General features: G+C 70.5%; 44 protein-coding genes and 4 pseudogenes (1 of these 48 running past the window's edge). 24 read left to right on the top strand and 24 right to left on the bottom strand.

Annotated elements, in window-relative coordinates:
* The 6 genes from ABT369_RS50625 to ABT369_RS50600 all read right to left on the bottom strand — a co-directional run.
* On the bottom strand, nt 1-646 hold the 5' portion of the coding sequence (locus ABT369_RS50625; protein ID WP_350624594.1) for an enoyl-CoA hydratase/isomerase family protein. Its footprint begins 215 nt before the window's first position; only the first 646 of its 861 coding nucleotides appear in the window; its start codon is at nt 644-646; its stop codon lies off the left edge, out of view.
* 41 nt (nt 647-687) lie between these two features.
* A complete protein-coding gene (locus ABT369_RS50620) occupies nt 688-1,926 on the bottom strand; it encodes a CaiB/BaiF CoA transferase family protein (protein WP_350624592.1) in 1,239 nt (412 codons plus the stop codon).
* The gene (locus ABT369_RS50615) at nt 1,923-4,103 is read right to left on the bottom strand and encodes an acetate--CoA ligase family protein (RefSeq protein WP_350624590.1); all 2,181 of its coding nucleotides are present in this window, start codon (nt 4,101-4,103) and stop codon (nt 1,923-1,925) included. The genes ABT369_RS50620 and ABT369_RS50615 overlap by 4 nt, the downstream gene beginning before the upstream one ends.
* A gap of 360 nt (nt 4,104-4,463) precedes the next feature.
* Complete coding sequence (locus ABT369_RS50610; RefSeq protein WP_350624588.1) at nt 4,464-5,186, bottom strand: ABC transporter ATP-binding protein; 723 nt, start codon at nt 5,184-5,186, stop codon at nt 4,464-4,466.
* Entirely contained in the window at nt 5,183-7,087 is a 1,905-nt protein-coding gene (locus ABT369_RS50605) for a branched-chain amino acid ABC transporter ATP-binding protein/permease (RefSeq protein ID WP_350624586.1), read from the bottom strand. The genes ABT369_RS50610 and ABT369_RS50605 overlap by 4 nt, the downstream gene beginning before the upstream one ends.
* Nucleotides 7,084-7,947 (bottom strand): branched-chain amino acid ABC transporter permease, encoded by an 864-nt coding sequence (locus ABT369_RS50600; RefSeq protein ID WP_350624584.1) that lies wholly within the window; start codon nt 7,945-7,947, stop codon nt 7,084-7,086. Before ABT369_RS50600 ends, ABT369_RS50605 begins: the two co-directional genes overlap by 4 nt.
* A gap of 181 nt (nt 7,948-8,128) precedes the next feature.
* On the opposite strand from ABT369_RS50600, the gene ABT369_RS50595 reads away from it, so the two are divergent.
* The 3 genes from ABT369_RS50595 to ABT369_RS50585 are packed head-to-tail and all read left to right on the top strand — an operon-like array spanning nt 8,129 to nt 10,580.
* A complete protein-coding gene (locus tag ABT369_RS50595; protein ID WP_350624582.1) occupies nt 8,129-8,638 on the top strand; it encodes a VOC family protein in 510 nt (169 codons plus the stop codon).
* On the top strand, nt 8,635-9,807 hold the full coding sequence (locus ABT369_RS50590) for a CoA transferase (protein ID WP_350624580.1): 1,173 nt from the start codon (nt 8,635-8,637) through the stop codon (nt 9,805-9,807). Before ABT369_RS50595 ends, ABT369_RS50590 begins: the two co-directional genes overlap by 4 nt.
* Nucleotides 9,804-10,580: a hypothetical protein gene (locus tag ABT369_RS50585; RefSeq protein WP_350624578.1), complete on the top strand. Its 777-nt coding sequence runs from the start codon at nt 9,804-9,806 to the stop codon at nt 10,578-10,580. The genes ABT369_RS50590 and ABT369_RS50585 overlap by 4 nt, the downstream gene beginning before the upstream one ends.
* Here the strand turns inward: ABT369_RS50585 and ABT369_RS50580 are convergent.
* The 8 genes from ABT369_RS50580 to ABT369_RS50545 all read right to left on the bottom strand — a co-directional run bounded on the left by ABT369_RS50580 (nt 10,539) and on the right by ABT369_RS50545 (nt 19,632).
* Nucleotides 10,539-11,927, bottom strand: a complete 1,389-nt coding sequence (locus ABT369_RS50580; RefSeq protein WP_350624656.1) for an MFS transporter — start codon at nt 11,925-11,927, stop codon at nt 10,539-10,541. The genes ABT369_RS50585 and ABT369_RS50580 overlap by 42 nt on opposite strands.
* A 53-nt stretch (nt 11,928-11,980) precedes the next feature.
* Nucleotides 11,981-13,225 carry a cytochrome P450 gene (locus ABT369_RS50575; protein ID WP_350624576.1) on the bottom strand — a complete coding sequence of 415 codons (1,245 nt, stop codon included), beginning with the start codon at nt 13,223-13,225 and terminating at the stop codon, nt 11,981-11,983.
* Nucleotides 13,222-14,079: an SDR family NAD(P)-dependent oxidoreductase gene (locus tag ABT369_RS50570; RefSeq protein ID WP_350624574.1), complete on the bottom strand. Its 858-nt coding sequence runs from the start codon at nt 14,077-14,079 to the stop codon at nt 13,222-13,224. The genes ABT369_RS50575 and ABT369_RS50570 overlap by 4 nt, the downstream gene beginning before the upstream one ends.
* 60 nt (nt 14,080-14,139) lie before the next feature.
* Nucleotides 14,140-15,387 carry a cytochrome P450 gene (locus tag ABT369_RS50565; RefSeq protein ID WP_350624572.1) on the bottom strand — a complete coding sequence of 416 codons (1,248 nt, stop codon included), beginning with the start codon at nt 15,385-15,387 and terminating at the stop codon, nt 14,140-14,142.
* Nucleotides 15,388-15,389: 2 nt separating this feature from the next.
* Nucleotides 15,390-16,376, bottom strand: a complete 987-nt coding sequence (locus ABT369_RS50560) for a zinc-binding dehydrogenase (protein WP_350624570.1) — start codon at nt 16,374-16,376, stop codon at nt 15,390-15,392.
* A 150-nt stretch (nt 16,377-16,526) separates the two neighbouring features.
* Nucleotides 16,527-17,609 (bottom strand): acyl-CoA dehydrogenase family protein, encoded by a 1,083-nt coding sequence (locus tag ABT369_RS50555; protein ID WP_350624568.1) that lies wholly within the window; start codon nt 17,607-17,609, stop codon nt 16,527-16,529.
* Between the two features lie 3 nt (nt 17,610-17,612).
* Complete coding sequence (locus ABT369_RS50550; protein ID WP_350624566.1) at nt 17,613-18,764, bottom strand: acyl-CoA dehydrogenase family protein; 1,152 nt, start codon at nt 18,762-18,764, stop codon at nt 17,613-17,615.
* A gap of 106 nt (nt 18,765-18,870) precedes the next feature.
* Nucleotides 18,871-19,632, bottom strand: coding sequence for an SDR family NAD(P)-dependent oxidoreductase (locus tag ABT369_RS50545; protein ID WP_350624564.1), 762 nt, complete (start codon nt 19,630-19,632; stop codon nt 18,871-18,873).
* 258 nt (nt 19,633-19,890) lie between these two features.
* On the opposite strand from ABT369_RS50545, the gene ABT369_RS50540 reads away from it, so the two are divergent.
* Complete coding sequence (locus ABT369_RS50540) at nt 19,891-20,649, top strand: SDR family oxidoreductase (protein ID WP_350624562.1); 759 nt, start codon at nt 19,891-19,893, stop codon at nt 20,647-20,649.
* Between the two features lie 764 nt (nt 20,650-21,413).
* Here ABT369_RS50540 and ABT369_RS50535 read toward each other — a convergent pair.
* Nucleotides 21,414-21,761 (bottom strand): hypothetical protein, encoded by a 348-nt coding sequence (locus ABT369_RS50535; RefSeq protein WP_350624560.1) that lies wholly within the window; start codon nt 21,759-21,761, stop codon nt 21,414-21,416.
* A 187-nt stretch (nt 21,762-21,948) separates the two neighbouring features.
* On the opposite strand from ABT369_RS50535, the gene ABT369_RS50530 reads away from it, so the two are divergent.
* Both ABT369_RS50530 and ABT369_RS50525 read left to right on the top strand, forming a co-directional pair.
* Complete coding sequence (locus ABT369_RS50530; protein WP_350624558.1) at nt 21,949-25,089, top strand: AfsR/SARP family transcriptional regulator; 3,141 nt, start codon at nt 21,949-21,951, stop codon at nt 25,087-25,089.
* A gap of 279 nt (nt 25,090-25,368) precedes the next feature.
* Nucleotides 25,369-25,506, top strand: a pseudogene (locus ABT369_RS50525) (hypothetical protein); the annotation flags it as partial.
* A gap of 17 nt (nt 25,507-25,523) precedes the next feature.
* Here the strand turns inward: ABT369_RS50525 and ABT369_RS50520 are convergent.
* Entirely contained in the window at nt 25,524-26,453 is a 930-nt protein-coding gene (locus tag ABT369_RS50520) for a quinone oxidoreductase family protein (RefSeq protein ID WP_350624556.1), read from the bottom strand.
* A gap of 85 nt (nt 26,454-26,538) precedes the next feature.
* On the opposite strand from ABT369_RS50520, the gene ABT369_RS50515 reads away from it, so the two are divergent.
* Nucleotides 26,539-26,988, top strand: a complete 450-nt coding sequence (locus tag ABT369_RS50515; RefSeq protein ID WP_350624554.1) for a MarR family winged helix-turn-helix transcriptional regulator — start codon at nt 26,539-26,541, stop codon at nt 26,986-26,988.
* Nucleotides 26,989-27,196: 208 nt separating this feature from the next.
* Here the strand turns inward: ABT369_RS50515 and ABT369_RS50510 are convergent, their stop codons facing one another.
* Nucleotides 27,197-27,454 (bottom strand): hypothetical protein, encoded by a 258-nt coding sequence (locus ABT369_RS50510; protein ID WP_350624552.1) that lies wholly within the window; start codon nt 27,452-27,454, stop codon nt 27,197-27,199.
* 137 nt (nt 27,455-27,591) lie between these two features.
* A complete protein-coding gene (locus ABT369_RS50505) occupies nt 27,592-28,497 on the bottom strand; it encodes a LysR family transcriptional regulator (RefSeq protein ID WP_350624550.1) in 906 nt (301 codons plus the stop codon).
* A 73-nt stretch (nt 28,498-28,570) separates the two neighbouring features.
* Here ABT369_RS50505 and ABT369_RS50500 point away from each other — a divergent pair, with 73 nt between their 5' ends.
* Nucleotides 28,571-29,542 carry a DMT family transporter gene (locus tag ABT369_RS50500; protein ID WP_350624548.1) on the top strand — a complete coding sequence of 324 codons (972 nt, stop codon included), beginning with the start codon at nt 28,571-28,573 and terminating at the stop codon, nt 29,540-29,542.
* 356 nt (nt 29,543-29,898) lie between these two features.
* Nucleotides 29,899-32,730, top strand: coding sequence for a helix-turn-helix transcriptional regulator (locus ABT369_RS50495; protein WP_350624546.1), 2,832 nt, complete (start codon nt 29,899-29,901; stop codon nt 32,728-32,730).
* 98 nt (nt 32,731-32,828) lie between these two features.
* Here ABT369_RS50495 and ABT369_RS50490 read toward each other — a convergent pair whose 3' ends face one another.
* From ABT369_RS50490 to ABT369_RS50480, 3 genes are read right to left on the bottom strand one after another with little or no spacing between them, the layout of a single operon-like run.
* Nucleotides 32,829-33,176, bottom strand: a complete 348-nt coding sequence (locus ABT369_RS50490) for a group I truncated hemoglobin (RefSeq protein ID WP_350624544.1) — start codon at nt 33,174-33,176, stop codon at nt 32,829-32,831.
* Nucleotides 33,177-33,226: 50 nt separating this feature from the next.
* Complete coding sequence (locus tag ABT369_RS50485; RefSeq protein WP_350624542.1) at nt 33,227-37,075, bottom strand: hypothetical protein; 3,849 nt, start codon at nt 37,073-37,075, stop codon at nt 33,227-33,229.
* Nucleotides 37,076-37,079: 4 nt separating this feature from the next.
* Entirely contained in the window at nt 37,080-40,361 is a 3,282-nt protein-coding gene (locus tag ABT369_RS50480; RefSeq protein WP_350624540.1) for a hypothetical protein, read from the bottom strand.
* Nucleotides 40,362-40,588: 227 nt separating this feature from the next.
* Between ABT369_RS50480 and ABT369_RS50475 the strand changes: the two are divergent.
* Both ABT369_RS50475 and ABT369_RS50470 read left to right on the top strand, forming a co-directional pair.
* Nucleotides 40,589-40,702: pseudogene (locus ABT369_RS50475) on the top strand (RNA polymerase subunit sigma-70); the annotation flags it as partial.
* A gap of 206 nt (nt 40,703-40,908) precedes the next feature.
* On the top strand, nt 40,909-41,133 hold the full coding sequence (locus tag ABT369_RS50470) for a hypothetical protein (RefSeq protein ID WP_350624538.1): 225 nt from the start codon (nt 40,909-40,911) through the stop codon (nt 41,131-41,133).
* A gap of 440 nt (nt 41,134-41,573) precedes the next feature.
* Here ABT369_RS50470 and ABT369_RS50465 read toward each other — a convergent pair whose 3' ends face one another.
* Nucleotides 41,574-41,777, bottom strand: a complete 204-nt coding sequence (locus ABT369_RS50465; protein ID WP_350624536.1) for a hypothetical protein — start codon at nt 41,775-41,777, stop codon at nt 41,574-41,576.
* 576 nt (nt 41,778-42,353) lie between these two features.
* Here ABT369_RS50465 and ABT369_RS50460 point away from each other — a divergent pair.
* The 6 genes and pseudogenes from ABT369_RS50460 (at nt 42,354) to ABT369_RS50435 (ending at nt 47,599) form a co-directional block, all read left to right on the top strand.
* The gene (locus tag ABT369_RS50460) at nt 42,354-42,914 is read left to right on the top strand and encodes an NUDIX domain-containing protein (protein WP_350624534.1); all 561 of its coding nucleotides are present in this window, start codon (nt 42,354-42,356) and stop codon (nt 42,912-42,914) included.
* Nucleotides 42,806-43,192: pseudogene (locus tag ABT369_RS50455) on the top strand (class I SAM-dependent methyltransferase); the annotation flags it as partial. The gene ABT369_RS50460 and the pseudogene ABT369_RS50455, both read left to right, overlap by 109 nt.
* Nucleotides 43,193-43,198: 6 nt before the next feature.
* A complete protein-coding gene (locus ABT369_RS50450) occupies nt 43,199-44,236 on the top strand; it encodes a class I SAM-dependent methyltransferase (RefSeq protein ID WP_350624654.1) in 1,038 nt (345 codons plus the stop codon).
* Nucleotides 44,237-44,310: 74 nt separating this feature from the next.
* A complete protein-coding gene (locus ABT369_RS50445; protein WP_350624532.1) occupies nt 44,311-45,402 on the top strand; it encodes a GDP-mannose 4,6-dehydratase in 1,092 nt (363 codons plus the stop codon).
* Entirely contained in the window at nt 45,395-46,150 is a 756-nt protein-coding gene (locus tag ABT369_RS50440) for an aldo/keto reductase (RefSeq protein WP_350624530.1), read from the top strand. The genes ABT369_RS50445 and ABT369_RS50440 overlap by 8 nt, the downstream gene beginning before the upstream one ends.
* Before the next feature lie 189 nt (nt 46,151-46,339).
* Entirely contained in the window at nt 46,340-47,599 is a 1,260-nt protein-coding gene (locus ABT369_RS50435; protein WP_350624652.1) for an ROK family transcriptional regulator, read from the top strand.
* On the opposite strand, the pseudogene ABT369_RS50430 reads toward ABT369_RS50435, so the two are convergent.
* Nucleotides 47,493-47,993 (bottom strand): annotated as a pseudogene (locus ABT369_RS50430) (transposase); the annotation flags it as partial. The gene ABT369_RS50435 and the pseudogene ABT369_RS50430 sit on opposite strands and share 107 nt — an antisense overlap.
* 145 nt (nt 47,994-48,138) lie before the next feature.
* Here ABT369_RS50430 and ABT369_RS50425 point away from each other — a divergent pair.
* From ABT369_RS50425 to ABT369_RS50395, 7 genes are read left to right on the top strand one after another with little or no spacing between them, the layout of a single operon-like run.
* The gene (locus tag ABT369_RS50425; RefSeq protein ID WP_350624528.1) at nt 48,139-48,888 is read left to right on the top strand and encodes a class I SAM-dependent DNA methyltransferase; all 750 of its coding nucleotides are present in this window, start codon (nt 48,139-48,141) and stop codon (nt 48,886-48,888) included.
* Nucleotides 48,885-50,135 carry a PLP-dependent aminotransferase family protein gene (locus ABT369_RS50420; protein ID WP_350624526.1) on the top strand — a complete coding sequence of 417 codons (1,251 nt, stop codon included), beginning with the start codon at nt 48,885-48,887 and terminating at the stop codon, nt 50,133-50,135. The genes ABT369_RS50425 and ABT369_RS50420 overlap by 4 nt, the downstream gene beginning before the upstream one ends.
* Nucleotides 50,126-51,415, top strand: coding sequence for a PLP-dependent aminotransferase family protein (locus tag ABT369_RS50415; protein WP_350624524.1), 1,290 nt, complete (start codon nt 50,126-50,128; stop codon nt 51,413-51,415). Before ABT369_RS50420 ends, ABT369_RS50415 begins: the two co-directional genes overlap by 10 nt.
* Nucleotides 51,412-52,152 carry a hypothetical protein gene (locus tag ABT369_RS50410; protein ID WP_350624522.1) on the top strand — a complete coding sequence of 247 codons (741 nt, stop codon included), beginning with the start codon at nt 51,412-51,414 and terminating at the stop codon, nt 52,150-52,152. The genes ABT369_RS50415 and ABT369_RS50410 overlap by 4 nt, the downstream gene beginning before the upstream one ends.
* A complete protein-coding gene (locus ABT369_RS50405) occupies nt 52,149-53,327 on the top strand; it encodes a glycosyltransferase family 2 protein (protein ID WP_350624520.1) in 1,179 nt (392 codons plus the stop codon). Before ABT369_RS50410 ends, ABT369_RS50405 begins: the two co-directional genes overlap by 4 nt.
* Nucleotides 53,300-54,649 (top strand): GMC oxidoreductase, encoded by a 1,350-nt coding sequence (locus tag ABT369_RS50400; protein ID WP_350624518.1) that lies wholly within the window; start codon nt 53,300-53,302, stop codon nt 54,647-54,649. Before ABT369_RS50405 ends, ABT369_RS50400 begins: the two co-directional genes overlap by 28 nt.
* Before the next feature lie 9 nt (nt 54,650-54,658).
* Nucleotides 54,659-55,495 carry a hypothetical protein gene (locus ABT369_RS50395; protein WP_350624516.1) on the top strand — a complete coding sequence of 279 codons (837 nt, stop codon included), beginning with the start codon at nt 54,659-54,661 and terminating at the stop codon, nt 55,493-55,495.
* A gap of 107 nt (nt 55,496-55,602) precedes the next feature.
* On the opposite strand, the gene ABT369_RS50390 is transcribed toward ABT369_RS50395, so the two are convergent.
* Entirely contained in the window at nt 55,603-57,330 is a 1,728-nt protein-coding gene (locus ABT369_RS50390) for a putative Ig domain-containing protein (RefSeq protein ID WP_350624514.1), read from the bottom strand.
* Nucleotides 57,331-57,671: the final 341 nt, after the last annotated feature.

Below are 57,671 nucleotides of genomic sequence, written 5' to 3'. Positions count from 1 at the left end.
GGTGGCCGGGTGGACGGGCCGCGAGGTCGGCCGCGATCGCATGGGTGGTCTCGGCGAGCCCGGCTGCCGGCGCGACCGTGTCGACAAGACCAAGACGGTGCGCCTCGGTCCCGCTCAACGGCATCGCGGTGAACCCGGTGCGCCGGGCCGCCTTCATGCCCAGGATCCGGTTGATGTGCACGCTGGCGACCGCGCCGGCCGGGCCCAGGAACCGAGCCTCGAGTGCGCCGATCCGCGTGTCCTCGGCGGCCGTCACGACGTCGACCTTGCAGGCAATCATGAAGTAGGCGGCCGCTGCGCAGTAGCCGTGCAGCTGTGCGACAGTAACCTTCGGCGAGCGCGAGATCGCCTGGCTGAATCCGAGCCGGCCCCACGCCATGTCCGCGCCGTACCGGTACCCGACCGTCAGCGTGCGACGCCGCTCGTGCGGTCGTTTCTGGCCCCACTGCTCGTTGATCTCGTTGCCGCTGCAGAACGACTTGCCGTTGCCGCGGATCACGACGACGCGCACCTGCGGGTCACCACCGGCCTGGGCCATCAGGTCGATGATGCGGTCCCGCATCGGGACGCTCATGGCATTGTGCTTCTCGGGGCGGTTGAGTGTCAGGTAAGCGATGCCGGAGGCTGCATCGACTTCGTACAGCACCTGCCCGGCCGCGGCCGCGATGCTCTCTGGAGTTCCGTACCTCACGCCTTGCCCACCTCTTCCGCTACGTGCGCGACCTGGGCCTGCTCGACCACACCCTGGGCCACCAGTCCATCGATTCGATCGGGGGAAATACCGAGGTCCTTGAGCACACCGGTGGTATCGGCGCCGAGCTCCGGGGTCCAGCCGCCGACTCGTGCGGGGGTCCCGCTGAGCAGGAACGGGCTGCCGACCGTGCGGATCGTCCCCCATGTCGCGTCCGGTTGCTCGACGACGAAGCCGTTCGCCAGGACGTCAGGATCGCGGGCGGCCTCGACGAACGTGTTGACCGGGGCTACGGGTACGCCGTTGTCCCGCATCCGTTCGACCCACGTGTCCCGGTCTGCGGTCAGGAAGGTCGCCTCGAGGATGGGCTCGAGGATGTCGCGATGCTGCTCACGGATCCGGCTCTTGGCGAATCGCGGGTCGTCGCGCAGGTCGAGCCGGTCGAGGGCCGTGGTCAGCCCGTTCCACACCTTCTGATCCGTGGCGCCGATGACGACCCAGCGGTCGTCCTTGCAGCGGAAGGCGCCCGAGGTCGACGTCACTCGGCCCTGGGTCCGCTTCACTTCGTCGCCGTGCAGCGCGATGGTGACCTCGGCCGTGTGCATGGCCAGGCAGGATCCGACGAGCGAGCCGTCGACTCGCTGGCCACGTCCGGTCCTCTCCTTGGCGAGCAGGGCGGTCAGGATGCCCATGGCCAGGAAGACCGCGCCGGCCGAGTCGGCCATTCCGCGACTGGCCAGTCGCGGTGCCCCGTCCGGGGTACGCACGAAGTCCGACAGGCCCGAGACGGCCTGGGCGACCATGTCGAACATGGGCTCGTTGCTGCGCGGGCCTAGTGGGCCGTACCCCGACGCGGCGGCATAGATGAGCTGCGGGTTTTCCTCGCGCAGGGTGTCGTAGCCCAGGCCCAGCTTCTCCATCACGCCGAGCCGGAAGTTCTCCACGACGACATCGCACTCCCGGGCGAGGGCTTTCACGATGTCGCGACCCTCCGGGTGCGTGATGTCGACGGCGATCGACTTCTTGCCGCGGTTGAGGCCCGTGAAGAAGCCCGCGTACCCGTCAGGTGCCTGGCGGAGCCGCCGGTCCCACTCACCTCCCGGCCGTTCAACCTTGATGACCTCTGCGCCGAGGTCGGCGAGAATGCGGGTCGCATACGGACCCTGCAGGAAGCGCGTCAGGTCGAGAACCTTGACTCCGTCGAGCGCGCCGGGCCGAACTTCGGGGTCGCTCATGCGTCCTCCCCCACGGTGGTCGTAACGAGCACGTCAAGCGCCTCCACGCGGCTCCCCGTGATGCGCAGCGGGTTGATTTCCAGGGTGTCCAGATCCGGCCCGACGGACAGGGCGGCCCGGCTGATCGCCACGATGGCCCCGCTCAGCGCGTCGAGGTCGGCCGGCTGAGTTCCGCGGGCGCCGCGCAGCAGTTCAGCGCCCTTGAGCTCCTCGAGCATCCGCCGCACCTCGCGGGCGCTGACCGGCAGCACCCGCAGGCTGGTGTCCTTCAGAACCTCCACCCAGATGCCTCCGAGGCCCACGGCCAGCACCGGCCCGAAGGTCGGATCCTGGGTGATCCCGACCAGCAACTCCTGGCCGGGCGCCCGCATCGGCGAGACGAGCACGCCGCGCAGGTCGGCGTCGGGAACGTTGCGCGCCACCGTTGCCATGATCGAGTCGTACGTCGTCGCCGCGGCATCGGCGCCTTCGACGCCCAGGACGACTCCGCCGACGTCGGACTTGTGCGCGATTGCCCGCGAGCAGATCTTCATCGCCACGGCGCCGCCGAGCTTCACCGCCGCGTCGGCGGCCTCGGCCGCGGATCTCACCAGGTAGGCCGGGACGATCGGGACGCCGGTGGCCTCCAGCAGGGCACGTCCCTCGTCCTCGGCCCAGGTCCGGGCCTTCGGGCCGTCGGCGACGGCGGCGGAGGGCAGTTCTTCGGTCGTGCTCACCAGCAGCGAGTTGCGTTGCTCGACCCACCGCACCACATGGCCGAGCGAGGTGACCGCGAGCTCGACGCCGGGCAGCAGGAAGAGGTTGTTCGCGGAGAGCAGTGACTGGGCATACGGCGAGACGTCGAGGCAGGTGTTCGAAGAGAGGAAGACCGGCACCGGTGCCGCGGCCACGATCTCGCCGATGATCTTCATCCGGCTCTCGATGAACGTCGGGTCCTCCGGGCGCTCGTCCGGCAGTGGCGTCATCATCGAGAACATGAAGTCAATGCCGGCGTCGTCGACAGCGATCTCCATCAGGTCGTCCTCAGCTTTGGTCGGACGCGGTCTGGCTCGCGCGTGGCCGAAGCCGGTGGTGTCGAGCGGGTTGAGGATCGAGGCGAACTCGGGCAGGTGCACGGCGAGCTTGGACCGGGTGTCCTCCTGCCAGTCCGGCAGCGCGAGGCTGTTGAGCGAGGCGAGGTCGGCAATGATGTTGCAACCACCGCCAGAGGAGGTCACGACGCCCATGCGGCGACCTTCCGGCAGGCGCGGGCTGTAGCCGAACACCCCGGCGGTTGCGACCAGCTCCTCGACGCTCTCGACGCGGACCATGCCGGCCTGCCGGAGCGCCGCGTCCACGACGGCGTCGTTGGTGGCCATCGCGCCGGTGTGGGCCATGGCCGAGCGCATGCCTTCTTCGCTGCGGCCGGCCTTGTAGACGACGATCGGCTTGCCGGCCCGCAGTGCCTTCGCGCCAAGCTCGAAGAGGCGGTCCGGCTCGCGCACGGTCTCAAGGAACAGCGCGATGGCGCGCGTGTTCTCGTCCCCGATCAGGTAGTCCAGAACGTCGAGACTGGTCAGCACGGCCGAGTTGCCGACTGACGCCCACAGGGTCGACCCCACGCCGTGCGCCTGCGCGAACTGGTACGTCGCCCGCGCCATCGAGCCGCTCTCGAACACGGCGCCGACCGGGCCCGGCACGGGTGCGGACTGCGTGGCAACGGCCCAAGGCGCCACGCCATCCACGGCGTTGATGAACCCGATGGTGTTCGGGCCCATGACGGTCAGGTCGAGCTCGACCGCGCGCTGCGCCAGCCGGCGCTGCCGATCACGTCCGTCGGCTCCGGTCTCCCCGTAGCCGGACGCGAGGACGACGGCGTTCTTGATGCCGGCGGCGGCGGCGTCCTCGATGATCGGATCGACGCGGTTCGGGCCCACCATGATGTAGGCCATGTCGACGGGCTCGTCGAGGTCGCGCAGGGTCGGGACGGTCGGCTGCCCGAAGATCTCCTCGTACTTGGGGTGGACGAAGCGCACGTCCTTCACGCCACCACCCAGCTCGATCGCGTTGAGGAGATTCCGGGCCCAGCTGGAGCTCGGCGATGCACCCACAACCGCGATGCTGCGAGCGCCGAAGAAGCGGCGCAGCCGGCCCGGCTCGACAACCGAGCGTCGTGCTGCGTAGTCAACGGTGAGCATGAGGCGTAACTCCTCGAGCGTCAGGCAAGTTGTTTAGCATCGTGAAGTATTCTATATCTCGTGAGGTCAGGCAAGTACTGGACTCGATTTCGGCCGACGCCCCGTCCGCCGCGTCCTGTCAGAGGACGGCGCGGAACTCGGCCGGGGAACGCATCTTGATCCCGCGGTCGCGGGCAACGAACCTGCCCGCAGGGCGCAGCCAGGGACCTCTCCTGCAGCATCCGCAGCCGGCCATGCCGGTCCCGCGCAGGCGACCAAGTCTTCGCACGCGGGGTTGAACACGTCGGGCAGGAAGCATCGACGCTCGGCCTTGTGGCCGAGGCCATCGCCAAGGGACGAGCCGAGAGGGGGCGTCAGCCGCTATCCGAAGTAGGCGGCATGGAGCTCGGCGCCCTCAAGTGAGGACGGCGTTCCCGTGGCGGCGATCCGGCCGTCGCGAAGGACGATCATCCGCTCGCAGGCGCTGGCCACCCGATCGCTGTTCTGCTCGACAACCAGCATGGAGATGCCCGCAGCCTGGAGCGACCGCAGCGATGAGTAGATCTTCTCGACCACGACGGGTGCGAGACCCAGCGACGGCTCGTCGAGCAGCAGAAGCTTGGGCCGCTGGATGATGGCGCGGGCCAAGGAGAGCATCTGCTGCTCTCCCCCGGACAGCAGACCGGCTAGCTGGGTGCGTCGCTCGGCAAGGATCGGGAAAAGCCCGTACACCAGGTCCTGCACTTCGGCGATCTGGCGTCGCACGGCGCGCCGGCTCAGCCGCATCGCGGAGATCTGCAGGTTCTCCTCGACCGTGAGCGGGCGAAGCACCCGGTGCCCCTCCGGCAGGATCACGATCCCCTTGCGCACGCTGGCGGCGGTCGACGACCCGTTCATCCGGGTGCCGCGGAACGAGACCTCTCCCGACCGCGGCTTGAGCCCGCCGCTGAGGGCCCGCATCAGGGTCGTCTTCCCGGCGCCGTTCATCCCGACCAGGCCGAGCAGCTCGCCCTCGTTGAGCGCGAAGGAAACGTCGTGCAGGACGGGCTGATGGTCGCCGTAGCCGACCGTCAGGTTGCGTACGTCGAGAAGCGGCGCGCTCATCCGGGGACCCCCAGGTAGGCGGAGATGACCTCTTGCTGCCCGAAGACCTCGTTGGGCGGGCCTTCGGCGATGACCTGGCCGTGGTCCAGGACGTAGATGCGATCACAGGCGCCGGTGATGAGCGGCAGGTTGTGGTCGACCAGGACCACGCCGAGATCGCGGGCACCGAGCGCCCGAACGGTCGCGGCGACTTCCTCGCGCTCGAACTCGGTCAGACCGGCACCAGGCTCATCGAGCAGTAGGAATGCGGGGTCGAGCATCAGGTTGCGCGCGATCTCCACCAGACGGAGCACGCCGTACGGCTGGTCTCCGGCAAGGCTGTGGGCGCGGTCGGCGAGGGCGAGGTCGGCGAGCAACGTCATCGCCCGGTCGCGGCCGGCGACCGCCTGCTTTCGAGCGGCCGGACTCAGCAACGACTGCCGGAACCACCCGACCTTGCCGATGCCGTCCCCGGCGAGCATGACGTTCTCCAGCAGTGTCAGCTCGGGGATGATCTTCGGGCTCTGGAACGTCCGGCCGATTCCCGACTGGACGAGCTTCTGCGGAGGCGTACCGAGAATCTCTTCGTCACCGAGACGGATCGAGCCGGTCGCCCGGACGTCCCCGGTGATCGCGTTCAGCAGGGTCGTCTTGCCGGCGCCGTTCGGGCCGATGAGCCCGACGACCTCACCGGTTGCGAAGGAGATCGAGACGTCGTTGACCGCCGTGTTGCCGCCGAAGGCGACCGACATGCCACGCACCTCTACGCGCAAGTCCCGATGTACGGCCTTGACCGACTCGGCGAGGTTGCGTGTCATGGTCTCGGTGAGGACGTCGCCACCTCCACCTGGATCATCCAGCTCGAGCTCACCGGTGGACTCGGACGAGTCCGGTCGCCGTCGCCGGGCAATCCACTTCATGAAGTTGTCCAGCCAGCCGGCGATGCCACCGCGGGTGAGGACGACGAGCACCAGAATGCCCACGCCGTAGACCAGGTCCTGGGCTTGGCTGGTGGCAAGCGAGAGCTCGTCCATCAACAGGATGGCGATGACGCCGAAGACGGGACCGAGGAGATAGCCGGCGCCGCCGAGGATCGCGGCGAGCAACAGCGCGACCAGGCGGGTGAAGCTGAAGGTTTCGAGGTCGATCACCAGCTGGAAGTGGGCGAAGAGGACGCCGGCCAGCCCGGCGAGCGCACCTGAGAGCGCAAACGCAACGAGCCGGGTCGAGTCGGGTGAGACACCCACCGCGGCGAGAACGCGCGGGCCCTCGCGCAGCGCGGTCAGCTTGCGCCGCATCGCTGAGCGGTGGATGCGCAGCACGAGCTCGTACGTCAGCCACGCGAAGAAGGCGGCCAGCCAGTAGTACGACAGATAGCCTCCGGTGAGCTCGTAGCCGAACAACGTCGGCAACGGGATCGCGTAGATGCCGATCGTGCCGCCACTGAACTTCTCCCAGTTCGCCGTGACCTCGGCGAGCGCAAGCGCGAACGCCAGCGTCTGGATGGCGAGGAACAGTTCGTTGAGGCCCCTCGTCGGAACCGCCACCAGGACGGACAGTGCGGTGGTGACCGCGATCGAGATCGCCAGCGCCGGCCAGAAGGGCATCCCGAACTGGACCTCGAGGTAGACGCTGGTGAACGCACCGAGGCCGTAGGTGATGACAATCGAGAGGTTGAAGATGCCCGCGTAGCCATACACGATGTTGAACGCGGCCGTGAGGATGTAGGCGATAACGGCAGCGGTCGCAAGGTGGACGAAGTAGTCGTTGCCACTGGCGATGAGCCCGATGATCACCAGGACCAGCGGCCCGGCGACATGCTTGACCCACGCCGAAGTCAGTGCCTGGCTCAGTCCGCCGGCCTTGTGAGAGGCGCCGCCCGCCTTGCGCCCAGTGGCCTTGTCCAGTCCGATGATGCTCATACGCGCTCTGCCGTTCCGCGGAAGGTGAACAGTCCCGTCGGCCGCACGAGCAGCACCAGGGACAGGATCACGAGGAGTGAGGTCAGGTGGTAGCCGGCAGCAATGTGCTGGTCGGTCAGCGTCATCACGAAGCCGGCCACGACGGCACCGCCCACCGCGCCGAAGAGGCTTCCGAGCCCGCCGATCACGGCACCGACGAGGCTGAGGACGAGAAGGGTCGGTGCCACGTCCACCGAGACACTGGCGATAGACGCCTGGAAGATGCCTCCGATGACCAGGCAGGCGCCCGAAACGACCCACGCGAGCAGCTCGAACCGCATCGTGCGGACGCCGTAGACCTGCGCCAGTTCGTGGTCGAACGAGACGGCCGCGAGGTTGTGCCCGATCAGCGTCCTGTCGAACAGGAACCACATCACCAGAAGGAGCAGGATCGACAAGCCGATGACCAGCAGCCGCTGCTTCGAGGTCTCGTAGCTGCCGATCGAGACGGACCCACGGATCCAGGGCTGCACGATCGAGGGCTTACCGCCGAACCATGTCCGGGTCAAGAAGTTGAGGAGCAGGCCGAAGCCGAGCGTTGCCAGGGTGAGGCCGATGACCGGCACTCCCTTACGCTGCGCAGGCACGATCGCGATCGCGTAGCACAGAGCGCCCAGGACGCCGCCGGCCGCGATCGTGAGGACGACGCCGACGGCGCCGTTGCTCGCCCCCCAAGACGCACACGCAGTGCCGGCGAAGACGCAGAAGCTCCCCGCGCCGAAGTTGACGACTCCGCTCACGCGGAACACCAGACTGACCGCCAGGACTAGCGGAATCAGCACCGCCGCCTGCGACAAGCTGGTCACGACCAGCGAGATCATGCGCTCTCCTCGTTGCCTCAGGAGTTGACCCGTACAGAATCCTTCACATCGCTAACTTGTATGAGACTGAGGTCACACGACGCCTTCTGTCAAGGCCCTCCGCGTCAGTTGGCGTCGACCCTCGCACGGTTACTTAGCATGGTGTAATGTTCGTCACCGAACCACAGAGAGGGGCCTTGCTATGACCACCGAGCCGCTGCTTCGGCTCTACCACACCGGCATCATCGTGGACAGCCTCGACAACGCGATGGCCGCCATGGGCGACGCCCTGCGCCTGGACTGGGCGCCGCCGCTGAGCTCCACCGTGCCGCTCGAATGCCCCGACGGCATCGTCGGGCGTGAGGTCCGGTTTACCTACTCGCTGCAGGGCCCGCACTTCATCGAGCTGCTCGAGCAGATCAACCCGGCTCCCTACCTCAACGTGACGGGTGGTCGGAGGGTCCACCACCTCGGCTACTACACCGATGACCTGCGCGCTGCCGCGGCGATGCTCGAGGCCAAGGGCTACCGGCGCGAGCTGAACGGCGTCGCCGAGGACGGCGGGATCGGCCGCGCCACGTTCCACTACAACCCGGAGTCACCCGGAATGTGGATCGAGCTCGTCTCGCACGAGGTGGCCAACCAGATCGACGGCTGGATCGCTGAGGCGGCGGCCGCGAAGGGTATCGCCTACGCCTCGCCGTTCGCATGAGCGGACCGCTGTCCGGCCTTCACGTCCTCGACCTGTCGACGTACGTCGCCGGGCCTTCGGCGACGCTGGCGCTGGCCCAACTCGGGGCGGACGTCGTGCGCGTGGATCCCCTCGGCGGTGCGACCGACACGCGGCGCCTCCCGCGAAGCGTCGACGGGACGAGCCTGTACTGGGCCGGCCTGAACAAGGGCAAACGTTCCGTCGAGGCCGATCTGAGGTCGGAGTCAGGACGGGACCTGGTGCGTTCGCTCCTGGCGGCGCCCGGGAGCGGCCACGGTCTGCTGGTCACCAATGCCGTCGGGCAGGAGTGGCTCAGTTACGAGAGGCTCAAGCAGGTCCGACCCGACGTCATCGTCGCCCACATCGCCGGCCGCGGCGACGGGCGCCCGGCCGTCGACTACACGATCAACTCGGAGGTGGGCCTGCCGTGGTTGACCGGGCCGGTGGACTCAGCGCTCCCGGTCAACCACGTGCTGCCCGCGTGGGACCTTCTCACCGGCTTGCACGTTGCCTTGGCGCTCCTGGCGGCGCACGCAGAACGCGTCTCCACAGGCCGCGGCCGGCTCGTCGAGGTCAACCTCGCAGACGTCGCCGCCGCGACCATGGCCCACCTCGGCTTCGTCGCCGACGCGGTGGTGAACGGAGCGGGACGGCTCCGCGACGGCAACTATCTCTATGGCAGCTACGGGTGCGACTTCGCGACCGGTGACGGCCGGCGAGTCATGGTCGTCGCACTCACGGCTCGCCACTGGGACAAGCTGGTCCAGCTGACCGGGACGTACGACGTTCTCCAGAACCTGCAGACGACGCTCCATGTGGACTTCGGCGAGGAGGCGGCACGATTCGAGCACCGCGACCTCATCTCGGCGATCCTCGCGCCATGGTTCTCCGCCCACACCCACGCCGAGGTTGTCGCCGCGCTTGACGCCGGCCACGTGCTCTGGGGCGACTATCGCACGATCGCCGAGTTCGTGAGCGACCCGATCGTGACCGCCAACGACCTCTTCCATCAAGTCGACCAGCCGGGCGTCGGTTCCTTCCCGGTTCCGGGTCCCGTCACTCGATCGCCCGGATGGGGGCAGGGCACACCCGCTCCAGCGCCCCGGCTGGGCGCCGACAACGACGCGGTCGTCCGCGAGTGGCTGCAGATCAAGGACGGGACGGCATGAGCACGGAGCGACTCTTCCTCAGCTTCACGTACCTGAGCGACATGTCCCGGCACGGTGAGTACAACGCATGGCACCAGCTCGACCATCTGCCGGAGAACGAGCTCCTTCCCGGCGTCGCCTGGGGGGACCGATGGGTCCGCACACCCGGCTGCGCGGCGGCCGGCCATGTCGGCGACACCGCCTTCGCGCCGGTCCAGTACGCCATCGCCTACGGCTTCCGGGCCCCGCTGGAGCCGGCGCTGCAGGCCTGGACCGACCTCAACCAGCGGGCGCTGTGGTGGGGGCGACGCCCGGAGCTGGCCTGGACCGAGCGGCGCCCGGTGGGCTTCTTCCACCCCGTCGAGGAATATTCGGCCGCACGCGTCCTCGTCGCCCCGGCTGCCATACCGCACCGGCCGCATCGGGGCGTCCACCTCACGCTGTCGCGGGCTGCCGCACCCTCGGTGCCCGCCGGCGCCGCCTACTTCGCGGCCTTCGACCGCGACCTGGTCCCGGCGATCCTTGCGATTCCCGGCGTTGCGGGTGCGGCGACGTACCGGTTCGCGGAGGGTGCAGGTGGGTTCGGGTCACCAGCCACGGGCGGCGAGAGCGACCTGATCGTTCGCATCCTCTACCTCGACGGCGACGTGCTGGAGACCAGCGCCCGCATCGAGGACGAACAGCCCGGCTGGATCGGGCGGGCCAGCGTGCCCGGCGATGCCGAGCACGTCCTGTTGAGCACCCCGATGCTGTCAATCCGTCCCTGGGAGTGGGACTGGTTCGACGGCCGCTAGCCGCTGATCGCTGCGGACGCGACGACTCGGCACGCAGCAGCTGACCACCACCGAGGCCGCGCAGGTGGCGGCACAGGCCAAGGCGGCCCAGGTCAGCCCGGTCATGGTTGCCTCGCCGGCCGGGCCCGCGGCCGCTCCGATCAGCGCGGCGGTGACAGCACTGCCGACGGCCCCGCCGACTGCTCGCAGGAGGATGTTGACGCTCGTGGCACTGCCCGTCTCGCCCGGCTCGACCGAGTCGACGACGAGTCCCGGCAGAATCCCGAACGTCGCCCCTGCCCCAGAGGACGTCAGCACCACCGATGCCACCAGCAGCGAGAGGTGCCCGTCGACCTTGATCAGCACCAGAGGTCCCAAGGCTCCGACGACACCCCCGGACGCAAGTGCGACCCGTCGGCCCCATAGTCGCGCCACCGTTGTCGCGGTACGGCTGCTCAGGTAGTTGCAGATGGCGATCGGGATCATCACCACGCCGATCGCGCTCAGCGTGAGCCCCACCCCGAACTGCGTACTCGTGGGCGCGAGGCCGATGCGCGTGATGAGCACCGGCGTGTTGTACAGGCTCACCCCCATCAGCAGGCCCGTGAGATGCGCCGCGAGCACGTTGCGCCGAGTGAACAGACGCAGCTCCACCAGCGGGTGGGCCACCCGGAGCTCGAGCCGGATCCACAAGAGCAGCAGGACGAGGGCGAGCGCTCCGAGGACCAGCACGCTGGCACTGGTCCAGCCCCAGGAGTTGCCCTGGCTGATCGCGAGCAGTGCGGATGCCGTGGCGGCGATCAGGACAACCGCGCCGCGCACATCCAGCTGAGAGCCGCGGTCCACCGGTACCGTCGCCGGCAACCCGGCGGCGACGGCCAGCGTGACGAGCAGCGCAAGTACCGCGGCACCGGCGTAGGCCGCGCGCAGGCCGAAGTGGTCCGCCGTGAAGGTCGTGACCGGGTAGGCCGCCCCGGCACCGAGCGCGGTGGTGATGGACAGCAGCGCCACCAGCCGCACGGTCGCCGTACCGGTGACCAGGTCCCGGGCACAGGCGATGGTCATTGCGACCAGTGCCACCGCGATGCCTTGCAGCGCCCGGCCGGCGAGGAAGATCCCGAAGCGTGTCCCGAAGGCGGAGACCGCACATCCGAGCGTGACCAGTGCGCAGACCACCAGCATCGCCGGTCGGCGGCGGCGCCCGTCCGCCAGCCGGCCGAGCAGGGGCGTCAGCGTGGCACCTACGAGCAGGGTGATCGTGTACGACCACTGGGATGCCTCGGTACCGACGCCGAAGGTCTCTTGCACCTGCGGAACCAACGGGGCGCCGAGGGTGACCACCGCTGCCGACACGAGTGCGGTGCACACCAGGAGCGCCGATAATGCCCGCCCGCGCACTCCTGGCCGCAACGACCGATCGCTCAGAGCGTCACCTTCAGGCTGTCGACCGACCGCATCTTCAGCCCCGACCACTTGGGCTCGAACCCGTCCGCCAGCCGCATGTCCGGGAACCGGTCCAGGAGCACGTTCGACGCCATCTCGAGTTCGGACTTGGCCAGCATCGCGCCGAGGCAGAAGTGCCGCCCGGAGCCGAAGGCGAACGTGTCACCGGCCGCCGTGAAGGTCTTCTCGTGGGCGAGGTCGGTCCGGTGGTAGTTGAACGTGTCCGGGTCGGCGAACCGATCCTCGTCACGGTTCGCCGAGGCCATGAGCAGCATCACCAGAGTGCCGGCGGGAAGGCGCATCCCATGGATCTCGACCTCCTGGGTGATCTTGCGACCGTTCATCTGCGACGGCGGACTGATTCGGAGCGTCTCACTGATGGCCGGGATGACCTGCGAGCGGTCGTCCCGCACCTCCTCGAACAGTCCACGCTCGCCCAGGAGGTAGGCGAACATGCTGGCCAGCGCCTTGCCGGTGGTCTCCGAGCCGGCGTTGAGCAGCTGCGTGATGTGCGTGAGGATCTCGGCGTCCTCGAGGCGCTCGCCGTCGATCTCGGCAGTGATCAGGCCGGAGATGAGGTCGTCGCCGAGGTTCGAGCGTCGGTCTTCGACCACCGGGGCGAGATAGTCCCACAGCTCCTCGGTCGCTTGACGACCACTTTCGTCGATCTCCGGGTCGCGGGCGATGTTGCCGAGGAATGCGACATGACGGCTGTACCAGTTGAAGAACTTGTCATAGTCACTGTGCGGCAGCCCGAGCATGTCGGTGATCACGTAGACCGGCAGGTAGTAGCCGAAATCGGCCAGCAGGTCGACCGTGTTGCCCGGCTTGAAGCCGCGCGTGATGTGTTCGGATGCCGATGCGACGGAGCGGTCCAGGATCGTCGCCACGTTGCGCGCGATGACGGGCGCCCACTTCTCCAGTCCCTTGCCACGGAAGTACGGCGTCACCAGAGCCCGCTTGCGGCTGTGTTCCGCGCCGTCCATCTGCAGCATCGACCGCCCGAACACGGGTTGCAGGCTGACTTCGTAGTTCTGGGTGGAGAACAACGGGTTTCGGTAGGCGAACCCGACGTCCGAGTGCTTGGCGATCAGGTAGCCCTGGTAGCCGTCGTCCCAGTGGACTGGGTCCTCGGCCCGAAGCCGGCGGTAAAACGCATCGGGGTCGGCAGCGACCTCGGGCGAGAGGAACCCGGGCAGCGTCTGAGCGGCGGTGTTGCTCATCGAGTCGTCGCCTCCTGTGCGATCTCGTCGAGTCGGTATCCAGACGTACCCCCGGTGAGCGGCATGACGGTCAGCGAGAGTCCGCCGTCCACGGGCAGGTCGACGCCGGTGATGTGCCCGGCCTGCGGGCCGGCGAGGAAGAGCACGGCCCGGGCGATGTCCTCGGCGTGTCCGATCTTCCGCATCGGTGAGACGGCCTCGCGGTAGCGTCGGTTGGCCCTGGCGGCAGCATCCTCGAGGTCGCCGAACGACCGGCGCGTGAGGCCCGTGTCCGTCGGGCCCGGCGAGACGCAGTTGGCGCGGATGCCGTAGCGGCCCCATTCGACGGCCATCTGCTGAATCATCACTTTCAGGGCTGCCTTGCTGGCGCTGTACATACCCAGCGGCGGCGTCGGGTGGGTCGCGGAGATCGATGCCGTCGCGACGATCGAACCGCGCGAGTCACGCAGCGCCGGGAAGGCCGCCTGTGCCAGCACGAAGGTCGCGCGGGTGTTGACGTCGAAGGTCCGCTGATAGGTCTCGAGGCTGAGATCCTCGAGCGGGTCGGCCGAGCTGATTCCGGCGTTGCTCACGAGGGTGTCGAGACCGCCGAAGACCGAGACCGCCTCTTCCACCGCCTTGCGGACGGCCGCCGGATCGCTCAGGTCGACGACCTGCGGCAGGCACTCGGCCCCGATCCCCTGCAGCTGCGAGGCGACCGACTCGATGGACTCCGCGTCGCGGTCCAGAAGCGCCAGCCGCACCTGGCCGGCTCCGTCGCTCTCGGCTGCTCGCGCCGCCAGGGTCGCCACCGCGCGCCCGATTCCACTGCCTGCACCCGTGATGACGTATCGCAACGGAACCTCCCGGATCATTCATTTAGCATTGTAAAATATCACCATAGGAGTGTGCTCCGCCACAGTCAAGCCACGTCCTCAGCCCAGGAGCCGGATTGGCAGAGCAAGGGGCGTTCGAAGCGAGCGGCCGCCCCAGCGGAGGTCGGCTTCGACCAGTCTTGCGTTGGGAAACCTGCGCACGATGGCGCCAAAGAGCGCTGTCGCTTCCATCCGGGCCAGACCGGCCCCCAAGCAGAAATGCGGTCCGAGGCCGAGGGATACGTGCGCGCGACTGTTCGGGCGCTCGATTTCCAGCTCGTCTGCGCGCTCGAAGACCGCAGGATCCCGGTTCGCCGCGGCGAGAACGCCGATGACGGTATCGCCGGCCTCGACCGGCACGCCGTCGATTTCCCGGCTCTCCTTCGCGACATACGGAAGGAAGTGCGCCGGCGTGACGAACCGCAGCAGCTCCTCCACCGCCGCCGGGACACGCTCCGGCTCCGCCACGAGCCGGTCCCACTGATCCGGGTGGCGCAGCAGCTCAAGGAGGCCGATGGCAAGCAGGTTGCTGGTCGTCTCGTGGCCGGCGAAGATCATCAACGCCATCATCGCCATCGCCTCCTCGTGGGAGACCGTGCCGTTCTTCTCCGAATCCAGCAGCGCGGCGACCAGGCCGGTCTCGGAGCCGCTCGCCTGCTGGCGCGCGACGAGCACATCGATGTAGGCCATCAGCTGTCGATAGGCTTCATCGGCCTCGATCGCCGCCTTCTCGGAGTCGGCGTTGAACTTGTTCTCGGCGATTTTCTGGGCCCAGGAATGGACCATGTCGAGGTCGTCGATCGGGATGCCCAAGAGGTCACCGAGGACCTGCAGAGGCAGGGAATAGGCGAACTTCTTGAAGTCGGCCTCACCGCCGCCCTCCGCCAGTGAGGCCAAATTGCGCTCGACCCGTTCATCCACCTTGTCCTGCATTTCGCGGGCCAGGTTGCGCGCCGAGAACGGCGGCTGGACCGCCCGCCGGACTCGTGGATGGTCCGGCGGGTCCATCCGCACCAGTTGATGGAACTCGTGGTCGAGAACGCGACCGAAGGCGGCACTGCCGTGGGGGCTGAACTCCCGCTTCGCGCGTTCGTAACGTGCGGACGTCTTCGCGCCCTGCCGGCTGTAGAGAATGTTGTTGTCGCCGAGCAGCTCGTGCACCTGCTCATGCCGGCTCAGAATCACCACGTCGCCCTGTTTCCAGACCGGGATCTCCTCCCGGAGCCTGTTCCAGGTCGGATACGGATCCGCGAGCTTCCGGCCGTCTCCGGCCAGCAGCGCGAGTACATCGTCCTGCAGAGTGTTCACGCCTACACCTCTACTACGAGCTTGCCGACGACCCGACCGGCGAGCAGGTCGGCGAATGCCGGTCCCGCGGCCGCCCAGCCGGACGCCAGGTGGATCTCGTGGTCGAGCGTTCCCGACACGATCATGTCCGTGAGCGCACGGCGCGCGGCAGCGTTGTCCGAGGCGAAGTCGACGGCCCGGAAACCCTGGATGGTCAGCGACCGGGTCACCAGCCTGAACCAGTTGTCCAGGGGCAACGGCGCGATCACGGCCCCACCGATGCCGGACATCTGCCCGCACAGGGCAACGCGGCCGAGCGGTTGCAGTCGCTCGACGAGTCGCGCGGAAGCCTCACCCCACACGTTGTCGAAGACCGCGTGCAGCCCGTCCGGCGCCCAGCGATCGATCTCGGCCAGCCAGTCCGCGCTACGGTGGTCGACCGCGGTGATGCCGCGCCGCTTCAGGCCATCCACCTTCTCAGGACCGCCCACGACGCCGAGGACGTCGGCGCCACTCGCGGCGATCAGCTGTGCGGCGACCTGGCCCACGCCACCGAAGGCACCGGTCACGACGATCTTCTCGCCCGCACGCGGGCGCAGCACCCGCGTCACGCCGAAGTAGGCTGTCAGGCCGGTCAGTCCGAGCAGACCGACGGCGTGATGGAGTGCGACACCCACCGGCGCCTCATACCGCTCAGCCACCGTGGCCGGGATGCATACCTTCGTGGCCCAAGCGCCGGGCGCGATCACGGTGTCCCCCACGGCGAAGTCGTCACTCCGGGACTCCGAAACGGTGCCGACAATGCCCGCGGGCGGGACGAAGCCGGCACCCTCCGACCGGAGGCGGATCCGCTGCGAAGGATCCAGGGAGGCGTACCGGACATCGACAATGATCTCGCCGTCCGCCGGTCTCGGCAGCTCCCGTTCGACCACCGCGAACGAGCCGGCGGTGATCGGAGCCGCGCCGTCGTGGGTGAGCCGGGCTTCGTGTGTCGTGACCGACGTCGCCATGGACCCCTCCTTACATCTCACAATAAGTTAGCATGGTTAATCAAATGCGCCACCCTTTCCTTCGCAGGGCAGCGAGAGCGCCACGATCGACAAGGCCGCGTTCATCGTCGGCGGCAGATCCGCTGACGAGCACAGCGGTGGAAGATCGCCCTACCGGAGAGGATCGACGGCTCCGTGGGTGCCGACGGTCGCGGCCAGGCGTGCGAGGTGGTGACGCCGGTCGCCCAGCAGGTGCTCGATGGTGGTGAGCCGCAGCGCGTAGTGGCCGACCTGGTACTCCATGGTCAGGCCGATCCCACCGTGCAGCTGAATCGCCTCCTGGCCGATATGACGGCCGGACTCGGCAACCCGGAGCTTGGCTCGCGACGCAGCCTCGATGCCTTCGATCTCGTCGCCGTCCTCGAGCACCATCGACGCCCACAACACCGTGCTGCGGGCGAGCTCGAGTGAGACGTACATGTCGGAGGCGCGGAACGTGAGGTTCTGGAACGCGTTCAGCGGCTTCCCGAACTGGTGGCGGCTGCGCAGGTAGTCGCGGGTGATCTCCAGCGCGCGCTCCATGGCACCGAGTGCCTCGTGGGCGTACGCCACCTGTGCAAGCGCCCGCGCGTAGTTGACCAGGCCGGTGGCGTCTGCCGCCGGATCGCCGAGGGGCTCCGCGGCCACCCCGTCGAAGGACACCCTGGCGGCTCGCCCGCCGTCGTAGGTGCTGAACGACGTCCGCTCGCCCTCTTTCGTCGTGAAGAGAGCCGGCGTCCCGTCGACGTCAGCGACCACGACGAGCAGGTCCGCCCGCGCGCCGTTGAGCACCGGCGAGACGCTGCCGTCGAGCACCCAGGCGCCGCCGGCGCGCCGAGCGGTGACCCCCGGGCCGCCGACGTACGCCGGCAGCACAGTGCCGTCCGCGATCCCGGAGACGTCGGCGCCGGCCCGCGCGAGGAGTCCGCCGCACAGCACGACGGCCTCGACGAAGGGCTCGGGAGCCAGCACGCGCCCGATCTCCTCCGCCACCAGCCCGACCTCGACAGGCCCGGCGCCGATGCCGCCGGCCGCTTCCGGGAAAGGCAGACCGAGTACTCCCATCTCGGCGAGCCGGGCCCACACGGCCTCGTCGAAGCCGGGGTCGTCGGCCGTGGCGTGGCGACGACCGTCGATCGTGGCGTAGGTCTTGCTCAGCAGGCTGCGTACCGCCTCGCGGATCGCGCGCTGCTCGTCGGTGTAGTCGAAGTCCATGTCCTAGAGCCCCAGGATCGTGCTGGCGATGATCTGTCGTTGCACCTCGTTGGAGCCGCCATAAATGCTGGCGGCCCGCAGATGGAGGTAGGTCGCGGCGGCTGGGCGCGTCCAAGCAGGCGCTCCTGCGGCCGGGTCGCCGGAGAGCCCCTGCTCGCCCGCGAGGTTGAGCACGAGCTCGGTGACCGCCTGCTGCAGCTCGGACCCTGCGAGCTTGAGGACGGACGAGGCGGGCTGGGCTCTGCCGTCAGCGGAGTCGGCGGCCACCCGGATCGACGTCAGCTCGATCGCCAGGAGGTCGTTCTCCAGCCGGGCGAACTCTGCCGCGAGGAGCCGGTCCTCGCGCAACCGCTCTCCGGCCCAGTCCTTGGCCTTCGCCAGCAGCCGTTTGGTGCCGCCCACGCCGGCGATCCCCACGCGTTCGTTGCCGAGGAGGAACTTGGCGTAGTCCCACCCGTGGTTCTCCTGACCCACCAGGTTGTCGACAGGGACCCGGACGTCCTCGAAGAAGACCTCGTTGACGAGGAACCCGCCGTCGATGAGCTGGATCGGCCGGACAGTGACGCCCGGCGTCGTCATGTCGATAAGGAGGAAGGAGATACCGGCCTGCCTGCGGGGTGCCGCGGGGTCGGTGCGCACCAGGGTGAAGATCCAGTCGCCGTACTGGGCGTAGGAGGTCCAGATCTTCTGGCCGTTGACGACATAGTGGTCGCCGTCGCGCACGGCCGAGGTGCGCAGGCTCGCGAGGTCCGATCCGGCATCGGGCTCGGAGAAGCCCTGCGACCACCAGATGTCCGCGTTCCGGGTGGGCGGGAGGAAACGCTCCTTGATCGCCTGCGATCCGAACGCGGCGATGACCGGGCCGACCATGGAGGCGTTGAAGGTGATCGGCGGTGGGACGCAGGCCAGCTGCATCTCCTCGTGCCAGATGTGCCGCTGGAGCGCAGTCCAGTCCTTGCCGCCCCATTCGACAGGCCAGTTGGGAACGGCGATGCCGGCCGCGTCGAGCGTTCGCATCGACTCGACCATCTGCTCCTTGGTGAGCTCCTCGCGCGCCGCCACCGTCTCCCGGATGTGTTGCGGCACCTGGGTGTTGAAGAACTCGCGCAGCTCGGCGCGGAAGGCCGCATCCTCAGGTGACAACCTCAGCTTCATGGGAACAGCTGCCTCAGCAATCACTTAGCGTCCCTAAATAATGACCTTCACCGTGACACGGCCGACGAGTCGTGTCAAGGACGGCGCCGCGAGACCGCGTCCGACCTCAACAGGCGAGCCGGCCGCCATCGACGTTGATCACCTCTCCCACTACGTACGACGCCAGGTCACTCACAAGGAACAGCGCCACGTTGGCGATCTCCACCGGCTCCCCCAGCCGTCCGAGTGGCGCCGGCACAGTCCCCTGGAAGATCGCGTGCGAGCGCCTGCTCATTGGGGTGTCGATGACGCCTGGCGCGATCGCGTTCAGGCGGATTCCCTGCGGCGCCAACTCCTTGGCAGCTGAACGCATAAGGGCGTGCACCCCACCCTTGGACGCGCTGTAGTGGGGCAGCCCGGCGAGGCCGTGAACGGCGGCCTCAGACCCGATCAGAACGATCGCGCCGCCCTGGCGGGGAATCATCAACTCGGCCGCAGCCTGCAGGACGAAGAAGGTGCCATCCAGGTTCACGGCCTGCATGCGGCGCCACTGCTCACCGCTGACCGCGGGCAGCGTCAGCACTGGCTCCCGAACCGAGGTCTGGTGAAACGCGAGGTCCTTGATGGCGGGGTCGTCCACGCCGGCGGCGTGGACAACCATGTCGATCGGACCCAGCTCCCGCTCGACATCAGCGAACGCAGTGCGAACAGCGTCGGCATCGGCCACGTCGACGCACAGGCGGAGCGCCGCTGCGTCGGCCTCATCCTTGACCCCCGCGGAGTGGTCGATCGCGGCGACCCGCGCTCCCTTGTCGGCAAAGAGCGCGCATACCGCGGCACCGATTCCCGACGCCGCACCGGTGACGAATGCGATCTTGCCCTTGAGCATGTAGTCGTCCTCCCGCCCTACAACAGCACTCCGGTGCGCGGGTCACGCGTTAGTTAGCGTGATGTAGCAACTCGCATGATTGCGACGCGCGTCACACACTGTCAAGGCCCGCCTTCACCGAATCTGGTTGCAGGTGCCGCCGACTCGACACGCACCTTGACAACCATGGGATCGCCCGCCACGGTGGCCAGGATACACTTAGCCTAGTTAAGCACTCGTGACGCGGCTCGTCCACGAGGGACGAAAGGAGATCCAAAGGTGCGGCTTGAGAACACCGCGGCGATCGTCACCGGCGCAGCCTCGGGCCTGGGCGCGGCCACGGCGCACGCCCTGGCCAGCCGAAAGGTGCAGGTGTTCGGCTTCGACCTCCCCTCGGCGATCGAGCGGGCCGCCGAGATCGACGGTGTCACCTACGTGGGGGTCGACGTGACCGACGCCGACCAGGTCGCTGCCGCTGTCGCCACCGCCGCATCGACAGACTTCCCCCTCCGCGCCGCCGTCAACTGCGCCGGCATCGCACCCTCGATGCGCATCCTGGGCAAGAAGGGACCCCATGACCTCGCCCTCTACGCCCGGGTCATCCAGGTCAATCTCGTCGGGACCTTCAACGTTCTCGCGCTGGCCGCGGCGCAGATCGCTACCGCCGAACCCCTTGAGCACGGACAGCGCGGTGCGATCGTCAACACCGCCAGCATCGCGGCATACGAGGGCCAGGTCGGCCAGGCTGCATACGCGTCCTCCAAGGGAGGCGTGGTGGGTTTGACCCTGCCCGCGGCTCGCGACCTTGCGCAGTATGGAATCCGCGTCAACACCATCGCACCCGGGATCGTGGAGACGCCGATGCTGGCGACCGTATCCGAAGAGTTCCGCGCGGGGCTCGCCGCCGGCGTTCCCTTCCCTCAGCGCCTCGCGCGACCCGACGAGTACGCCGATCTTGCGCTCTTCCTCCTCGAGCATGACTACCTCAACGGTGAGGTCGTCCGGATGGACGGCGCTCTGCGTATGGCGCCACGCTGACGGTTACGCGGCGGCGGTGCGGACCAGGGTGCGGATCTGGCGGAGCAGCACCGAGATGGCGGACAGGTCGCCCGGGGACAGGCCGTGGGCACACCCGGGGTCGCCGCGGCGTGGCACGAGCAGGGCCGGTCGGTCATGTGGACACAGCCATTGCAGCTACGGACCGACCTGGCTGAGCCACCCCCGCTTTCATGGAGCTTCTTGATCATGGTCTGATGGCCGTGGGGAGGAAGATCCGTGGCAGCACCGAAGAAGTACCCCGACGAGTTGCGAGTACGTGCCGTGCGCTTGTATCGCGAGTCGACCCGAAGCCGGTGATCCCCGACAGTGACCTTGCTCTGCGGCCATGCTGCGTCGGTATCAGAACACGCGGGCGGCACGGCGCATGGCCTGGGTCACGGCGCTCGGGGTGACACGGCCGGCGATCCACCGTGGTGGTCGAACTCGAGGGGACCGCCGTCACGTAACGCGACCTCGCCGCCTCCGGCAGGGCTGCCGGCTGCTGGTTGGCCCTCGTACGTGGATAGACGAATGTGGGAATCGCTCAGCTATGTCGGCCGCAGGTGTACGCCATGGCCACCGCGCCGCGGTTACACGCCAGCTGGTGGCGGACTTCCACACGTCCGCCACCAGCCGGATCGGCGACACCTACCGCCGGGTCAAGGTCGTCTCACCGTGGGCTGGGTGGAGCGGGCCGCCGTCGATGTCCGACGCGCGGCGCCAGTGGTCCGAGGTAGGCGTTGCGGAGTAGCCACTCGGTGCTGTTACCACCAGCCGCTGCAGCTGGTGTTGCATGCACGCAGCAGAAGCTTGTGCACGTCGGTGTAGCTGCCGCTGCCGGTGCCGCCCCGACCCGTCAGGTTGTAGACCAGGCCGTCCTGGCTGGCTTGGACGTACACACGGGACGATGCGCTGTTCACCGAGAGCGTGCCGTAGTACAGGCCGTCGCCGTCGGGGTCGTTCCAGCTCTTGCACACAGAGGCCGTACCGCCGCCGCCAGCGTACAGCGTCGTGCAGCCGCTGGCCGCGTGGGCCGCCGTGGCCGGCACCGCGACCGAGATGCCGGCCACGGCGGCCGCGACGGCCAGGGACTTGACCAGTTTTCCAGGCATTGTTCCTCCCGATTCTCGACGCGGGCATCCGCGTCCAGACACGTCGCGCCGGCTCGATGGCCGCAATCGCGTAGCTCTCCCGATGGCTGAGACGGCTGTCAACGTGTCGACATCAAGAGGATGGAATGCCGGTATAGAGTTAATGCTTAACGAATTCCTAATTGTCGATGGGCGGCCCGGTAGCAGCATGATCGATACGCCGACGGAGATTCGCTTGCTGGGGCCGGTGGAGATCCACGTCCAGGCACGGGTCCTGCCCATCGGCCCTCCTCAGCAGAGACTGGTGCTGGCCGCGCTAGCGCTGGACGCCGGCCGCACGGTACAGGTGGAGAGCCTGATCGACCGGGTCTGGGACGAGGTCCCCAACGGAGCGCGCCGGACGCTGCACGTGCTCATCGCTCGCCTGCGCCGCATCCTCCAGCACGGCGACACAGTGGTCGCGCCAATCGTGCACCGTTCCGGTGGATATGTCCTTGACATCGATCCGCGTCTAGTCGACATACTCCGCTTCCGCAACCTCGTGGAGCGCGCCAACGAGCCGGACTGCTCACCCCGCGACGAAGTCCGGTTCTTGCGCGAGGCCCGGCAGTTATGGCGTGGAGATCCGCTTGCGGATCTGTCCGGAAGATGGGCGTTCGGTATCCGCGACACCTGGTTGCAGCACCATGTGGCCGCCATAACGGCCTGGGCCCGGGCCGAGGTGGCGGCCGCCAACCCGGCCGCCGTCATCAGCCCGCTCGTGGAGCTGACAGCCGCCTATCCGCTCGTCGAGTCCTTGGCCGAGGTTCTGATGCGGGCGATGTTCGCCGTCGGCCGCACTGCCGATGCGCTGGACCGTTACCTGGCGACCCGGCAGCGCCTCGCCGACGAGCTCGGCGTCGACCCGGGGCCCGATCTGGAGGGGACCTACCGGGCGATCCTCCGCGGCGATCTGGAGGTCCGGTCAACCCGGACGCTCGCGTCCCAAACGGCAGCACCGCGGCGGGTAGTGCCGGCGCAGTTGCCCGCCGATGTGGCAGGGTTCTCCGGCCGCAACGAAGAGCTCGGCCAGATCGATGCCGTTCTGGCCCACGCCGGCGCGCCGGACTGGGACAGGTATCCGACGGCCGTGCCCATCCTGGTGATCTCCGGCACGGCGGGAGTAGGCAAGACCGCCCTGGCCATCCGGTGGGCGCACCGGGTCGGTGACCGGTTCCCCGACGGTCAGCTGTACCTGAACCTGCGCGGATACGACCCCGATCAGCCGATGACCGCAGCCGACGCGCTGGTCCGGTGCCTGGCCGCGCTCGGGATACCCAACGCCGAGATCCCGGTGGACCTGGAGGACTGCGCGTCGCGGTACCGCACCGAGATCGCCGGCCGCCGTATGCTGATCGTGCTGGACAACGCCTCGTCCGTCGAGCAGGTGCGGCCGCTGCTGCCCGGCACCGGCTCCTGCGCGGTACTGGTCACCAGCCGTGATAGCCTCGCCGGCCTGGTCGCCGTGTATGGCGCCCGCCGGCTCGACCTGGAGCTGCTGCCGCACTCCGACGCGATCGCCCTACTCCGGTGCCTGATCGGGGCTCGTGTCGACGCGGCCCCGGCGGCGGCCGCCGTTCTCGCGGACCAGTGCGTCCGGCTGCCGCTCGCCCTGCGCATCGCCGCCGAACTCGCCGTCTTGCACTCTGCCACACCACTGGCCGACCTTGTCGCCGAGCTGGCGGACCGGCAGCAGCGCCTGGACCTGTTGGACGCCGGCGGCGACCCGCGCGCTGCGGTGGCTGCGGTCTTCTCCTGGTCGTTCCAGCATCTGCCGCCGGCAGCGGCCCGCGCCTTCCCGCTGCTGGGCCTGCATCCCGGCCCCGACCTCGATGTCTACGCAGCGGCCGCCCTCGCCGACACGACCCTGGCGCAGGCACGCCGTATCCTCGGCGTGCTGGCCCGTGCCAACCTCGTGCGTACCACCAACGCCGGCCGGTACGGCATGCACGATCTGTTGCGCGCCTACGCCACCAGCCTGGCCACCGGGGACGCCGCCGCCGAGGAGCCGCAGAGTTCGCTCGGCCGACTGTTCGACTACTACCTCGCCGCGGCGGCGTCCGCGATGGACGTGCTCAACCCCGCCGAAACGCATCGCCGCCCCCGAATTCCACCGCCCGCTACGCCCACCCCCGAGTTCGCCGATTCGGACATGGCCCGCAAGTGGCTGGACGGCGAGCGGTTCACCCTCGCCTCGGTCACGGCCTACACTGCTGCGCACGGGTGGCCGGACCATACCGTACGGCTGTCCAACACCCTGTTCCGCTATCTCGACAACGGCTACTACACCGATGCGCTAGTCATCCACCGGCACGCCAACGGCGTGGCGGAGCGTAACGGCGATCACGTCGCGCAGGCCCAGGCGCTGCTCAATCTCGGCGTGACGGAGGCACGGCTGGCTCGCTATGCAGCGGCGGCCGACCACTTCAGACGATCGATCCTGCTGCACCGTCAGGCCGGCGATCTGATCGGAGAGGGCCGGGCGTTGAGCAATCTCGGCAGTGTCGAGCAACGGCTTGGTCGCTACCAGGCGACCGTCGAGCACAACGAACAGGCTCTGGCGCTGTTCCGAAAAGCCGGCGACGTGATCGGCGAAGCTCGCGCGCTCGACAACCTGGGCTTTACCGAACGACTGCTGGGCCGCTACGAGGAAGCCAGCGCGTACCACGGCCGTGCCTTGGCGCTGTTTCGCGAGGCCGGCGACGTGATCGGCGAAGCCGCCTCACGGGACAACCTCGGCACCGCGCAGCAGCTCCTAGGCCGCTACGAAGCCGCCGAGGAACAGTTCAGTCACACACTTGCGCTGTATCGCGGACTGAACAATCCCCGCGGCCAGGCCTGGGCAAAGCACAGCCTCGGCGATCTCCATACCCGCCTGGGCCGGGCCGATGAGGCCGCCGAGCATCACCGGCAGGCCCTGGCCCTCTTCCGTGAGATCGGTGAACGGGACGGCGAGGTGTGGGCGCTCAACGGCCTCGGGGAGGCCGTCCACAACGCCGGCCGACCGTCCGAGGCCCTCGTTCACCACCGCAACGCCCTGTCCATCTCGACCGAGACCGGCGCGCGGGACCAGCAGGCCCGAGCCCACCGCGGTCTCGCCCGCGCCCACCACACACTCAGCGACACCACCCTTGCACAGGAACACTTCGCAGCGGCTCTCGCCCTCTACACCGATCTCGACATGCCCGAAGCGAACAACGTACGCACAGATCTCGCCGCCCTGGCCGCGCGTAGCCCCTTGACGTCTCCGTCCGGACCTGGAGGTCCCTCCGCCCCGGCGACCGCATCGAGTTCGCGACCCCGCCACTGACCGAGTTCCGCCTCGCCGCGGGGCATCCTGCTGCCAACGGACATCACCCAGCGGCTCGCCGGGGCGGGGACGGCACGCAAGGCCCGTCCGGGCGCAGCGGGCGTCAAGCCGGCCGCCGCAGCAGTGCGCGCATGACGCCGGCCGGCGGGTGTGCACCGACCGTGCCCATGCGTCCTGCCGAAGCCCACCGGCACAGCCCGCCGTTCGTACGGTTCAGCTGGCCTACGGCGAGCCGTGTGGTTGACGGACTCTTCGGCGGCGAGCAGCAACGCGCCGATCATGCTGGCCCGGCGGCCGTTGCCGGGCCGGAACCCGACGACCCGCGCGTCGCAGGTGCTGACGAAGACGTGCTTGCGCCCGGGCTGCCAGTCCCAGACGTGGGTGCGCCTGCCCGCCGGCTGGCGGATCGTGCACGCCCACGCCTCCCGCGAGCGTCAGGGCACGAACACGACCCGGTCCGGCGTTGCGGCGGCGGTCCACGCCGGCCCGATCTCGGCCAGCGGCACGGCCCGGGCCCGGACCTCGATCGCGCCCTCGGTCACCGCGGTGGCCAGGGCCGGCAGCTCGGCGACGATGTCGCGGGCCGGGACCGAGCCGATGCCGCTGCCGACGATCTGCAGCCGGGCCGAGCGCAGCGCCGCGGACGGGATGGCCGCGCTCTGGCCGGCGACCGAGCCGATCTGCACCCACGTCAGCGGCGCGCTCCGGTCGCCCCGGGCGGTGAGCATCGGGATCAGGGCGGCGGCTGTCGGCTCGCCCCACACGTAGTCCAGGACGACGTCGACGTCGGCGGCGCGCTCGAGCTCGTCGAAGGTGACGGTCGCGTCCGCGCCGAGGGCGCTCAGCGCGGCCAGGCGGACCGGGTCGCGCCCGGCCGCGACGACCTCGGCCGCGCCGGACAGCTTGGCGATCTGCACCGCCATCCGCCCGGCGTTGCCGGTGGCCCCGAGCACCAGGACCCGTTGCCCGGCGGTGAAGCCGATGCGGCGGCGCAGGGCGATCCAGGAGGACATGGCCGGGTTCATCGCGGCGGCGATGCGCACCGGGTCGACGCCGTCGGGCAGGACGACGCTGCGGCGCGGGTCGATGAGCGTGCGCTCGGCGAACATGCCCAGGACGGTGTCGTCGAGCACCGCGTAGCGCAGGTTGCCCTCGCCGTCACGCACGACGCCGTCGACGCCGGGGACCAGCGGGAAGCGCCCGGCGCTGGAGTAGTGCGCGCCGGTCGCCCGGGATCGGGTCAGGTGGTGCAGGCCGGCCGCGAGGACCTCGACCGGCAGCTCGCCGTCGCGGCCGGCGCCCGGGTCGGGGTGCTCGCGGTAGACCGGGACGGCGTCGGGGGACGTGAGGACGGCGGCGCGCATGGAGCCCTCCAAGGCAGATGGTTTGCATTACCAATATTCTCCAATGATGGTTGGTACTACCAATCATGTCAACTAGGATGGCCGCATGACGTCCGACGACGACGCGCTCATCGACGGCCTGGTCCGCAGCGCCTTCCAGGTGATGGGCGCGCTGACCCGCATCGGGGCCGAGCACGACCTGTCGCTGACCCAGCTGCGAGTGCTGGGCATCCTGCGCGACCGCCGGGCCCGGATGACGGAGCTGGCCGCGCACCTCGGCCTGGACAAGTCGACGCTGTCCGGCCTCGTCGACCGGGCCGAGCGCCGCGGCCTGCTGGCGCGCGGCCGCAACCCCGGCGACGGCCGCGTGGTCGACGTCTTCATGACCCCGGCCGGCCACGAGCTGGCCGAGCGCGTCGAGGAGCAGCTCCGCCGCGCCCTGGCCCCCGCCATCGAGCGGCTCGACCGCGGCCGGCGCGACGACCTCGCCGGCCTGCTCGAGCCGCTCGTCACCCCGCCGCTGCCGGTCGAGGCACGCCCGGCCCCGCGGCGCTGACCATGACAGCGTCGTACGGGGCGGCACTGAGCGCCGCCGCTACCTCTTCGGCCTCCGCGCCCAGGTGCAACAGCAGCAGCCGGCCTGGACCGGCGCCAGGACTGTCTGCCCTGCCGCGGACTGCCGCGGACTGCCGCGGACTGCCGCGGACTGCCGCGGACGAGGGCGGCCCCCGTTGCGGCCATGAGGGGCGTTCGGCGGCCGCAGCTCACAGTCCGAACGCCTGGGCGACCTGTGCCGTCAGCGCGTCCTCGGTCGTCGTGGTGTCGACCTCGATGACGGGCAGCCCGGCCACGATGAGCGCGGTGGCGGTGGCGGTGGCGGCGACGCCGGCGAGGGCTAGGGCCCGGCGCCGGCGGGGCGCCGGTGCCGCGCGGTCCGGCGGCATCTCCAGGAAGGCGGTCATGACCTGCTGCTTTCGGGCGAGGAGCCGGTCGGCCGGGAAGTCGGGCGGTTCGGGTCTCATCGCATCTCCCCCAGGGCCAGCCGGGACGTCACCGACGAATCAGTGCGCTCCGCCAGGAGAACGCGTCAAGAAGTCGCCGATGACCTCTCCCTTTGCGGGTCCGCACACGGCGCCTCGCGGTCGGTCGATCACGCGGTTCAGCTGAGGCGGAACGCCTGCGTCTGAACGGCTTCCAGGAAGGCGGTCAGGGCGGGCGTCCGGGGGCCGTCGCGGGTGACGGTGAACAGGCGGCGGCGGAGGTCCGTCTCGGCGATCGGGCGCACGGCGATCGCCGCGTCGTCGCGGGGGATGGTCAGCGGCGGCAGCAGCGCGACGGCGCCGGTGGCGCGGACGAGTTCCAGTTGGACGTCCGCGTCGCTGGAGCGGTGGCGGAGGTCCGGCTCGTACCCGCCGAGCGCGCGGCACGTGCCGACCACCATCGCATGGTGGCCGGTGCCTTCGGCGGACGCGGTCCAGACGTCGGCGCGCAGGGCGGCCACCGGGACCGGGGTTGAGGCAACGGCCAGGGGGTGGGCGGCGGGCAGGACCAGTCGGAGCGGCTCCTCGTACAGCACCTCGAAGCGCAAGCCCTCGGCTCGGGGGCGGGGGTGGCCGTCGTACTCGTCGCCGATCACCAGATCGACCGTGCCCAGGCGGAGGCCCGGCAGCGACTGCTCCAGTTCCAGCTCGAAGATCTCCACGCGCAGCCGCGGGTGCTCGGCCTGCATCCGGGCCACGGCCGGGATGAGCAGCCGGCGGGCCGCGGACTGCAGGCCGCCCGCGCGGACCGTGCCGCGGACCTCGCCGCTCAGCGCCGCCAGGTCGGCCGTCGCCGCCTCGGCCGCGGCCAGCAGCAGGCGGGCGTGGCCGGCGAGCAGGCGGCCGGCGTCGGTGAGGCGCAAGCCGCGGCCGGCCTTCTCGAACAGCCGCGCGCCGGTCTCCTTCTCGAGCAGGGTCAGCTGCTGGGAGACCGCGGAAGGGCTGTAGCCGAGCGCCGCGGCGACCGCGCCCAGCGTGCCGCGCTCCTCGAACTCGCGGAGCAACCGGAGACGGCGAAGGTCCATGCAGAAAATCTAACGAATCAGCTCCACGAATCGTCACTGGACCCGATGAGTATGGTGGCCCATGCTCGACGCCGTGGGACCCGCACTGTGTCTGCTCTCCGCCGCGTGCTTCGGCGCGATGGCCATCTTCGGCAAGTTCGCCTACGCCGCCGGGGTCACCCCGGCCACGGCACTGCTGGTCCGATTCACCATGGCCGCGGGGATTCTGGCGGTACTCCTGGTGCTGCGCCCCACCCTCCGCCGCACAGGCCAGGCGCTGCGCCGCCGCGCCGTGCTCATCGCCCTCGGCCTCGGCGCCGTCGGCTACGCGGCGCAGGCCGGGTTCTACTTCGCCGCACTGGAGGTGATGGATGCGGCGCCGCTGTCCCTGATCCTGTACACGTACCCGGTGCTCGTCACGGTCGGCGCGGTACTGCTGGGAAGGGACCGCCTGACGTCCAGGCGCACGGCCGCGCTCGTGGCGGCGTCCGGCGGCACGCTGCTCGTGCTGCTCGGCGCCGCCGGCGGCGGTTTCCGGCCCCTCGGCGCACTGCTGGGCCTGGGCTCGGCGATCACCTACACGGTGTACATCCTCGTCGCCGACACCGTCGTGGACGAGCTGCCGCCCGTGCTGCTCACCACGCTCGTGATGACCGGCGCGGCCGGCACCTTCGGCGTGCGGGCGCTGCTCACCGGGGACCTGGGCCTCGGCTTCCGGCCGGTGGGATGGTGGTGGCTGGGCTGCATCGCGGTCGTGTCCACCGTCATGGCGGTGCTCGCGTTCTTCGCGGGCCTGCGCCGGACCGGCCCGTCGACGGCGGCGATCCTCTCGACGTTCGAGCCGGTGGTGACCGCGGGCCTGGCGGCCGTCGTGCTCGGCGAGTCGCTGACGTCTGCCCAGCTCGCCGGCGGCGGCCTTGTGCTGGCCTCGGCCGTGGTGCTGCAGATGGGTCAGACCATGAGATCGGCGTCGGGCACGGTCGTCGTCTCGGCCCCGACGAGCACGACGACACCGGTCTCGTCGTCCATCTCCAGGTCTTCGTCCGTCCAGCGCAGCGGCAGGTAGCCACCGAAGGCGACGTGCTCCAGCCGTGCGGGGGGTCTCCAGCCCCGCGTCGACCTGCTGGAGTGTGCCCGCGCGCAGTGCGAGCGGCTCGCCCTCGCGGGTTCGGGTGTGGGCTTCCGCGGGCCTCCACTTCGGGATCGGCGTGCGTCCGCGGCCCGGTCCACGCGTCGCAGCGGACCGGCGTGCTGTTGTTGAGCCGGCGCCGCGCAAGGAAAGCGGCTGACCCTCACGTCGCGTCAGGCCCAGAGGGGTGGGGTACGTGACTGACCACTGAGCCGTTCCGCGGCATTCAAGTGCGTGCTCATCCAGGACCTCGACTCGGACACCGCCACCTGGCCGTAGTGATCGAACTCGCTATGTCTCGAAGTGCATTGTGGCGAGTGCGTGCTTGGCGGCATCCTGTTGCGGTGGCGGAGGCCGTGGCCAGAGAGCCAGCGGGGCGGCGATGGCCGTTCGCGGCGCGGGAAGGGCTGCTCGATCAGGTCTTGAGCGCGCTGGGTGCAGCGGCGCTCGGGGGCCCACCGACGGCCGTCCTGCTGTGCGGGGAGGCCGGGGCGGGTAAGAGCCGGCTCGCCGAGGAGAGCGTCGAGCGGCTGGTCGCCAACGGGCGGCCCACCGCCCGGGTCACCGCCAGCGCCAGCCTGGCACAGATCCCGCTCGGTGCGCTGGTCGCGCTGCTCGGCAGCGGCCCCGGGGGCAGCGCCGCGCTGGGTGAGGTCGGGCGGGACCCGCTGCGGCTCTTCGCGCTCGCCCGGGATGTCGTGCTTGCCCGCGGTACCGGCGGACGGCTCTTGCTGTTCGTGGACAACCTGCCGCTGCTCGATGCGGCGTCGGTCGCGCTGGTGGCTCAGCTGCTGCACGCCGGGCTCGCCGATCTGCTGGCCACCGTGCGGGCCGGGGAGCCGCTGCCGGACGCCTTTCTCGCGCTGTGGAGCGGCGATCGGGCCGTACGGGTGGACGTACCGCTGCTCAGCCGGGCCGACTGCGACCGGGTGCTCGCCGCCGCCCTCGGCGCGCCCGTCGCCGCCCGCAGCGCGGCCGAGCTGCACCGGGCCAGCGGTGGCAACGTGCTGTTCCTGCGGGAGCTGGTGCTCGGCGCCCGCGCCGCGGGGACCCTCGCCCAGGTGGCCGGGGTCTGGCGGCTCAGCGCGGCACCCGGCGGGACGCCTGCGCTGCGGGACCTGATCGCCGCCCGGCTGCGCGGGCTGGACCAGGCGGAGCTGACCGTGCTCCAGCGCCTCGCGCTGTGCCAGGGCCTCGCCGTCGACGAGCTGCCCGGCCCCGACGACCGGCGGATCCTGTCCCGGCTCGACGAGGCCGGGCTGGTCGGCGTCGAGGAGATGGGCGAGCGGCTGTTCGTACGGCTCGCGCATCCGCAGTACGCGCCGGTGATCACGGCCGGGCTCTCCCGGCTGCGGGCCGCCGACCTCCTGCTCGAACAGGTCGCCCGGCTCGAACCGGTGGCCGGCGAACCTGCCGACCAGCTGCGGGTGGCCATCTGGCGGCTGAGCGCGACCGGCTCCGCAGACCCGGGGCTGCTGCTGCGCGCCGCGCGGGTCGCCCGCGCCGGGCACGACTTCGCGACGGTCGAGCGGCTCGTCGCCGCCCGGGACGGCGCCACCGACGATGACGCGCCGGAGGCCCTGCTGCTGCTCGGCGAGGCCCAGCGCGAGCTCGGGCGGCCCGCGGAGGCCCTGGCCACGCTGCAGCGGGCGGCTGAGCTGCCGGCCTCCGCCCGGCTTCGGGTGCGCATCGCCACGGTCCGCGCCGCCGTTCTGGCGTACCAGCACCAGCGCACCGACGCCGCGCTCGCGGTGCTGCGCGAGGCGCGCCGCGCGGCCCCCGGCCACGAACCGGCGCTGGTGACGGTCGCCGCGACCCTGCTGGGCAGCGCGCACCGGACCACCGAAGCCCTGGCCGAGCTGGCCGCGGCCGGGCCACCCCGCCGGCTCGGCGTCGACGACCGGGCCCGGTGGGCGGTGGCGGCGGCCCGGGCCTACACGGCGGCCGGCCGCGGTACCGACGCCCTGGCCGCGGCGGACACCGCCGTCGCCCTCACCAGCGGCGACGCGACCCCCACAACCCACACGACCGCCGGCCACAGCGCCGACGCCCTCGCCGCGGCCGATACCGCCGTCGCGCCTGGGGGCGGCGAGGCGGGTCTCGCGGGGCAGCCGCACCGGGCCGGGCCGCTCATGGTTCGGGCCGAGGTGCTGGCCGACGCCGGGCGGATCGACGAGGGCATCGCCGTGGCGCGGGTCGCGCTCGTGCGGGCCGTGGACGACGGCGTCGAGCGGGTGGTGTGCTCGGCCGAGTGGTGGCTGGCCCGCAACCTCCTGCTCGCCGGGCGGCCGCGTAGCGCCGCGCGCTGGTGCCGCGACGTGGTCAGCGGCGCGCGGGTGCACGAGCTGCCGACGCTGCTGCCGCTCGGGCTGGCCGGGCTCACGGTCGCCTCGGCGTGGCTCGGTGACGCCGCCGGGGCCGCGGCCGCCTGGGCACAGCTCGCCGCCGGGCCGGATAGCGCGGCCGAGCCCCGGGACCCGTGGCTGGCCGCGGCGGAGGCGTGGTGCCAAGCGGTCAACGGCGACGCCCGCGCGGCGGTCGGGACGCTGGTCCGGGCGGCCGACGCGGCCGTCGAGCGGGGTCACGTCGCGGCGGCCGCGGCGCTGCTGCACGACGCGGCCCGGCTGGGACAACCCGGCGTGGCCGCGGCCGGCCTGGCCCGGCTGGCCGAGGCGGCCGACAGCCCGCTCATCGCCTCCCGGGCCGCCTGCGCGACGGCGGCGGCGCGGCGGGACGACGCCGGGCTCACGCTGGCCGCCGAGTGGTTCGAGCGGCAGGGCGCCCTGCTGTTCGCCGCCGAGGCGGCCGCGGCCGGGGCGCAGGCCGCCCGCGCCGCCGGCTCGGCCCGCCGGGCGGCGGCACTGCTGGCCCGGGCGACCGCGCTCGCCGCCCGGTGCGAGGGCGCCGCCACCCCGGCGCTGGCCCTCACCGAGCCGGCGCAGGCGCTGACCCAGCGGGAGCGGGAGATCGCCACCCTGGCCGCGGGCGGGCTGACGAGCCGGGACATCGCGCAGCGGCTGCGGCTGTCCGTGCGCACGGTCAACAACCACCTGCAGGCCGGCTACGGCAAGCTCGGCATCACCGGCCGCGACGAACTGCACCGCGCCCTCGGCCGCACCGCATAACAGCCAAGCCACGCACCGCCAGACGGCCGCGCAAGACGAGCCACCCGGACGCCCGCACAACCAAAGCCGCTCCAAGCCGTGCAAGCGCCGGTCGGCGGTCAGTCCACGACGGCGGGGCGCAGGGCCTCGATCCGCTCGACGACGGCGCTCACCGCGGCCGGCTCGACCCCCAGATCGCGCAGCGAGGCGGCCAGGTGCTCGCAGAGCCGGTCGAACGCCTCGCCGGTGATCGCCCGGCCCGCGTGGGCCTCGGCCAGCTCCCGCCCCGTGTAGAGGGCGGGCCCGTCCAGCGCCGCCGCCAGGAAGGCGTGCTGGTGGGCCCGCAACCGGCCGAGGTCGATGCCGGCGAACCACGGTGCCAGGTCCGGGTCGGCCACGATGCGCTGGTAGAGCACCGTGACCGTGGCCCGGATCACCGTGGATCCGCCCAGCTGTTCGTACAACACCGGCGGCCGTCCTTTCCGCGTTCCAGCGGTACGAACTGTACTGCCGCGGGTCAGCTCAGCGGCACGACGTCGGTGAACGCCAGGCGCTTGGCCGGCCCCGACCCGTCGCCGTTGACCGAGGCGGTGAGCGTCTCGAACTCCTCGACCACCAGCCGGCCGACGGTCGACGGGGTCGGCACCGTGCCCTGCCACACGGCGACCGCGCCACCCGGCTGCAGGGCAGCGGCCAGGGTCACCGGCGGTGCCGCCGCGCCCGCGTCGACCCAGCCGAGCTCGCCGCCGACGCCGGGGTCGCGGACCTGGGCGGTGACGACGACCGTGCCGGGGCCGGGGCCCGCGCCGGTGGCCTGGAACGCCGGGCCGGTCATCGTCACCTTGGCCTGGCCGGGGCCGGCCGCGTCCCGCTGCACCGTGACGGTCCGGTCGGGGGCCAGGTTGGTGAAGTCCAGCACGACGGGCGCGGACAGCTTGCAGCCCTGGATGGCATCCGGCTGGTACCGCACCAGCGCCAGGCGCACGAACGGCGTGTACCCGGGGCCGAGGTTGACGTCGATGTCGCAGTACCACAGCCCGCGGGCGGGGTCGTAAGCCACCGCGTGTCCGGCGACGTCGACCGGCTCCGGCGCGCCCTCCAGGTCCAGCGCGGTGCCCTGGACGACCGCGTTGGGGAACGAGTTGACGGTCGGCCCGGCCGGGAGGTTGCCGGCGGTGAGGTACACCGGGTCCTCCCCGACGAGCGTGGTGAGCGCCTTCATGCGATCGCGGGCGCCGGCCGCGGCGGGCGTGCGGTCGATGACGACGCCGAGCAGCTCCCCGTCGCCGGAGGTGAACCACGGCCGCTCGAGGTACACGCGCAGGCCCCCGCCCTTGCGGATGCTCGTCGTCGTGTCCCCGGCCACGATGCGGTTCCAGCGGTACTGCGGGATCGTGTACGCCACCACGGGCGCCGCCGGCTTCGCCGTGGCCAGGATGTTGCGGGTCACCGGCGCCGTGGTCTCCCGCGTGAACGGCGGCACCGCGTAGTCGACGGTCACGGTGTGCCCGAGAGGGATGCCGGACGGGTCGGTCCGGGCCAGCGTGCCGGAGTCGAGGTCCACGGTGTAGTCGCGGCCCTCGGCGTATTCGCCGTGCTCGTCGCAGACCCGCACCGAGCCGGGGGCGAGGCCGTCGACGTCCAGGACGACCTTCGCCGCGCCGAGCGTCACTTCCTTGCGCTCCGCGAAGAAGTGCGTGAACGCCGAGGTGGCGACCGCTTTGTAGGTGACGGTGCGGTGCCGGGTGTCGCCGAACTCGTGGCGGGCGCTGATCGGCAGCGAGTTCTCCATGTCGGGGTCGTCGGTCACGGTGAAGCCGAACGCGGCCGCGGTGACGGTCCGGCTGACCGGCGCCGGGGTGCCCGGCCCGCGGTCGACCTGCTCGGTCCACTCGCCGTAGACGTCGACCCGGGCGGTGCTGGCCCGGTGCAGGTCGAGCACGTCGGTGTAGGCGGCGAAAGTGCTGCCGGCCGCCCGCTGCGGCTGGAACGCGCCGAACTCCGGGGTGGCCAGCGGCTGGCGCACCGCGTGGACGAGGGTCAGGGTGCGGTACGGCGTCATCATCCAGTGCCGCCCCTCGACCGCCGCCTGGTGCAGGGCGGCCAGGGTGCCGGCGGAGGGCTTCGAGTCCTCGATGAGCTGCCAGACCGCCAGCTGCGGCAGGTCGTCGTCGTAGACGTAGCAGCTCACCCGCAGCTCGGTCCGGGCCGCCTTGGGCAGCGACACCTTCAGCTCCTGGGCGGCCGGGTCGTACGCGGCCCCGGGCGCGCCCTCCTGCACCTTCATCCGGACCGGCCGCTGCTGGAACCAGGGGTCGCCGGCGTTCGGCGCGAAGCTCGCCTTGAACACGCCTGCCTGCCCGGGCAGGCCCTGGACGGCCACGCCGCGGGCGATCGGGTCGGGCAGGTACGGCAGCTCCAGCTGGTCGACGTCGAAGTGCACCTGGTCGATGCGACCCGGGTCGGGGCTGGCCTGCTTCGACGCCTCCAGCGACCCGCCCTCGCGGGAGGTGATCTGCGCCCAGGCGGCCGGGTCGAGCGCGCCGCCGCTGTCGAAGCGGCCGTGCTGCTCGGCGACGATCTGTGCGCTCTGTGGCGGTACCAGATGGGCCTGGGTGTCGCTCTTGGCCGGGGTGTCGTAGTTGGAGCGGATGACGAGCCGGCCGACGTCCTCGCCGGTGGTGCGCGCCCGGCGCAGCGCGACGACCGGCGACTGCACCGGCTCGTAGCGGCCAAAGCGTACCGGCGGGGTGAGCGTGGCCGGGTCGGCACCGGCCGGGCTCGCGGTGAAGCGCACGGAGCGGCCGGCGATGTCCACCGCCCGCATCCGGAACCGGTAGGTGCGTCCGAAGCGCAGCGCCGGCAGGGTGCCCGGCGCCGCGCGGAAGCTGACCTGCAGCGGGTACACCGTCGGGTTGGGCTTCTTCTCCGGCGTCTTGTCGACGTTGTCGGCCGGGTCGATCGCCGTGCCGGGCTTGGGCGCGGAGAGGCTCCAGCCGTTCCAGCGGAACATGGTCTCCTGCAGGTACAGGTCGGGCGACGACCCGTCGGCGGCGCTGGTCGTGCCGAGGGTGAGCGTGCCCTCGTCGGTGATGTCGAGATCGGTGCCGGTGCCGGTGAAGGTGTACTTCCCCTGCCGGGCGTTGAGCTGATGCCACGCGTTGGTCACGGTGTCGTACACGTCCACGCGGTAGCCGCGCACGAGGTCCTCGGCGTCGAGGAGCACCGGCTGGTTCGCCTCGGCCGCGTCGTAGATCTGCTTGGCCCGCTGCAGGTCGGCGGCGAGGGTGGCGGCCCGCCCGACGCGGGCCACGGAGAAGCCGCCGGTGCGCAGGCTCGGCAGCGAGTACGAGTCCGGCTGGCCGGCGTAGACGTGCTCGCGCGAGCGCTGGAGGTTCACGGCCAAATCGAGGGCCTTGACCGCGGCGCCGTCCGGGTCGACGCCGATCACCGCGTAGCGGGTCGTGTCGCCCAGCGGCAGCAGCCCGCCGACCAGCTCCGGGGCGGCGGCGCGCGGCGCGGCGGTGAGCGCGCCGGCGGCGATGCGGACCCGGACCCTGGGCAGCTGGTCGGTGCTGGCGGCGATCGACGGCGACCAGGACGGCACGGCCGACAGCTGCCCGTCCAGGGGCCCGGCCGACAGCGCGGTGCTGGGGATCTGCAGGTCCACGACGATGCCGAGCAGGCGCTGCAGCTCCGGGTAGTCCGAGGTGAGCGCCAGGATGTCGTGGAAGTCCAGGTCCGGCGGCTTGATCTCGACGAGCTGCTCGCCGCGCGGCCGGTGGAACCGGCGCAGCTGCCAGAAATCCAGGGCGGGGGCGGGCGCGCCGGGCGGGACCGCCTTGTTCTGGTTGAGGATCTGCTCGATGATCTGCTCGGCGTTGCGGGTGCCGGTCTCGCGGTCGTAGCTGATCGGGCCGAGCAGGTCCGGCCCGGTCAGCTCGGTGTACGACGGGAAGGCGGACGGGTTCGTCACCGCGAGGCGCTGGTAGCGGGTCAGCAGGAACTGCGTCACGTTGCGGACCGGGTACGAGCGGATCTTCCGGTTCGCCAGATCGTTGAACGCCTGCGGCCGCACGTAGGTCGTGCCCGGCAGCAGCGCCTTCCACAGGTCGCTGCGCGGCTTGGACACCATGGTGGCCGGGATGAGCTGCGGCTGCGGGGCCTCCAGCCGCAGCGCCCAGTCGATCTTGCCCAGGCGGGCCGGCCAGTCGAGCCAGTCCGGGAACATCGACAGCGACGGGCGGGGCAGGTTCTCGTCGGTCCGCAGCCGCGGCGCGACGTGGACCGAGACGACGGTCGTGCGGGCGGCCGGGGTGCCCGGCACCGTGGGCACGGCGGTGAAGACGACGGCTTGGCTGCGCATGGTCTCAGGCTCCGATCGGCGCGAACGCGCTGGCGTAGTCGTCCCAGTAGCTCTGGGCGGGCATCTGGTCCAGGAAGGTGGGGTCGGCCTCGTCGCCGCGGAACTTCTTCTCCGCGTGCAGGCTGACGCTGGCGTTGAAGAAGCCGACCTGCACCTCGACGGTGAGCGTCGCCTGGCCGATCATCTTGTTGCCCTGCGACTGGTAGGTCAGGCCGAGGTACATCTCGATGGAGAGCGAGACGATGCCGGCGAAGGCGGTCAGGCCGCCGTGCATCCGCACGTAGCCGGTCAGCTGCAGGGCCTGCTTGCCGTGCGGGTCGATGTCCAGGCGCAGGTAGATGCCGGCCATCGCCTCGATGTTGCCGCTGGCCACGCCGAAGTCGGCCTCCAGGTGCGCGCCGAACTCGAGCGCCACCTCGAAGAACTCCATGCCGTCGGTGCCCACGCCCATCGTGAGGTAGCCACCGCCGCCGAAGCAGTACACCGACAGCAGGAACGGGTTCTCCCGCTCGGCGAAGTGGAACAGGAACCGGACCGGGCGCGGGCCGTTCTGGTTGCCCACCGCCATGAGCGGCAGGACCACGCCCATGCCGAACATGATGTTCTTCAGCGTGAACACGCCGACCGTCAGCGGCGGCAGGGTCGCCTTGAGCCCGACCTCGATCCGGTCGTCGAGCTTGTGCACGAGCACGCCCGGCTTCGGCTGGCCCGCCGGCGTCACCGACTTCATCTTGTCGGCGAGCTTCTGGATGTACTGCAGCACGCCCTTAAACCGCACGTCCCCGATCGACGGGTCGACGACGGTGTCCTTGCCGGTCTCGGCCTGGAACACGAACCGCTGGAAGTCGATCTCCAGGAAGTTCTCGATGTCGCCAAGCAGCCGCAGCGTGAACGCCGGCTTGTTGTCCAGCGCCGGCTGCGGCTGGGTCTGGTCGCCGTCCGGCAGGTCCTTGACGAGGTTCCACGGCTCGCGGTTGAGCAGCAGCGCCTTGAACGTGAAGTGCTTCTCGGCGGGATTCGCCGGGTCCGACGCGACGGTGATGTCGATCTCGCAGTACGTGGTGTCGGTGAACTTCAGGATGCCCAGGGGGTCGCCCTCGCGCAGCTTGGGGCGCAGCGAGAACGTCTGCGCCTCGCTGTTGTGCGGGCCGTCGATCGGCACCGGGCCGAAGCCGTCGCTGCTGCGCAGGGCCATCGCGCCGGTCCCGGTGGCGCCGTCGGTGACCGAGACCGGCTGCACGACGTCGCTGAGCTTGATCCCGCCCAGGATCTGCGGATCGTTGGGGGCCGCGGCCAGGATGGCGGGCGTGTCGACGGTGCCGCCGGCGAGCGTGGCCGGGTCGCCGCCGGCCGGGCCGAAGAGCCGGGAAAGCATGGTGATGCTCAGGCCCGGGGTCAGCGGCCCGCCGCGGTCCGAGCCGATGCCGAAGCCGACCGGCTTGACCAGTGCGGCGAACACCTGGCCGGCGTTTTGGGCGCCGAAGCCGTACTTCAGGTACCGCTGGTCCACCTCGAGGTCGACCGGCCCGAGGTCGGCGCCGCCGAGGTGCTCGGCCGCGGCCAGCCGGATCGTCGCGCCGGAGAGCACCGGGTGGCAGCGCGGCTGGTCGTGGGCGAGGAACTGCGCGTCGGCCGGGCCGGCGACCGGCGCCTGGGCGGCGAAGGTCAGCGCGACGGCCTGCACGTCGGTGTCGCCCGGCTCGGCGCTGGGGGCGAGCCCCATCGTCTGGCCGTTCAGCGGCCGGCGGCGGATCGGGTCGCTCGCCGCGAGCGCGTTGTAGGCGGCGCGGACCTGGCCGGCCGAGGCCTCGGCGAACGCGATGGTGGAGTCGACGAACACGGCCGGCGCGGTGAAGTCCACCGCCCGTCCCACGTGGTCGATGCCGGTGAAACTGAACTGGTACGGTGCCCCGCCCACCTTGGGCAGGAACGCCGCGCCACCGAGGGCCGGCACGAACGCGGTCGCCGGGTCGAGGTCGGGCGTGATCGAGGTCAGCAGGTCGATGCGCTGGAACGGCAGGCCGCGGCCCCCGTCGGCCTGGGCGAAGCCGGCGAAGGCCTGGCTGCGCCGGCGGACGACGAGGAACGAGCGCTGCCGCAGGTAGGCGGCGCGCTTGCCGCCCGGCGTGCCGGCGATGCGCCGCTCGGTCACCGTGACCAGCGCCGCCTGGTGACCGAAGGGCAGCAGGTACCCGCGGCTGACCACCCGGACGTTCATGTCACGGCCCAGCGTGGTGCGGTGCTTCCAGTCCAGGATGGACAGTACGTTCGCCGGCGGGTTCCAGGAGCCCTGCAGATCGGCCGAGGCGCCCTGCGGGGTGAGCACGAGCCGCCGCACGTCGATCGGCTGCGGCGTGTACCCGGCGATCGCGTAGTCGGCGGTGGCCCGCACGATCTGCAGCCGGTCCCGGGGCGTGAGCGACGCCCGGAACGGCAGGCCCGGGGCCGGGATCGTCGCGCCGTCGGGCGCGCTCTTCGCGCCCGGGCTGCCGGCCGGCAGCAGCCAGGCCGGGAAGTCGGGGTCGGTCGCCCACAGCGCCCGGACGGTGCGCTCGCCGCCCTGCTCGTCGACGGTCCCGTCGGCCTTGGCCACGCCGAGGCGGGTGTGCCACAGCTCGGTGCGGCCGCCGTGCTCCGCCGGCTGCGTGGCGTGCGCCCATCCGGCCTGCGCGTGCGGTGACAGCAGCAGGCGCCACGGTACCTCGATCGCCGTCTCCTGCAATCCCGGCGCGGTGATCGGCAGCGGCCCACCGGCGGGCGTGTCGCGCGGCAGCGCGGCCGGCGCCACCTTCAGCGCGAACTGGCCCCAGGTGAGCATCGTCGTGTCGTCGAACGGGATCGCCGCCATCGTCGGCGGCACCTCGAAGGCGAGCCGGCTCGCCGCGGACAGCCGCGTCGCGACCGGCCACGCCGGGGCGTCGGCGGCGCCCGCGCCGGTCGGGTCGGGCTCCCGGAACGCCTGCTCCTGCAGGTGCTGCGGCGGGAAGACGACCACGACGTAGGCCGGCGCGGCCGGGTCGATGCGCAGCAGCACGGGCCCGCTCGCCGGCCGGGACAGGGTCAGGTTGTAGGTGTCGAAGCGCAGGTTGAGCTGGTCCTCACGGCGGCGCAGCACGCGCGAGAAGCTCGGCGCGCCGGGGTCGGCGGAGGTCTTCACGAGCGGTGCTGTGCCGTCGCCGTCCAGGCCGGCGCCGGCCAGCGCGGCCAGGGCGCCCGCCTGCAGCCCGTAGCCGACGACCCGGCGGCGGGTCAGTCCGCGCCGCGCCCGCCGCTGTTGCTCCTCCATCGCGTCTCCTCAGGTCCGCTGGTCTCTTGCCGCAACCAGCCAACCCGCGCCCGGCCGGGACGGCCTGAGCAAGGGATACTCACCCGGGCCGCCCCGGGTACCTGTGACGCGCCCGACACCGGGCCCCTGAGCAGGGCGCCGAGGCGGTGGCCAGGGCCGGTTCACCGCACGGCTGTCGCACCCTCGACAGTTACCAACGCGCGTCCGGCCGGGGCTACCGTCGCGGCATGGCCCTGACCACGGCGGACGTCGAGCGCTTCGAGGCATCCCGGCGGCGCCTGGAGGCCATCGCCTACCGCATGCCCGGGTTCGCGGCCGAGGCCGAGGACGCCGTGCAGGAGGCGGAAGGTGTCCATGACTATTGGCGACGCTCGCCGCCGGGTCTCGCCGGTGGACGCCGACCGGCACCTCCCCGTCACATACCGATGCGCGACATTGTGTCCCTGAGCAATACCGCCGTCATGATGAGCACCGCTTGCTCAGGCGCGCGGGCCGGGATGGCGGCCACCATGCTTCCAACGCAACGACATCCATCACGGAGGTACACATGACGCTCAGCCGCGCCGGCGCAGTCCTCGCCGGCCTTCTGCTCGCGGTCGTCGGCCTGGCCGGCCCCGCCCAGGCCGGCATCATCGTCCACGGCGCCACCTTCCCGCCGGGCCCGACGGCGACCGGCGTCACCACCAACGACGCCTACCCGCCCGGCCCGACGGTGACCGGGGTTACCACCCACGACGCCCCGGCGCCGTCGGTTATCGGCCCGGAAATCTGACGAGCGTCCGGCCCGGCGGCCCGGCCCCGGCCGGTCGGTTCGCGACCGCAAGGTCACGCCCCGGCCGGCCGGGGCCAGGCGTCGTGGGCCGCGATCCGGTCGCGGACGGCGCTGAGGCAGCCGTCCGCGCGATGACCGGCTCGACCGGCGCGGCGAACAGCTTCGCCGCCACGTTCACCACGGCGCGCTTCGGCGGCCGGAACGACTCGCCCAGCCCGGTGTCGACGAACACCGGGTTGTGTCGTCCCAGTGCAGTCGCCCGTCCGGCCGCCAGCGCCGCGCAGGTCCACGACGATCGAGCGCGGGGCGCAGCACGACGGCAAGCCCATGACGTCGTCCAGCGTCAGCGCGTCAGGAGCGGGAGCTGCGGCCGGGCCGCAGACCGTACCGGGTCGCGCTGGCGGTCTTCGTCGTCGTCGGCGTGGCTCTGGCGGCCCGTCTCAGCCGCCACGGACCGGCCCGTCAGCGTCGATGCCAGCGCACTCGAATTCGTCGCCTGAGTAGGGCGCCACCCGCTCGTGGACATCGACCGCCTCGTCCACGTCAGTGCTCCGGCCGGTGCGCTCGAACCGCATCCGCAGCGCTATGCCGCCGTTGGACAGCCGCCATCCCCTGTCTGCTCCCCGTCGCAGGCTGCTGGCCACCCTGGCCGGCTCCATGCTCGGCTGGCCGTTGTTCGGCCTGCTCGCCGACAACGCCCTGGTGCCGAGCGCCCCGCGGACATCGCCGCGCACCTGGTCGACTTCGCCGCGTTCGGCGCTGTGCTGTCCGCGACCGCGACCGGGATGAGGCGACGACCAGCGTCCCCGGCAGCATCGATGCGCTGAGCGCCGCCGGCGTCGAACCTTGCCCGACTACGGTGACCACGACGCCGGCGGCGCCCCGCTCCATATGGTGAAAAAATCCTCGACCTCGTATCCGGCCCCGGCAACATCACTTGAGAACGCACACGTTATCGCTGGATAGAGTGCGAATCATGCCCGATGAGGGCCCACCGCTTCGGACTTGGTCAACTCTATTTGTCATTGTCCGCAACAAATCTGGAAGCGGCCGGGATTGCACGCCACCGACACACCTGCAAGACTGGTACGCAAGCGCTGATCGTGATGGGAGCCCATGGCGTCCGTCACGTGAAAGGGCACGGTGGCAGCGCTGCCTCATCCTCCTTTTGACGCTGGTCAGGTTCAGCTCGCCTAACGACCCAGGCAGGGAGTAGAGCATTGGAAGCTGTCGTCCACGAGCTTGTCGAGGACAATTTTACGACCCGCGACGTCCCGGACTTCGGTCTATCGGAAACCGATTATGGGCGCGCACTGGACAATATGGTGCAGGCCAACGTCGATGTGATCGTCCATACGAGCCGGGGCGACGTCCTGCTGGGATACCGCAAAGACATGCCATTGCGCGACATGTTCTGGGTCTTCGGCGGCCGCATGAAACTGGGCGAGACCCTCATCGACACTGCTGTGCGGGGTCTCTCCCGCGAGGTCGGTCTCGACGTCGACCGGGACCGGCTGGTGGTGGACAACGTTTACAACGTCATGTGGGGAACCAGAACCGCGCCGCCCGAGGAGCACGGATTCCAGACCCTCCTCACCTTGATGAAATACGAATGCAGCGACAGCGAGGCTTCATCCCTCAGCGCCGCGGACAACACCCATGCCTGGATTCGATGGTATTCCCCGGTCGAGCTGCGCGATTTCTGCGTATCGGGATCCGAACAGCTCCACCCCTTCCTTCCCATCGTCTTGAAGAACGCTGGCCTGTTGCCGGCGGCATAGCTCGAGGGCCCGATTCCGGCTCTTCGAAGACAGCCGCCGACGACCCGGCCGCGCCCTGCGAACGCCCGTCGGAGGCGCTCGACACATTCGCTGATTCCTGGAGGCATCGTGTGAACTGCCGTTCCTGTCAAACCTCCGGCCTGACCGAAATCCTTGACCTCGGCAACCAGTACCTCAGCGATTTCCGAGACGACGACCGCCGACCGCCGCAGTGGCCACTGGTGCTGATGTTGTGCCGGCGGTGCGGGCTGGTCCAGCTCCGCGACACGACCCCACGAGCGTTGATGTACCACGACCGGTACGGCTTCCGGTCCGGGGTCAACGAGGCGATCCGCGAAGACCTGCGCAGCGTCGTGGACGACGCCCTGCGGCGACATCGCGGCGCGCGGTGGTGGCTCGACATCGCTTGCAACGACGGCACCCTGCTGTCATTCGTGCCCGAGCACATCCACCGGGTCGGGGTCGACCCGGTGGCGACGTTCGAACCGGAGTCACGGCGGCACGCCGACCGCATTGTCGTGGACTTCTTCGACCCGCGGCGGTTCGTGTCGGGCGGGACCAGCACGACGTACGAAGCGTTCGACGTCATCACCAGCATCTCGATGTTCTACGACCTCGACGACCCGAACGGGTTCGTGGCCGACGTGGCAAGCGTCCTGGCGCCGGACGGGATCTGGGTGATCCAGCAGAACTACGCACTGACCATGTTCGAACTCGGGGCGGTCGACAACGTCTGCCACGAGCACATCACCTACTGGACGCTGGCCGCCCTGGAGCACCTGCTCCACCGGCACGACCTGGAGGTCAACGATGTGCTGCTGTCGAGCGTGAACGGTGGCTCCTTCCGTACGGTGGTGTCCCGCCGCGGCAGCCGGCCGGTCAGCCCGGCGGTGGCGGCCCAGCGGCAGCACGAGGCGCGGGCCCACCTCGATCGGCCCGACGCGTGGGCGAAGTTCGCCGTGCGGGTGCGCACGGCGTTCGACGACCTGCGCCGGCTCATTGACAAGATCAACGCCGCCGGTCAGCGCTGCTACATCTACGGCGCCAGCACGCGGGGCGGAACGATCTGGCAGGCCGCCGGCCTGACCGTGGACGACCTGCCGTTCGCGGTGGAGCGGCAGGCCGCCAAGATCGGACGGAAGATCGCCTCCATCGGCGTGCCGATCATCTCCGAGGAGCAGGCCCGCGCCGACCATCCGGAGTACATGCTCGTGGCGCCGTGGTTCTTCCGGGACGTCTTCATCGACCGGGAGCGCGACTACCTGCGGGCCGGCGGTCGGCTGATCTTCCCGCTGCCGGATCTGGAAGTCGTGAGCGCCTGACCGGGCCCCGGCATCGGGGCCGCGGGCGACCGTCGAAGCGGGAGTCGACCAGCCGGCTCCCTTGAGGAGTTCCAGTGCCACGTGCGCTCATTACGGGAATCACCGGACAGGACGGCATGTACCTCGCCGAGTTCCTGACGGCGAAGGGATACGAGGTCTTCGGCCTGGTCCGGGGCCAGCAGAACCCCAAAGCCCCCGCCGTGCGACGAGCCGTACCGCCGATCCGCCTCGTGGACGGCGACCTCCGCGACCTGCCGAGCCTGATCGCGGCCCTGGAGGTCGCCCAACCCGACGAGGTCTACAACCTCGCAGCAATCAGCTTCGTGGGGATGTCCTGGAACCAGGCCGAACTCACCAGCGAGATCACCGGGATGGGAGTGCTGCGGATCCTCGAGGCGGTCCGCATCCACACCCAGAACGACATGTCGAAGGTCCGCTTCTACCAGGCGTCGAGCTCGGAGATGTTCGGCAAGGTCCACGAGGTGCCGCAGACCGAGACCACGACGTTCCATCCGCGCTCGCCGTACGGCGTTGCGAAGACGTTCGGCCACTACATCACCGTCAACTACCGCGAATCCTACGGTGCTCACGCGTGTTCGGGGATCCTGTTCAACCACGAGAGCCCACGCCGGGGCCAGGAGTTCGTCACCCGCAAGGTCACGCGCGGGGCGGCCCGCATCGCGCTCGGGCTGCAGAGCGAGCTCGTCCTGGGCAACCTCGACTCGCGCCGGGACTGGGGCTTCGCCGGCGACTATGTCGAGGCGATGTGGTTGATGCTCCAGCAGGACGAGCCGGACGACTATGTGATCGCCACCGGCGAGACGCACTCGATCCGGGATCTGCTCGGCATCGCCTTCAACCGGGTGGGCATCGCGGACTGGGAGCGCCATGTCCGGCAGGACCCGAACCTCTTCCGCCCCGCCGAGGTGGACCTGCTCATCGGCGACGCCACGCGGGCCCGGGAACGCCTCGGCTGGAAGCCGCGCGGCGACTTCCGCTCCCTCATCGAGACGATGGTCGATGCCGACCTGGCCGACTCGAGCCGGGAGGCCTCAGCCTCGACAAGGAGGACCTCTGACGATGGGCGCCACCAACGTCCCGACTACGACGCTGGGCTCCGGCCTCACGATGCCGTACCTGGGCCTCGGCACGTGGACGATGACTGACGCCGATGCCGCGGACACCATTCCGGTGGCCGCCGGCCTCGGCTACCGGATGATCGACACGGCGGCTCTATACCAGAACGAGCGAGGGGTGGGCCAGGGGGTCCACGGCTCGGGCACACCGCGGGAGGAGTTCTTCATCGTCTCCAAGGTGCGCGGCCGTGATCACGGATACGACCGCACGTTGAAGGCCTTCGACGAGACACTGGACCGCCTCGACATGGACTACCTCGACCTGTATCTGATCCACTGGCCGATGCCCGGGCGGGGCCTCTACGTGGAAACGTGGAAAGCCCTCGTCAGGATCCTCCGCGACGGGCGTACGAAGGCGATCGGCGTCTCGAACTTCACGCCGACCTACATCGACCGCATCGTCGCCGAGACGGGCGTCGGGCCGGCGGTGAACCAGATCCAGCTGAACCCGCGGGTGACGCAGCGGGCGTCCCGCGCGTACGCCGCGGAGCACGGGATCGCACTGCAGACGTGGCGACCGCTGGGCCAGGGCGACCTGCTCGCCGAGCGGGTGGTCCAGGACAGTGCCGAGCGCCACCGCAAGACGCCGGCCCAGGTCGTGCTGCGATGGCACCTGGAACACGGCCTGAGCCCACTGCCCAAATCGGTGCGCCCTGACCGGTTGGCCGCCAACATCGACGTCTTCGACTTCAGCCTCACGCCCGCGGAGATCGACGCGATATCCGGCCTGGACGGGACCGAGATCGCCGACGACCCGGCGACCACAGAGGTCGACTGACCCGGACCGCCCGCCCCGGGGCTCGGTCCGACGCCGGCGCGGATGCGGACGGGCAGCCGCGCGCGCCCGCGTCGGCGGGGTTCTCGGTACGCTGGAGCCCTGGCGTGCGGCGCCCGCCGGTCCTGACGCGGGCTCCGCCGGTGACCGTCCGAGCAGATGTCGGAGGTTCGCGTGGCTCTACAGGATCCAATGCCCAACCTCGGCATCCTGTTGCGATACGTCCATCTCGACGGGGCGGTCTCCCGCACGGTGCTGGCCGAGCGGATGGGCCTGAACCGCAGCACGATCATGTCCCTGACCGCCGAGCTGCTCACTGCCGGACTGGTCCGCCAGGAGACGCCGGCCGAGACCGGCCGGCCGGGGCGCCCGTCGCTGGTGGTGCGCCCCGAGCGTGACCGGGTCCACGTGCTGGCCTTCGATGTGGCCGTGGACCGGGTGACCGCGGCCAGGGTGGGTCTGGGAGGGTCCGTGACCGACCGGCTCGAAGCGGTGCGGCCCAGGGCCGGAGCCGATCTCGACCGGGTCGTCGAGGTGCTAGCCCGCTTCGGCCGTCGGCTGCACGACTCGGCGCCGCCCGGTTCGGCCTGCGTCGGGATCGGCGCGTCCTACTGCGGCATGATCCGGCCCGCTGACGGCATGGTGCGCTTCGGCCCTGACCTCGGCTGGGTGGACCAGGCGTTCGGCGCCGAGCTCTCCCGGCGGCTCGGCCTGGGCCTGCCGGTGACGGTGGGCAACGAGGCGCACCTGGGCGCCATGGCCGAACAGCAGCGCGGCGCCGGCATCGGACTGCAGAACCTCGTCTACCTGCACGGCGATGTGGGAGTCGGCGGCGGGATCATCGTCGGCGGCAAGCTGCTCGACGGCGACGGCGGCTACGGCTGCGAGGTCGGCCACATGGTGATCAACCCCTACGACGGGCGGGCCTGTGGTTGCGGATCCCGGGGGTGCTTCGAGGCCGAGGTGGGTGAGCGAGCCCTGCTCGACAAGGCGGGGAGGCCGGCGACGCAGTTCGGCCGTGACGCCGTGCGGGCCGTCGTCGACGACGCCGACCGGGGCGATCCGGCCGCGTTGGACTCGGTGCGGCGCATCGGGGACTGGCTCGGCATCGGCGTCGCCAATCTCATCAACTTGTTCAACCCGGCCATGGTGATCTTCGGCGGGATGCTGCGCGACGTCTATCCGGCCGCGATGGCGCAGGTGCGTCACCGCATCGCAAGCAACGTCCTGCCGGTGGCCCGTGAGCGGGTACAACTGCGCACCTCGGCGCTGGGTGACGACGCGACACTCGTCGGGGCCGCCGAGCTCGGCTTCGCCCCGCTCCTGGCCAACCCGCAGCACCTGCTCACCCATGCGATGGCGGCGCCCGCCCGGCCCGCACGGGCGCACGCGCGACGCCATGGTGCGGGCGCGGACAAGCGGGGCGTCGCCGAGGTGAGCTCCCCCGCTTGAGCCGCGGCTCGGGCGACCCGCGCCGTCGCGGTCGCCGCCGCCCGGCGCGTCGCTGAGGCCGGACCCGGGCGGGGCTGAGACGTTCGGGTCGGGTGGGGTCGGCGGGTCGTGCCCAGGGGCGGCGTAGGTCGTTGGTGAGGCCGCGGGCCAGTCGTAGTTGTGTGTGGGCGGCGAGGATCAGCCAGGTCCACGTGTCGGCTGCGTTCGGGTCGCGCAGGCGGGACCGGGTCCAGCCGAGGGTTTGTTTGAGGAGCCGGAAGGTGTGTTCGAGGTCGAAGCGGCGCAGGTAGGCCTGCCAGAGCAGGTCGACTTGGGCGGCGGTCAGATCGGGCGTGCAGCACCACAGCCAGATGGGTTTGGGGTGCTGGCCGGCGAGTGCGATGTCGGCGCCTACCCGGGAGGCGTGCCATGACCGGGAATCACCTGACCGTACGTACCGATCTCCTCTCCCATGGTCACGGTCACAGGGGGATGAACGGCATCACCGGCCACCTTTATGGGCGATCTGCGGCATCGGCGGCCCTGACTAATCTAGGGCGATGCCGCCCCGCCAAATCGACTCAGACGAATGCAGGTACGACGGCGACACCTACGCTGACGTGTACGACGACTGGTACGACAGCCGGCTGGACACCGCAGCGGCGGTCGCGTTCCTGAAGGAACTCGCACCGTCCGGCCGGGCACTGGAACTCGGCGTCGGCACCGGCCGGATCGCCGTCCCGCTCGCCGCCGAAGGCCTGGACGTGACCGGAGTCGACACCTCGCCGCTGATGCTGAAACGCTTGACGGATAAGGGCGGCACCGTCACCGGCGTACAGGCCGATATGGTGTGCGTCGACCTGCCCGGCAGCTTCGACCTGATCTACGTGGCGTTCTCCTCGCTGTTCCTGCTCGACTCCCAGGATGCGCAGGTCGCGTGCTTCGCCCGGATGGCGCGGCTGCTCTCGCCGGGCGGCCGGGTGGTCGTCGAGGCGTTCGTACCGGACGCCACCCGCTACCGGCAGGACCAGAACGTGTCCCTGGAGGACATGGCCGCCGGCTCGGTCCGGTTCGAGCTTGCCGAGCACGATCCGGTCGAGCAGGTGATCCGGGCGACTCGGGTGCACATCGGTGACAGCGGCATCCGGCTCTTCCCGTACCGGTTGCGCTACGCCACGCCGTCCGAGCTGGACCTGATGGCCCGGCTATGCGGGCTGCGGCTTGCCGGGCGTGTCGGCGGCTACGACCGGCGCCCCTTCACCCGGGACAGCCGTTCCCACGTGTCCGTGTACCGGTCGGACGACGCATGAACGAACTCGACGACCTCCTCGCCGCCGTCGACCGGGACGCCGCACGCGACCGGCACACCCTGTGGTTGACCGCGAACGAGGGCCTGATGTCCCGGAGCGCCGCCCGCTACCTGGACTCCGACTTCGCCAACCGGTACTTCAGCGGCGGCGGCGACGCGGACGCCGTGGTCACCAACCCGTACACGCCGTTCATGTCGCGGGGCCGTCCCGGTCTGGCCCGGCTGGTCGCCACCGCCGGATGGCGCGCGGCCCGAATGCTGGACGCCGCCGCCGTCAACCTCGACTGCCTGTCCGGTATCCACGCCATGACCTGTGCCATCCTCGCGCTCACCGATCCCGGCGACACGGTGATGTCGCTGGAGGTCGGCGACGGCGGCCACTACGCCACCCAGCACATCGTCCGCCGGTGCGGGCGGCGCTGGGTCCCCGCCCCCGTCGATCCTGAGACCTGGCTGGTGGACACCGGACGGCTGCGCGCCGACGGGGTGCGCCTGCTCTACCTCGACGGGTCGTATGAGCTGCGCCCGCAGGACGTCCGGGCGATCCGGCGCGCGCTGGGCCCCGACGTGCGGCTCGTCTACGACATCAGCCACAGCCTGGGACTGGTGATGGGTGGCGCGCTGCCCAGCCCGCTCTCCCTCGGCGCCGACGCGGTCTGCGGCAACACGCACAAGACACTGCCCGGACCGCATCGCGGCCTCATCGCGTACCGGGAAAAAGATCTGGCGGTCCACGCCGACGGGATCATCGGTGGTGGTCTCTACTCCAGCAACCATCCGGTGACCCTGGCGGCCCTGTGCGTCACAATCCTGGAGATCGACCGCTGGGGAAAGGCCCTGGCACGGCAGACCGTCGCGAACGCCCGGCATCTCGCGGCCGCGCTAGCCGACCGCGGCTGGCCGGTGCGGCAGACCGGACCCGGCACGCACACCGACACCCATCAGGTACACGTGCTGTCCGAGAGCCTCGGCGAACACCGCCTGCTCTACGGACGGTTCTCCGCCTCGAACATCGCGCTCGGCTTCGACAACTGCCTGGGCCGGCGGACGTTCATCCGCCTCGGCACCCAGGAGGTGACCCGGCGCGGCATGACCGGGCAGCACCTGGACGCTATCGCGGACCTGCTGTTCGCGGCCGGATCCGGGCGGGACGTCTCCGCCGAGGTGGCCCGGATCGCGTTGGGACACCAGCGGGTCCACTTCTCCTTCGACTGTTCTACCGATCAGGAGTGCGCGCAATGTCAATGACCGAAGACCGGATCCGGGACCGCACCCCCGCCATCGCGCGCCACCTGAACGGCATCGCGGCCATGGACCGGGAAGCCGCCAATTTCCTGCACCTGACCGCCAACGAGAGCCTGCTGTCCCGGACCGCCCGCCGCGGCCTCACCCTGCCACTGGCCGACCACTACTTCATGGGCGGCGGCGACGACCTCGGCATCGTGGACTTCCGCCCGTTCACGTTCCGCGGCCTGCCCGCCGTCGGTGACCTGGTGGACGCCGCGTCCGACGCGCTGCGCACGCTCCTGCACGCCGCCGATGTGAACCTCAAATGCCTTTCCGGGGTACACACGATGATGTGCGCGATCCTGTCGCTGACCGAGCCCGGCGACGGCGTGATGACTGTCGACATCGGACACGGCGGCCACTTCGCCACCCCCGTCATCGTGCAGCGGACCGGGCGGCGGCACCTGAGCACGAGGTACCGATTGGACGATCTGCGTTTCGACGCCGAACGGATCGCCGAAGACTTCCACCGGGCCGGGGCGAAGGCGCTGTATCTGGACGTGTCCTACTACCTGAACCCGCACAACCTGCGGCAGATCCGCGCCGCGCTCGGCGACGAGGCGGTCATCATCTACGACGCCAGCCACACACTCGGCCTGATCATGGGGGGCCTGTTCCAGGCGCCGCTGACGGAGGGCGCCGACGTGCTGGTCGGCAACACCCACAAGACCCTGCCCGGACCGCAGAAGGGCCTGATTGCGTTCCGGGACCCGGAAATGGCGCAGCGGGCCACCACCATCATCAACAACGGGCTGGTGTCCAGTGTGCACACCGGGAGCATGGTCGCCCTCGCGATCACCATCCTGGAGATGGAGGCGTACGGCCGGGCCTACGCCAGGCAGATCGTCGCCAACTCCAACGCTCTCGGCGCGGCCCTGGAGGATGAGGGCTGGACGCTGCGCCGGGCCAACACCGGACGGGTGTCGGAGAACCACCAGGTGCACCTGCTGATGGGCGATCAGGGCGAACGCTACCGCACGCTGTACGCGGGCCTGGTGGACAACCTGATATCGCTCAACTTCGACAGCACCCTCGGTGCCGGCGTGTACGCGCGGCTCGGCACCCAGCGGATCACCCGCGCCGGCATGGGCCCGGACGAGATGCGTCAGGTCGGCGCACTGCTGAGCCGGGCGCTGCGCGGCGACGACGTACGCTGCCGGGTCGCCGAGTTGAACGCCGGATTTCCCCGCGTCGCCTACTCCTTCGACGACCTCGCCGAGGTACAGGGGTGGCTCGGATGAGCGTGCTGACCGACCACGGCATCGTCGACGCGGGCGACCCTCTGCTGCACGAGAGCGGCGCACCGGTCGACCCGGACGCCTTCTTCGAGGGATCGGCCCGTTTGCTGCGCCGCGTCGGCGACCATGTGCGGGACGTTGTGATTCCATCGTTGTGCGGGCGGAACGGGCGGTGGCATCCGACCGGCTTCATGGTGTACCCGTTGGGTGCGCATCCGGTCTTCGGCACGTTGCGGCTGCACATCTGGCCGGCCGGGACACGGCGGCGGGTCATCCAGGGGCGCGGCGATCTCGGGCCGATCCACGACGGTGACATCCACGACCACGCGTGGAACATCACCTCGCTGGTGCTCACCGAATACCACGACAACATCTACTCCGTCGGCCCGGCGACGGGCGTCGCGTCCGACGAGGAACTGTTCCGGCGGTTCTCGGTCGCCTACCGGCCCGGCAGCTACCAGTCGCTGGTCACCGACGGCAGTCAGGTTCTCGCCCGGGCGGTCGAGCACCGGGTGGTCGGCGGCGGGGAGATACACACCATCCGGGCCGGGGTGTTCCACGCGCCGGTGGTGCCCCTCGACGTGACCGGTGCGACGCTCGTGCTCAGCTCCCCGCGCGTGCAGGCCACCGGACCGGATGTGCTGATCGGCGGCGTCGGCGACGCGGTGATGGGTGCGCGGACGCCGGTCACCGTCCGGGACGCGCAGGCGGCTCGGGATCAACTGATGAGTGCCGCATGACCGCCGTGCAGGTGCTGCGATCCGGTTCGCCGCGCGTGCCGTGGTTGACCGGGCTGCGGTTCGACGACGCCGTGCTGCCGGCCGGATCCGCTTCGGTCACCGTGCTGTGTTGTCTCGACGGGCCGTTCGATCCGGTGCTGCTGCGGGAGTGCCGGCGGGTGCTGGACGACCGGGGTGTGGCGTTCTTCGGGTCCACAGTGGACCCGGCAGCGCTTTCCGACGCCGGTTTCTGCGACCGGTACGTCGCCCCGGCGCCGGCCGCGCTCACGTCCGAGCGTCAGGTGCTGATCACGCACGCCGGTCCACGCCTTCCCGCGCCTCCTGCCGTTGCGCGTTCCGTTACGTCCAACGGGCCGGCGCAACGGACCACGATGGTCATTCCGGTACGCAACGAGCGGCGCAACCTGCCGACGTTCTTCGCGTTCCTGGAGAACGCCACCAACGAGCTGGACTCCACCCGGGAGTTCGTGGTCGTGGTCAACGGGTGCAACGACGGCTCCGAGGAGGTGGCCCGGGACCTGGCCGCCGGGTCCACTCTGGACGTACGGGTCGTGACGTCGCCGCCAGGAATCGTCGCGGCCTTCCGGACCGGCATTTCGCAGTCCACAATGGACGGCTTCGTCGGCAAACTGGACGCGGACGTCATCGTGCACCCGCGCCTGCTCGACGCGCTCGAATCGCACCTGGTCGCCGACGACCGGCTGTGGGTGACCCACGCCGAGCCTCTGCCGGCCGACTCGTTCAGCCGGTTCAGCGAACCCGACCACCGCGCGGAGAGCGCCAGCCCACGGCGCTACTTCAACGGCAAGGCCAGCCTCTACCGCGGCAACCCGTTTCAGTGGAAGGACGTGGACGGCTTCGCCGCCCGGCTACGCGCCGAGGACGTGTTCTTCTCCTTCTACCTGAGCTGGTTCGCCGGACTCGATGCGATCGGCCTGGCACCGGGTGCGTACGTGTACCAGAAGACCATCCGCGACCTGCCCGACCTGGTCCGGATGCTGTCCCGGACCAGGTCGGAGATCGGCCGGCTGGTCCGGGCGTTCCCCGGTTTCGCGCTGCTCAACCCGGTGTTCGACCAGAAGGTGTTCAGCCCGGCCTGGGCCGAACTGCTCGCCGAGGCCGCCGCACTGACCGAGGAGACCGAGGAATGGCTGCGGCTCGAATCGACGAAATAGACCTGCTGGTCGTGGGAACTGGACCGGTCGGGTGCGCGATCGCGCGTACCGTCCGCACCCTGGCGCCCGGCGTACGGATCCTGCTGGTGGACGCCGGTACGGCGGGGACCGGCCAGCACCGCGACAACGTGGAACCGCCCGGGCCGCCGGAGCCGCCCGTCTTCGACACCGGCCAACACGCGACGGGTGCCGAGCCGAGACCGGCCACCAGCCCGGTATTCGGCCCGGACAGCGACCTGCCCGGATACGCGCAGGCCACCCAATCGGGCGGGCTGGGAACCACGTGGACCTGCGCCACCCCGACACCCGACGGGACCGAACGCGAACCGGCCATCCCGGCACCGGAGTGGGCGGCCGCACTGGCGGAGGCGCGGCGGCTGCTGCGGGTTCGGCCCGACTCGTGGCCGCGGGTCGACGCGCTGCTGGACGCGCTGCGGGCCGGGTACCCGGATCTGCCGCCGGACCGGGGTGTTACGATGATGCCCACCGCGATGACCCGCACCGGTGACCGTCCACACTGGACCGGACCGGCGGACATCCTCGGCGACGTGGAGTCGTTCGAGATCTGGTCGTCGACCGCATGCCGGCGCCTGATCCTGCGAGCCGGACGTGTGGTGGCCGCGCACCTCAACGACACCGAGATCCGGGTGGGTGCGGTGGCGGTAGCGGCGGACGCGGTGCGCACACCCCAGTTGCTCTGGGACTCCGGGATCCGCCCCGCCGCGCTGGGCCGATACGCCGCCGACCACCTGCAGTTGCTCGCCGCCGTCGCCTGGCCGGGCAGCCGGGTGCCCGCGCGCTGGGGCCGGGACCGCACCGCGGCAATGCTCTGGGTGCCGTACGGCGACCGCCACCCGTACCACGGCCAGGTCATGCTGTTCGACCAGAGAGCCGAGGACGACGCGATGGTGGTAGGCCTGAGCTGGCTGGTCCCGCCGGTGATCGACGCGGGCAACCACCTCACGTTCGACCCCCCGCACGTCACCTACCCGCTGAGCGACGAGGATCACCGCCGGGTTCGCGGGGCCACCGACGACATCCGCCGTGCCATGCGAGCCCTCGGCGATCGGGTCCTGCCGGGTGGCGAACCCCGGCTGTTGCCCCGCGGATCGTCGCTGCACCTGACCGGGACGGTACGGATGGGTGGCCGCCCGGACGGGACCAGCGTCTGTGACCCGCACGGCCGGGTATGGGGCGTGCCGAATCTATTCGTGGCCGGCAACGGGGTGCTGTCCGCCTCGACCGCCGGCAACCCCACCCTGACCAGCGTCGCCCTGGCGCTGCGATCCGCGGCCGCGACGGTGCGCAGCCTGAAGCCCTGAAGGACGGACATGTCCACCAACCCTGTCTTCTCCTGCCTGCGACCCGGATCGGAACTGCACCGGACGTACTTCGCCGGCTCCCTGGGCGGGTACGCGGACAGCCTGCTGCGTGCCCTGTCCGGCACCGACGAACCGTCGGCCGTCGCGGACCTACGGCAGGCGGCGAAACTGTCCGGCCCGGCCGGTGTCTACGACGGCCTGGCGATGCTGCAGGCCGCGCTGATGCCGGAACCGGAACGGCTCGCCTGGGGCCGGTACATGTCCCCGTACTCCCTCGCCACGGCCATCGCCGCGCACGTGCCGTCGGGCGGCGCGGTGGTGGATCCGGCCGCCGGCATGGGCGCCCTCCTGGCCGCCACGCGCGGCGGATCCGGGCTGGAGAAGAGCCCCGACCTGGTGCGCTGCGGCCGTTTGGCGCAACGCCTGTGCCCCGACGACGCCCCGTTCCGGCTCGACGAGGGCGACGCGTTCGACCCGTCTGAGGGACCCCGCGCCGACACCCTGGTGGCCAACCCGCCATGGGTACTGCGTGCGGAGCTGCCGCCGCAGGCCCTGCACCGCCTGGCGGCCCACCCCCGGTACGCCGACCTTCTCCGGCACGAACGGTTCGACCTGTGCGTGCCTCTTCTGGTCGAGGCGGTGTGCACCCGCCTGAAGCCGGGCGGCCGGTTCGCCGCAGCCCTACCGGTGTCCATCGCCACCGAACACATCTGGACCCGCTTCCGCAACGGCGACTTGTTCCAGCAGTGCGGCGCCGCGGTGTCGCTCGGGTTCGTCGACCCGCCGGATCCGAGCGCCTTCCCGATCCAGTTCACACTGTGCGTCGGTCAGGTGTCCGCGGACTGACATACGTTCGCATATTCATATAGTCGGATGGCGCAAATCTGAGAGAACGTGGCCGGCCGCGCCACTCTCTGGGGTGGCGCGGCCGGGTCGTGCTGGGTCGTGCTGGGTCAGGACGCGAGCCGCCAAGGACCGTACGGCGTCGTGGGCTGCTGGTTGCGGGTCCACCACTGTGCCACGTAGCGCTTGCCCTGGTAGACGACGGCATCACCGGCGACGAAGATCCGCGTCGGCGTCCAGATCGCGGTGCCGTCGGCGGCGACTTTGATCTCCTGCCACGGTCCGTACGGATCACCCGGAGCCTGGTTGCTGGTCCACCATGATGCCAGCCAGGTCGAGCCGTTGTAGCTCACGTGGTCGCCCTCGGTGTACACCGCGGACGAACGCCAGGCAGGGACGTCCCGCACGGTGATGGTCACCTGCTTGGTCCCCGACAGGCTGTAGAACTTGGTGCCGTCGCTGGCCGTGAAGGTGACCGTGTAGGTCCCCGCCTGGCTGTAGCTCGGCGTCCACGAGAACTGCTGCGTCGCGGGATCGAAGCTCGCCCCCGCCGGCAGACCGCTGGCCGAGTAGGTCAGCGCGTCACCGTCAGGATCGGTCGCCGCGACACCGAACGACAGCGTCCGGTTCTCGTCGACCGCCTGCGACTCACCACCGGGGGCGAACACCGGGGCGCCGTTCACCCACGCCCCGCGCTGCCACACGTAGTCCCGCGCGAACATCGTGAACAGCTGGTCCCAGGTGTTGAAGTCGTGCGCGCCGGCGACGACGACATTCTTCACGTGCGCGTTCGTCAGCGCGGCCACCTGGCTCGGGTTGGGCAGCCCGAAGTCCCATGCGCCGCCGCCGAAGAGGATGTAGGGCACCCCGAGGTTCGGCGTGGTGTTGCGGACTCCGACGCCGCCGCTGAACAACCCGTAGTAGCCGAACTTCGTCGCGTCGAAGTTGATGAGGCTGGCTGTGACACCCGCGCCCGCCGACAGACCGGCGAACGCCCGATCCACCGCCTGCGTCGAGACGTGGTAGTTGCTCTCGACGAACGGGATCACGATGTCGCGCAGGTTGGGGTACCCCTGCGCGGAGTTGCCGAGGTAGTTCGTGTTGGTCGTCACGACGACGGCGGGCTCGGTCTGCCCGTCGGCGATCAGGTTGTCCATGATGACCGGCACGTCGCCCATGTTCAGCCAGTCGGACTGGTCCTGGCCGCTGCCGTGCTGCATGTAGATCGTCTTGTACGGCTTGGCACGGTTGGGGTCGTACCCTGGCGGCAGGTAGACCCCCAGCGTCCGCGTGGTCGTGCCGATCTGGATCGGCGCATAGCCCCACGTGCCGTGGGGGACGTTCGGCCGCAGAAGCTCGATCTGCCGCGCCGCCAAGGGCGCGTAGTTCTGCTTCACGGCGTCGTACGGCACGTACACCTTGTTGAAGGCGCGCCGGGCGGTGCCCGTCAGGCCGTCCGGGGCGTAGATCGGCGAGTTCGCCGGGTCGGACACCCACAGGTTCGTGTCGTTGTTCACGTAGAACCAGTACTGGTTCGCCCCGGCCGCCAGCGGCACGTCGGTGACCCAGTAGCCGTTGCCGGCGTTGGTCATCTGCACGTCGTAGCCGCCGCCACCACGCATCAGACCGGATCGGTACTGCTGGGGCTGGTAGACGGTGGTGTCGGTGGGGTCGGCCCAGTTGCGCAACAGGATGTCGGCGGCGAAGCGCACACTTGTCGCCGTCGGGTTGTAGTACACGAAGTGGCCCGTGTAACCCGTCGGCGAGTTGGGATCCGCGATGACGTGCGGACCCGGGGTCAGGTCGACCGTGTCCTCGGCCTGCGCCACGCTCGACATGCTCAGCACCATCGCCGAAGCGAGCGCGACGGATGCGACTGGCTTGAGGAGCCGGGCGCGACTGCCCGAGGCCCTTCGGGGGTGTCTCCGCAATTGCAGAACGCGTAACAACGTTCCTCCTTGAACGGCGGGTGAGCGCCGAGCGGCGCTCCACGAGCCAAGTTACTGTCGATTTTACGACGTTGTAAAGAAGTTCTTACAACGTTTTCCAGAAGGGGAATCGCGACATCCGTCCGCCCGCAAACCGTTGTGGGCACAGCGAATCCGCGGGTTCTCAGTGACCTCAGTATCGGTATCGGTCTCGGTCCCAGTAACGGTCTCGGTCTCGGTATTGGTCTCGG

Origin of the sequence: Dactylosporangium sp. NPDC000244, assembly GCF_040300725.1 — a bacterium.
GTDB lineage: Bacteria > Actinomycetota > Actinomycetes > Mycobacteriales > Micromonosporaceae > Dactylosporangium.
Note: the sequence above shows the minus strand (reverse complement) of the source record. Positions and strands in the feature narration are given on the sequence as shown.

Excerpts from the sequence above, each read along its gene's own strand:
- ABT369_RS50420 (WP_350624526.1), top strand. The coding sequence starts at position 48,885 with ATGAACGAACTCGACGACCTCCTCGCCGCCGTCGACCGGGACGCCGCA.
- ABT369_RS50505 (WP_350624550.1), bottom strand. The coding sequence starts at position 28,497 with ATGGACCTTCGCCGTCTCCGGTTGCTCCGCGAGTTCGAGGAGCGCGGC.
- ABT369_RS50615 (WP_350624590.1), bottom strand. The coding sequence starts at position 4,103 with ATGCTCACCGTTGACTACGCAGCACGACGCTCGGTTGTCGAGCCGGGC.
- ABT369_RS50560 (WP_350624570.1), bottom strand. The coding sequence starts at position 16,376 with ATGGCGACGTCGGTCACGACACACGAAGCCCGGCTCACCCACGACGGC.
- ABT369_RS50415 (WP_350624524.1), top strand. The coding sequence starts at position 50,126 with ATGTCAATGACCGAAGACCGGATCCGGGACCGCACCCCCGCCATCGCG.
- ABT369_RS50595 (WP_350624582.1), top strand. The coding sequence starts at position 8,129 with ATGACCACCGAGCCGCTGCTTCGGCTCTACCACACCGGCATCATCGTG.
- ABT369_RS50555 (WP_350624568.1), bottom strand. The coding sequence starts at position 17,609 with ATGGACTTCGACTACACCGACGAGCAGCGCGCGATCCGCGAGGCGGTA.
- ABT369_RS50440 (WP_350624530.1), top strand. The coding sequence starts at position 45,395 with ATGACTGACGCCGATGCCGCGGACACCATTCCGGTGGCCGCCGGCCTC.
- ABT369_RS50520 (WP_350624556.1), bottom strand. The coding sequence starts at position 26,453 with ATGCGCGCCGCCGTCCTCACGTCCCCCGACGCCGTCCCGGTCTACCGC.
- ABT369_RS50410 (WP_350624522.1), top strand. The coding sequence starts at position 51,412 with ATGAGCGTGCTGACCGACCACGGCATCGTCGACGCGGGCGACCCTCTG.
- ABT369_RS50450 (WP_350624654.1), top strand. The coding sequence starts at position 43,199 with ATGTACCACGACCGGTACGGCTTCCGGTCCGGGGTCAACGAGGCGATC.
- ABT369_RS50545 (WP_350624564.1), bottom strand. The coding sequence starts at position 19,632 with ATGCTCAAGGGCAAGATCGCATTCGTCACCGGTGCGGCGTCGGGAATC.
- ABT369_RS50535 (WP_350624560.1), bottom strand. The coding sequence starts at position 21,761 with ATGCCTGGAAAACTGGTCAAGTCCCTGGCCGTCGCGGCCGCCGTGGCC.
- ABT369_RS50485 (WP_350624542.1), bottom strand. The coding sequence starts at position 37,075 with ATGCGCAGCCAAGCCGTCGTCTTCACCGCCGTGCCCACGGTGCCGGGC.
- ABT369_RS50590 (WP_350624580.1), top strand. The coding sequence starts at position 8,635 with ATGAGCGGACCGCTGTCCGGCCTTCACGTCCTCGACCTGTCGACGTAC.
- ABT369_RS50605 (WP_350624586.1), bottom strand. The coding sequence starts at position 7,087 with ATGAGCATCATCGGACTGGACAAGGCCACTGGGCGCAAGGCGGGCGGC.
- ABT369_RS50610 (WP_350624588.1), bottom strand. The coding sequence starts at position 5,186 with ATGAGCGCGCCGCTTCTCGACGTACGCAACCTGACGGTCGGCTACGGC.
- ABT369_RS50470 (WP_350624538.1), top strand. The coding sequence starts at position 40,909 with ATGACGCTCAGCCGCGCCGGCGCAGTCCTCGCCGGCCTTCTGCTCGCG.
- ABT369_RS50530 (WP_350624558.1), top strand. The coding sequence starts at position 21,949 with ATGATCGATACGCCGACGGAGATTCGCTTGCTGGGGCCGGTGGAGATC.
- ABT369_RS50395 (WP_350624516.1), top strand. The coding sequence starts at position 54,659 with ATGTCCACCAACCCTGTCTTCTCCTGCCTGCGACCCGGATCGGAACTG.
- ABT369_RS50515 (WP_350624554.1), top strand. The coding sequence starts at position 26,539 with ATGACGTCCGACGACGACGCGCTCATCGACGGCCTGGTCCGCAGCGCC.
- ABT369_RS50400 (WP_350624518.1), top strand. The coding sequence starts at position 53,300 with ATGGCTGCGGCTCGAATCGACGAAATAGACCTGCTGGTCGTGGGAACT.
- ABT369_RS50425 (WP_350624528.1), top strand. The coding sequence starts at position 48,139 with ATGCCGCCCCGCCAAATCGACTCAGACGAATGCAGGTACGACGGCGAC.
- ABT369_RS50620 (WP_350624592.1), bottom strand. The coding sequence starts at position 1,926 with ATGAGCGACCCCGAAGTTCGGCCCGGCGCGCTCGACGGAGTCAAGGTT.
- ABT369_RS50435 (WP_350624652.1), top strand. The coding sequence starts at position 46,340 with ATGCCCAACCTCGGCATCCTGTTGCGATACGTCCATCTCGACGGGGCG.
- ABT369_RS50585 (WP_350624578.1), top strand. The coding sequence starts at position 9,804 with ATGAGCACGGAGCGACTCTTCCTCAGCTTCACGTACCTGAGCGACATG.
- ABT369_RS50575 (WP_350624576.1), bottom strand. The coding sequence starts at position 13,225 with ATGAGCAACACCGCCGCTCAGACGCTGCCCGGGTTCCTCTCGCCCGAG.
- ABT369_RS50495 (WP_350624546.1), top strand. The coding sequence starts at position 29,899 with ATGTCTCGAAGTGCATTGTGGCGAGTGCGTGCTTGGCGGCATCCTGTT.
- ABT369_RS50390 (WP_350624514.1), bottom strand. The coding sequence starts at position 57,330 with ATGTCGAGCGTGGCGCAGGCCGAGGACACGGTCGACCTGACCCCGGGT.
- ABT369_RS50405 (WP_350624520.1), top strand. The coding sequence starts at position 52,149 with ATGACCGCCGTGCAGGTGCTGCGATCCGGTTCGCCGCGCGTGCCGTGG.
- ABT369_RS50570 (WP_350624574.1), bottom strand. The coding sequence starts at position 14,079 with ATGATCCGGGAGGTTCCGTTGCGATACGTCATCACGGGTGCAGGCAGT.
- ABT369_RS50510 (WP_350624552.1), bottom strand. The coding sequence starts at position 27,454 with ATGAGACCCGAACCGCCCGACTTCCCGGCCGACCGGCTCCTCGCCCGA.
- ABT369_RS50480 (WP_350624540.1), bottom strand. The coding sequence starts at position 40,361 with ATGGAGGAGCAACAGCGGCGGGCGCGGCGCGGACTGACCCGCCGCCGG.
- ABT369_RS50600 (WP_350624584.1), bottom strand. The coding sequence starts at position 7,947 with ATGATCTCGCTGGTCGTGACCAGCTTGTCGCAGGCGGCGGTGCTGATT.
- ABT369_RS50550 (WP_350624566.1), bottom strand. The coding sequence starts at position 18,764 with ATGAAGCTGAGGTTGTCACCTGAGGATGCGGCCTTCCGCGCCGAGCTG.